The 54,026-nt window shown below is 52.6% G+C and carries 65 protein-coding genes and 4 tRNA genes; 44 read left to right on the forward strand and 25 right to left on the reverse strand.

Annotated elements, in window-relative coordinates; all coding sequences use genetic code 11:
- The first annotated feature begins 172 nt into the window (after positions 1 to 172).
- Entirely contained in the window at positions 173 to 799 is a 627-nt protein-coding gene (locus tag VK694_01500) for a hypothetical protein (protein ID HTE57392.1), read from the forward strand.
- Between the two features lie 54 nt (positions 800 to 853).
- Here VK694_01500 and VK694_01505 read toward each other — a convergent pair whose 3' ends face one another.
- Together VK694_01505 and VK694_01510 are read right to left on the reverse strand one after the other, a co-directional pair.
- Complete coding sequence (locus tag VK694_01505; protein ID HTE57393.1) at positions 854 to 2,833, reverse strand: hypothetical protein; 1,980 nt, start codon at positions 2,831 to 2,833, stop codon at positions 854 to 856.
- Positions 2,834 to 2,883: 50 nt separating this feature from the next.
- Positions 2,884 to 6,090 (reverse strand): hypothetical protein, encoded by a 3,207-nt coding sequence (locus VK694_01510; GenBank protein ID HTE57394.1) that lies wholly within the window; start codon positions 6,088 to 6,090, stop codon positions 2,884 to 2,886.
- A gap of 106 nt (positions 6,091 to 6,196) precedes the next feature.
- On the opposite strand from VK694_01510, the gene VK694_01515 reads away from it, so the two are divergent.
- The 6 genes from VK694_01515 to VK694_01540 all read left to right on the forward strand — a co-directional run bounded on the left by VK694_01515 (position 6,197) and on the right by VK694_01540 (position 8,718).
- Positions 6,197 to 6,670, forward strand: coding sequence for a hypothetical protein (locus VK694_01515; protein ID HTE57395.1), 474 nt, complete (start codon positions 6,197 to 6,199; stop codon positions 6,668 to 6,670).
- A 90-nt stretch (positions 6,671 to 6,760) separates the two neighbouring features.
- A complete protein-coding gene (locus tag VK694_01520; protein HTE57396.1) occupies positions 6,761 to 7,042 on the forward strand; it encodes a pilin in 282 nt (93 codons plus the stop codon).
- Complete coding sequence (locus tag VK694_01525; GenBank protein ID HTE57397.1) at positions 7,039 to 7,335, forward strand: hypothetical protein; 297 nt, start codon at positions 7,039 to 7,041, stop codon at positions 7,333 to 7,335. Before VK694_01520 ends, VK694_01525 begins: the two co-directional genes overlap by 4 nt.
- A complete protein-coding gene (locus VK694_01530; protein ID HTE57398.1) occupies positions 7,332 to 7,754 on the forward strand; it encodes a hypothetical protein in 423 nt (140 codons plus the stop codon). Before VK694_01525 ends, VK694_01530 begins: the two co-directional genes overlap by 4 nt.
- A gap of 8 nt (positions 7,755 to 7,762) precedes the next feature.
- Positions 7,763 to 8,176 (forward strand): pilin, encoded by a 414-nt coding sequence (locus VK694_01535; protein ID HTE57399.1) that lies wholly within the window; start codon positions 7,763 to 7,765, stop codon positions 8,174 to 8,176.
- Positions 8,177 to 8,247: 71 nt separating this feature from the next.
- On the forward strand, positions 8,248 to 8,718 hold the full coding sequence (locus tag VK694_01540) for a hypothetical protein (protein ID HTE57400.1): 471 nt from the start codon (positions 8,248 to 8,250) through the stop codon (positions 8,716 to 8,718).
- Between the two features lie 116 nt (positions 8,719 to 8,834).
- Here VK694_01540 and VK694_01545 read toward each other — a convergent pair whose 3' ends face one another.
- Positions 8,835 to 9,314, reverse strand: a complete 480-nt coding sequence (locus VK694_01545; GenBank protein ID HTE57401.1) for an Hsp20/alpha crystallin family protein — start codon at positions 9,312 to 9,314, stop codon at positions 8,835 to 8,837.
- A gap of 179 nt (positions 9,315 to 9,493) precedes the next feature.
- Between VK694_01545 and VK694_01550 the strand changes: the two genes are divergently transcribed.
- The gene (locus VK694_01550) at positions 9,494 to 10,156 is read left to right on the forward strand and encodes a phosphoribosyltransferase family protein (GenBank protein HTE57402.1); all 663 of its coding nucleotides are present in this window, start codon (positions 9,494 to 9,496) and stop codon (positions 10,154 to 10,156) included.
- A gap of 82 nt (positions 10,157 to 10,238) precedes the next feature.
- Here the strand turns inward: VK694_01550 and VK694_01555 are convergent.
- Both VK694_01555 and VK694_01560 read right to left on the reverse strand, forming a co-directional pair.
- A tRNA-Ser gene (locus tag VK694_01555) sits at positions 10,239 to 10,328 on the reverse strand.
- A 382-nt stretch (positions 10,329 to 10,710) separates the two neighbouring features.
- A tRNA-Ser gene (locus VK694_01560) sits at positions 10,711 to 10,803 on the reverse strand.
- 182 nt (positions 10,804 to 10,985) lie between these two features.
- Here VK694_01560 and VK694_01565 point away from each other — a divergent pair.
- From VK694_01565 to VK694_01580, 4 genes are all read left to right on the forward strand, one after another.
- Positions 10,986 to 11,654: a hypothetical protein gene (locus tag VK694_01565; GenBank protein ID HTE57403.1), complete on the forward strand. Its 669-nt coding sequence runs from the start codon at positions 10,986 to 10,988 to the stop codon at positions 11,652 to 11,654.
- Positions 11,655 to 11,806: 152 nt separating this feature from the next.
- A tRNA-Arg gene (locus tag VK694_01570) sits at positions 11,807 to 11,883 on the forward strand.
- A 237-nt stretch (positions 11,884 to 12,120) separates the two neighbouring features.
- Positions 12,121 to 12,208, forward strand: a tRNA-Ser gene (locus VK694_01575).
- 108 nt (positions 12,209 to 12,316) lie between these two features.
- Positions 12,317 to 13,420 carry an AIR synthase-related protein gene (locus VK694_01580; GenBank protein HTE57404.1) on the forward strand — a complete coding sequence of 368 codons (1,104 nt, stop codon included), beginning with the start codon at positions 12,317 to 12,319 and terminating at the stop codon, positions 13,418 to 13,420.
- 11 nt (positions 13,421 to 13,431) lie between these two features.
- Here the strand turns inward: VK694_01580 and VK694_01585 are convergent, their stop codons facing one another.
- From VK694_01585 to VK694_01595, 3 genes are all read right to left on the reverse strand, one after another.
- The gene (locus VK694_01585; protein ID HTE57405.1) at positions 13,432 to 14,532 is read right to left on the reverse strand and encodes a hypothetical protein; all 1,101 of its coding nucleotides are present in this window, start codon (positions 14,530 to 14,532) and stop codon (positions 13,432 to 13,434) included.
- 287 nt (positions 14,533 to 14,819) lie between these two features.
- Complete coding sequence (locus VK694_01590) at positions 14,820 to 15,050, reverse strand: hypothetical protein (GenBank protein ID HTE57406.1); 231 nt, start codon at positions 15,048 to 15,050, stop codon at positions 14,820 to 14,822.
- 200 nt (positions 15,051 to 15,250) lie between these two features.
- Positions 15,251 to 15,739, reverse strand: coding sequence for a hypothetical protein (locus VK694_01595; protein HTE57407.1), 489 nt, complete (start codon positions 15,737 to 15,739; stop codon positions 15,251 to 15,253).
- A gap of 128 nt (positions 15,740 to 15,867) precedes the next feature.
- Between VK694_01595 and VK694_01600 the strand changes: the two genes are divergently transcribed.
- The 3 genes from VK694_01600 (at position 15,868) to VK694_01610 (ending at position 17,472) form a co-directional block, all read left to right on the forward strand.
- Entirely contained in the window at positions 15,868 to 16,263 is a 396-nt protein-coding gene (locus VK694_01600; protein ID HTE57408.1) for an HIT domain-containing protein, read from the forward strand.
- A 99-nt stretch (positions 16,264 to 16,362) separates the two neighbouring features.
- Positions 16,363 to 16,527 carry a hypothetical protein gene (locus VK694_01605; GenBank protein ID HTE57409.1) on the forward strand — a complete coding sequence of 55 codons (165 nt, stop codon included), beginning with the start codon at positions 16,363 to 16,365 and terminating at the stop codon, positions 16,525 to 16,527.
- 75 nt (positions 16,528 to 16,602) lie between these two features.
- Positions 16,603 to 17,472, forward strand: a complete 870-nt coding sequence (locus VK694_01610) for an HAD-IA family hydrolase (GenBank protein HTE57410.1) — start codon at positions 16,603 to 16,605, stop codon at positions 17,470 to 17,472.
- Positions 17,473 to 17,679: 207 nt separating this feature from the next.
- On the opposite strand, the gene VK694_01615 is transcribed toward VK694_01610, so the two are convergent.
- The 3 genes from VK694_01615 to VK694_01625 all read right to left on the reverse strand — a co-directional run bounded on the left by VK694_01615 (position 17,680) and on the right by VK694_01625 (position 20,988).
- A complete protein-coding gene (locus VK694_01615) occupies positions 17,680 to 17,964 on the reverse strand; it encodes a hypothetical protein (protein HTE57411.1) in 285 nt (94 codons plus the stop codon).
- Complete coding sequence (locus VK694_01620) at positions 17,961 to 18,302, reverse strand: hypothetical protein (GenBank protein HTE57412.1); 342 nt, start codon at positions 18,300 to 18,302, stop codon at positions 17,961 to 17,963. The genes VK694_01615 and VK694_01620 overlap by 4 nt, the downstream gene beginning before the upstream one ends.
- Before the next feature lie 118 nt (positions 18,303 to 18,420).
- Positions 18,421 to 20,988 carry a valine--tRNA ligase gene (locus VK694_01625; GenBank protein ID HTE57413.1) on the reverse strand — a complete coding sequence of 856 codons (2,568 nt, stop codon included), beginning with the start codon at positions 20,986 to 20,988 and terminating at the stop codon, positions 18,421 to 18,423.
- A 264-nt stretch (positions 20,989 to 21,252) separates the two neighbouring features.
- Here VK694_01625 and VK694_01630 point away from each other — a divergent pair, with 264 nt between their 5' ends.
- Together VK694_01630 and VK694_01635 are read left to right on the forward strand one after the other, a co-directional pair.
- Positions 21,253 to 21,861 (forward strand): hypothetical protein, encoded by a 609-nt coding sequence (locus VK694_01630; GenBank protein HTE57414.1) that lies wholly within the window; start codon positions 21,253 to 21,255, stop codon positions 21,859 to 21,861.
- 45 nt (positions 21,862 to 21,906) lie between these two features.
- Positions 21,907 to 22,062, forward strand: coding sequence for a hypothetical protein (locus VK694_01635; protein ID HTE57415.1), 156 nt, complete (start codon positions 21,907 to 21,909; stop codon positions 22,060 to 22,062).
- Between the two features lie 131 nt (positions 22,063 to 22,193).
- On the opposite strand, the gene tsaD is transcribed toward VK694_01635, so the two are convergent.
- A complete protein-coding gene (gene tsaD, locus VK694_01640) occupies positions 22,194 to 23,255 on the reverse strand; it encodes a tRNA (adenosine(37)-N6)-threonylcarbamoyltransferase complex transferase subunit TsaD (protein ID HTE57416.1) in 1,062 nt (353 codons plus the stop codon).
- A gap of 263 nt (positions 23,256 to 23,518) precedes the next feature.
- Here tsaD and VK694_01645 point away from each other — a divergent pair, with 263 nt between their 5' ends.
- The 4 genes from VK694_01645 to VK694_01660 all read left to right on the forward strand — a co-directional run bounded on the left by VK694_01645 (position 23,519) and on the right by VK694_01660 (position 26,635).
- Positions 23,519 to 24,376, forward strand: a complete 858-nt coding sequence (locus VK694_01645) for a hypothetical protein (GenBank protein HTE57417.1) — start codon at positions 23,519 to 23,521, stop codon at positions 24,374 to 24,376.
- A gap of 224 nt (positions 24,377 to 24,600) precedes the next feature.
- Complete coding sequence (locus VK694_01650; protein HTE57418.1) at positions 24,601 to 25,965, forward strand: UDP-N-acetylmuramoyl-L-alanyl-D-glutamate--2,6-diaminopimelate ligase; 1,365 nt, start codon at positions 24,601 to 24,603, stop codon at positions 25,963 to 25,965.
- 48 nt (positions 25,966 to 26,013) lie between these two features.
- Positions 26,014 to 26,289, forward strand: a complete 276-nt coding sequence (locus VK694_01655; protein ID HTE57419.1) for a hypothetical protein — start codon at positions 26,014 to 26,016, stop codon at positions 26,287 to 26,289.
- A gap of 70 nt (positions 26,290 to 26,359) precedes the next feature.
- Positions 26,360 to 26,635 (forward strand): hypothetical protein, encoded by a 276-nt coding sequence (locus tag VK694_01660; GenBank protein HTE57420.1) that lies wholly within the window; start codon positions 26,360 to 26,362, stop codon positions 26,633 to 26,635.
- Between the two features lie 44 nt (positions 26,636 to 26,679).
- On the opposite strand, the gene VK694_01665 is transcribed toward VK694_01660, so the two are convergent.
- Entirely contained in the window at positions 26,680 to 27,606 is a 927-nt protein-coding gene (locus VK694_01665) for an arginase (GenBank protein HTE57421.1), read from the reverse strand.
- Positions 27,607 to 27,679: 73 nt separating this feature from the next.
- Between VK694_01665 and VK694_01670 the strand changes: the two genes are divergently transcribed.
- The 6 genes from VK694_01670 to VK694_01695 all read left to right on the forward strand — a co-directional run bounded on the left by VK694_01670 (position 27,680) and on the right by VK694_01695 (position 32,419).
- Entirely contained in the window at positions 27,680 to 28,078 is a 399-nt protein-coding gene (locus VK694_01670) for a hypothetical protein (GenBank protein HTE57422.1), read from the forward strand.
- An 18-nt stretch (positions 28,079 to 28,096) separates the two neighbouring features.
- Positions 28,097 to 28,432 carry a hypothetical protein gene (locus VK694_01675; protein ID HTE57423.1) on the forward strand — a complete coding sequence of 112 codons (336 nt, stop codon included), beginning with the start codon at positions 28,097 to 28,099 and terminating at the stop codon, positions 28,430 to 28,432.
- A gap of 187 nt (positions 28,433 to 28,619) precedes the next feature.
- Entirely contained in the window at positions 28,620 to 29,210 is a 591-nt protein-coding gene (locus tag VK694_01680; protein HTE57424.1) for a hypothetical protein, read from the forward strand.
- Between the two features lie 255 nt (positions 29,211 to 29,465).
- Positions 29,466 to 29,732: a co-chaperone GroES gene (locus VK694_01685; protein HTE57425.1), complete on the forward strand. Its 267-nt coding sequence runs from the start codon at positions 29,466 to 29,468 to the stop codon at positions 29,730 to 29,732.
- Positions 29,733 to 29,743: 11 nt separating this feature from the next.
- Positions 29,744 to 31,387 carry a chaperonin GroEL gene (gene groL / locus VK694_01690; GenBank protein HTE57426.1) on the forward strand — a complete coding sequence of 548 codons (1,644 nt, stop codon included), beginning with the start codon at positions 29,744 to 29,746 and terminating at the stop codon, positions 31,385 to 31,387.
- Positions 31,388 to 31,609: 222 nt separating this feature from the next.
- Entirely contained in the window at positions 31,610 to 32,419 is an 810-nt protein-coding gene (locus tag VK694_01695) for an inositol monophosphatase (GenBank protein ID HTE57427.1), read from the forward strand.
- Between the two features lie 15 nt (positions 32,420 to 32,434).
- Here VK694_01695 and VK694_01700 read toward each other — a convergent pair whose 3' ends face one another.
- On the reverse strand, positions 32,435 to 33,403 hold the full coding sequence (locus tag VK694_01700; protein HTE57428.1) for a hypothetical protein: 969 nt from the start codon (positions 33,401 to 33,403) through the stop codon (positions 32,435 to 32,437).
- A gap of 200 nt (positions 33,404 to 33,603) precedes the next feature.
- On the reverse strand, positions 33,604 to 33,858 hold the full coding sequence (locus VK694_01705) for a hypothetical protein (protein ID HTE57429.1): 255 nt from the start codon (positions 33,856 to 33,858) through the stop codon (positions 33,604 to 33,606).
- Between the two features lie 151 nt (positions 33,859 to 34,009).
- Here VK694_01705 and VK694_01710 point away from each other — a divergent pair, with 151 nt between their 5' ends.
- From VK694_01710 to VK694_01720, 3 genes are all read left to right on the forward strand, one after another.
- Positions 34,010 to 34,441, forward strand: a complete 432-nt coding sequence (locus VK694_01710) for a hypothetical protein (GenBank protein ID HTE57430.1) — start codon at positions 34,010 to 34,012, stop codon at positions 34,439 to 34,441.
- A 109-nt stretch (positions 34,442 to 34,550) separates the two neighbouring features.
- Positions 34,551 to 35,129 carry a hypothetical protein gene (locus VK694_01715; GenBank protein HTE57431.1) on the forward strand — a complete coding sequence of 193 codons (579 nt, stop codon included), beginning with the start codon at positions 34,551 to 34,553 and terminating at the stop codon, positions 35,127 to 35,129.
- 199 nt (positions 35,130 to 35,328) lie between these two features.
- A complete protein-coding gene (locus VK694_01720) occupies positions 35,329 to 35,715 on the forward strand; it encodes a hypothetical protein (GenBank protein HTE57432.1) in 387 nt (128 codons plus the stop codon).
- Positions 35,716 to 35,773: 58 nt separating this feature from the next.
- Here the strand turns inward: VK694_01720 and VK694_01725 are convergent, their stop codons facing one another.
- Complete coding sequence (locus VK694_01725; protein HTE57433.1) at positions 35,774 to 36,277, reverse strand: hypothetical protein; 504 nt, start codon at positions 36,275 to 36,277, stop codon at positions 35,774 to 35,776.
- 230 nt (positions 36,278 to 36,507) lie between these two features.
- Between VK694_01725 and VK694_01730 the strand changes: the two genes are divergently transcribed.
- Genes VK694_01730 through VK694_01745 form a run of 4 tightly spaced genes read left to right on the forward strand, consistent with a single transcriptional unit; the run spans position 36,508 to position 39,361 of the window.
- On the forward strand, positions 36,508 to 37,569 hold the full coding sequence (locus VK694_01730) for a bifunctional phosphoglucose/phosphomannose isomerase (protein ID HTE57434.1): 1,062 nt from the start codon (positions 36,508 to 36,510) through the stop codon (positions 37,567 to 37,569).
- Positions 37,566 to 38,012 (forward strand): cupin, encoded by a 447-nt coding sequence (locus VK694_01735; protein HTE57435.1) that lies wholly within the window; start codon positions 37,566 to 37,568, stop codon positions 38,010 to 38,012. The genes VK694_01730 and VK694_01735 overlap by 4 nt, the downstream gene beginning before the upstream one ends.
- 49 nt (positions 38,013 to 38,061) lie before the next feature.
- A complete protein-coding gene (locus tag VK694_01740; protein HTE57436.1) occupies positions 38,062 to 38,628 on the forward strand; it encodes a TIGR03086 family metal-binding protein in 567 nt (188 codons plus the stop codon).
- Between the two features lies 1 nt (position 38,629).
- Positions 38,630 to 39,361 (forward strand): PIG-L family deacetylase, encoded by a 732-nt coding sequence (locus VK694_01745; GenBank protein HTE57437.1) that lies wholly within the window; start codon positions 38,630 to 38,632, stop codon positions 39,359 to 39,361.
- On the opposite strand, the gene VK694_01750 is transcribed toward VK694_01745, so the two are convergent.
- From VK694_01750 to VK694_01760, 3 genes are read right to left on the reverse strand one after another with little or no spacing between them, the layout of a single operon-like run.
- Positions 39,354 to 39,905, reverse strand: a complete 552-nt coding sequence (locus tag VK694_01750; protein HTE57438.1) for a CDP-archaeol synthase — start codon at positions 39,903 to 39,905, stop codon at positions 39,354 to 39,356. The two genes, VK694_01745 and VK694_01750, sit on opposite strands and share 8 nt — an antisense overlap.
- Positions 39,898 to 40,560, reverse strand: a complete 663-nt coding sequence (locus VK694_01755; protein ID HTE57439.1) for a PHP domain-containing protein — start codon at positions 40,558 to 40,560, stop codon at positions 39,898 to 39,900. The genes VK694_01750 and VK694_01755 overlap by 8 nt, the downstream gene beginning before the upstream one ends.
- Positions 40,557 to 41,204, reverse strand: a complete 648-nt coding sequence (locus VK694_01760; GenBank protein ID HTE57440.1) for a CDP-alcohol phosphatidyltransferase family protein — start codon at positions 41,202 to 41,204, stop codon at positions 40,557 to 40,559. Before VK694_01760 ends, VK694_01755 begins: the two co-directional genes overlap by 4 nt.
- Positions 41,205 to 41,291: 87 nt before the next feature.
- On the opposite strand from VK694_01760, the gene VK694_01765 reads away from it, so the two are divergent.
- Both VK694_01765 and argS read left to right on the forward strand, forming a co-directional pair.
- A complete protein-coding gene (locus VK694_01765; GenBank protein ID HTE57441.1) occupies positions 41,292 to 41,975 on the forward strand; it encodes a DUF1361 domain-containing protein in 684 nt (227 codons plus the stop codon).
- Positions 41,976 to 42,009: 34 nt separating this feature from the next.
- Positions 42,010 to 43,677, forward strand: a complete 1,668-nt coding sequence (gene argS, locus VK694_01770; protein HTE57442.1) for an arginine--tRNA ligase — start codon at positions 42,010 to 42,012, stop codon at positions 43,675 to 43,677.
- A 2-nt stretch (positions 43,678 to 43,679) separates the two neighbouring features.
- Here the strand turns inward: argS and VK694_01775 are convergent, their stop codons facing one another.
- A complete protein-coding gene (locus VK694_01775) occupies positions 43,680 to 44,489 on the reverse strand; it encodes a hypothetical protein (GenBank protein HTE57443.1) in 810 nt (269 codons plus the stop codon).
- 141 nt (positions 44,490 to 44,630) lie between these two features.
- Between VK694_01775 and VK694_01780 the strand changes: the two genes are divergently transcribed.
- The 3 genes from VK694_01780 to msrB are packed head-to-tail and all read left to right on the forward strand — an operon-like array spanning position 44,631 to position 46,703.
- On the forward strand, positions 44,631 to 45,848 hold the full coding sequence (locus VK694_01780; GenBank protein HTE57444.1) for a Glu/Leu/Phe/Val dehydrogenase: 1,218 nt from the start codon (positions 44,631 to 44,633) through the stop codon (positions 45,846 to 45,848).
- Positions 45,849 to 45,851: 3 nt separating this feature from the next.
- Positions 45,852 to 46,292 (forward strand): MscL family protein, encoded by a 441-nt coding sequence (locus VK694_01785; protein HTE57445.1) that lies wholly within the window; start codon positions 45,852 to 45,854, stop codon positions 46,290 to 46,292.
- Positions 46,293 to 46,307: 15 nt separating this feature from the next.
- Entirely contained in the window at positions 46,308 to 46,703 is a 396-nt protein-coding gene (msrB, locus tag VK694_01790; GenBank protein HTE57446.1) for a peptide-methionine (R)-S-oxide reductase MsrB, read from the forward strand.
- Positions 46,704 to 46,729: 26 nt separating this feature from the next.
- On the opposite strand, the gene VK694_01795 is transcribed toward msrB, so the two are convergent.
- The 3 genes from VK694_01795 to VK694_01805 form a co-directional block, all read right to left on the reverse strand.
- Positions 46,730 to 47,365 carry a hypothetical protein gene (locus tag VK694_01795; protein HTE57447.1) on the reverse strand — a complete coding sequence of 212 codons (636 nt, stop codon included), beginning with the start codon at positions 47,363 to 47,365 and terminating at the stop codon, positions 46,730 to 46,732.
- Between the two features lie 167 nt (positions 47,366 to 47,532).
- Positions 47,533 to 47,853: a hypothetical protein gene (locus tag VK694_01800; GenBank protein HTE57448.1), complete on the reverse strand. Its 321-nt coding sequence runs from the start codon at positions 47,851 to 47,853 to the stop codon at positions 47,533 to 47,535.
- A 109-nt stretch (positions 47,854 to 47,962) separates the two neighbouring features.
- Positions 47,963 to 48,364, reverse strand: a complete 402-nt coding sequence (locus VK694_01805) for a hypothetical protein (GenBank protein ID HTE57449.1) — start codon at positions 48,362 to 48,364, stop codon at positions 47,963 to 47,965.
- A gap of 210 nt (positions 48,365 to 48,574) precedes the next feature.
- On the opposite strand from VK694_01805, the gene VK694_01810 reads away from it, so the two are divergent.
- A complete protein-coding gene (locus tag VK694_01810; protein ID HTE57450.1) occupies positions 48,575 to 49,996 on the forward strand; it encodes a hypothetical protein in 1,422 nt (473 codons plus the stop codon).
- A 1-nt stretch (position 49,997) separates the two neighbouring features.
- On the opposite strand, the gene VK694_01815 is transcribed toward VK694_01810, so the two are convergent.
- Positions 49,998 to 50,735 carry a M15 family metallopeptidase gene (locus VK694_01815; protein ID HTE57451.1) on the reverse strand — a complete coding sequence of 246 codons (738 nt, stop codon included), beginning with the start codon at positions 50,733 to 50,735 and terminating at the stop codon, positions 49,998 to 50,000.
- A gap of 42 nt (positions 50,736 to 50,777) precedes the next feature.
- On the opposite strand from VK694_01815, the gene VK694_01820 reads away from it, so the two are divergent.
- The 4 genes from VK694_01820 to VK694_01835 all read left to right on the forward strand — a co-directional run bounded on the left by VK694_01820 (position 50,778) and on the right by VK694_01835 (position 53,093).
- Entirely contained in the window at positions 50,778 to 51,566 is a 789-nt protein-coding gene (locus VK694_01820; GenBank protein ID HTE57452.1) for an alpha/beta hydrolase, read from the forward strand.
- An 83-nt stretch (positions 51,567 to 51,649) separates the two neighbouring features.
- Positions 51,650 to 52,210, forward strand: a complete 561-nt coding sequence (gene orn, locus VK694_01825) for an oligoribonuclease (GenBank protein HTE57453.1) — start codon at positions 51,650 to 51,652, stop codon at positions 52,208 to 52,210.
- 149 nt (positions 52,211 to 52,359) lie between these two features.
- Positions 52,360 to 52,773 carry a hypothetical protein gene (locus tag VK694_01830; GenBank protein HTE57454.1) on the forward strand — a complete coding sequence of 138 codons (414 nt, stop codon included), beginning with the start codon at positions 52,360 to 52,362 and terminating at the stop codon, positions 52,771 to 52,773.
- Entirely contained in the window at positions 52,770 to 53,093 is a 324-nt protein-coding gene (locus tag VK694_01835) for an MmcQ/YjbR family DNA-binding protein (GenBank protein ID HTE57455.1), read from the forward strand. The genes VK694_01830 and VK694_01835 overlap by 4 nt, the downstream gene beginning before the upstream one ends.
- Positions 53,094 to 53,352: 259 nt before the next feature.
- Here the strand turns inward: VK694_01835 and VK694_01840 are convergent, their stop codons facing one another.
- Positions 53,353 to 53,943: a hypothetical protein gene (locus VK694_01840; protein ID HTE57456.1), complete on the reverse strand. Its 591-nt coding sequence runs from the start codon at positions 53,941 to 53,943 to the stop codon at positions 53,353 to 53,355.
- Positions 53,944 to 54,026 lie beyond the last annotated feature (83 nt).

The raw sequence follows: 54,026 nt of genomic DNA on the forward strand, positions 1-54,026 counted from the left end.
CTATCGTCTACCCAAACAAAAACATCTACGATATGCTGTTTTTGTAGAGCACGCATGCTTTTCTCCTTGTTTGTTTTAGTCGATTAACAGGAGAAAGTGTAGCGTGCTTTATTTGTTGGGGCTAATTCGTGATTGGGGTCATGATAGATTTGCGTGAAATCAAGGAGGTGTTATGGCGTTTGAGCATATTAGGGATCAGATTGGACAGATTAAACAAGTAGATGAGCTTCGTGGAGTTATAGACGCAGAAAGCAATCAATTATTTGAAGCGGCAGTCAGAGCGGCAGATCTTCGTGGGGCTGCTGAAGAGGCGGAGAATTCGAAGACACGCGAAACAGCAGGTGAAGTGGCACAAGCTATGGTAAGCCGAGGGCTTGAACCAAATTTTGAATTTCATACAACGAGACGTCGCAGAATAGGCATCGGAACAGTGGCAGTGCTTGCAGCACGCGGCTGGTCTGTGGCAAGATCGCCCAACTACAGGGAGGTACCCTACTATGATACGGTTCAAACTTTTGTAAGCTATCATCATGCTGTCCTGCTGGAAGACGGCGACTTAGTCCTTGGTACCACCAGTGAAGGGATGAGGGCGAGGGGTTCCGTATTCGAGATAGATGCAAGCCCGCTCCCATTATACCTGGGAAACGATAGATATGGCCGTAAGGGCGATTTTTGCCCCAGCAGTCATTACGGCATTGTTTATCCCCCAAGTAGTCAGTATGGCGATGTTTGTCCCAGCAGAGACGCAATAAATGAGAGTTTAGCGCGAATGGTAGTACGTTACGATCTAGCCGAGTAAGGCATGGAAAGCTTGGGGGGTCTTATGCTTGACGAGGTAAGCTACTACTGGGAACTAGGCGGCTCGGCCAGTGCTTCGACGAGTATATCGTCTAGGGTCAGGTCTCCTGTATCCTGCTGCTCGGCCCGTTGTCTGTGGGGGTGTTGCTACCCGTGGATTGGGCGACCTGTTGTTTCTCCTTCTCTCTGCGACATTTCGTCTCGTGACATCGGCTGTGACGAGGTCAGGGTGTGGAATCAGTTCTTCTAGATCTTCCATATTTCCTTCTGGCTCACCACGTGCTCTACGCTCTCGGTTACGCTGTGTGGGTCCCTCGTTACGGCGCATACGTGCTTCGTTTTCTCGGCGATCTTCTAAGCTGGCACGGGCTGCTTGTTGTCGTTCTCGCTGTAGGGCGTTAACCCGACCCTGGTTCCATTGAATGGTATCGCCTATCGCCATACCGACGCTCGCTTGTCTATAGCGACGCTCATTGCCATTACGCGTTATGGGGATAACATCAGCCAACTGGTCTGGTGCGTTGGGGGGCGTAGGTGACTCTGGTGGTGCGGGTCTGGTTATTGCTGCCGGCTGTTCCGGGTCTAGTAGAACACCACGGTGGATAGCCGGGCCTTTGACGGGCATGGTCTTTTTCTCTGTGACGAGTTTTCCGTTGACCCTTTTCTGTGTCTCGATAACAACCGGAGCTTTATCTTTTCTGGCGGCCTCTTGCTTGAGGTCGGTCATGGACATATTAAGCAGGCGTGTGACTGCTAGCTGGGTGTTTGGGGGAATGACTGCTCGGGTGTGCCGGCCGAGGTCGTTATCTAGTTCTTCTGTTGATCGGCTAAAGTATTCTTGGAGGTATTTGTCGGCAACTTCCTGATGTACCTTATCATGCAGTGCTTGCTCTTCGGCTGTCATGCGGCGAGTTGTATGCTTGTTGAGGCTTAGGCCTGGGTGATTTTCCCTTATCTCTTCCTCGATGGCTTTCTTCAGGTCTAATACGTTCGCAGGGTCTTCCCAGCCTGCGATTTGGGCTTTACGAGCCTCGACTTTTGCCTCTATTTCCCTTTGTTTGGCTGCTTCCTGGGCTTTGAGGGTGGCGGCTGCTTCGGCTACGGCTGCCTGGCGAGCTTTTTCCTGTCCTATGAACTGAGCTGCCCGTTCACGGGCAAACTTCTCACTTTTATCATCCAGGGTATAGGCGACATTCTTGTTGTAGGCTATGTCACGTTCGAATAGCTTCATCTGCTTATCGTATTCAGCGGTGTCGCCGTTTTTGAGTGCTTCGACAGCAGCATTCACCGAACTGCTAAGCAATTGAGGGTTAGGTGCGCCTGGTGCGGCGTCTAGGTCTGCTTGGTATTTAGCTATTACGGCCTGACGACGCTCTTGTTCTGTGGGAGCAAGTCCAAATTTTGATGCCAGACTGAGGATGCGGCCTTCGGTAGGTTCAACAAGTAGGGTGTGGCCCACTAAGGCACCCATATGATGGGCTGCGCTGGCTCGATCTCGGACCAATTTAGCTTCTTTGGCCGCAGCCAATCGCTTGTCGGCAAGATTACCAACCTGGTCCTTAAAGTCTTTTTCATAACGGCGCTGGGCGCGATCTTTCGCCCGCGTTTGCACATTTTCTTTTGTCTGTTTAGCCTTCTCCTTTGCCTGTCTGGCTTGTTCCTGTGCAAAATTGGCGCCTACGTCTGCATAGCGCTTTGCGTGGCCTGCAAACCTTCCTGCCGTCTCACGCGTGGTTTGGGTAGCCAGACGGCTTCCCAGGTATGCGTTCGTGGCAATGGCACCTACGGCACCCATGAAAGCTTCCCCTCTAGACCTCTCGGGGCTTTGGGGTGTTGGTGCGGCGTCTAGTGGCGTTGCATCAGGTGCGTCGACAGTATCCATAGGGTCCGCTAGATTCTCAAGGCGGGTTGGGGTATCTACGTGGTCGAACTCTTCAACACCGGTAGTACCGATGTATAAGCCCCTGGTATCCTCGGGACGATCGGGCATTGTTTTTGGGTCGGGTGGGCCCTCGGGGCCGCCGCGTTCACTCATGTCCTAACATTAGCATATTTGTGACAAAAAAGCAAGTAGTTCAGTACAAGTTAGTCGTCGTTATTGTGGGCGGGTGGTGCTGGCTCGTCACGCATCATGTTTGGATTGTTGGCCCGCTGGGGTGTAGCGCTTCGTCGGTCGATGTCCGCCAGTTGAGCTCTCGCTTGCGGTGACATTTGGCCTCGGTCCATTGGCGTGGCAACCGCTTGACCAGCCTGCCCAAGCGCAACCGCCTGCCCGGGTTGTATGCCTTGGTTGTGTACGATCGTGGGCTCCCGGGTGGCCGCATCGTAAGCCACTGTCTCGCCTGTAAGAAGTTCTAGAGCCCGGCCGCGGGTCTGAGAGGTGTTTGCAACCAGCTCGTCAACCACTGTCTGGTTTGCTGGCGCAGCGTAGGATCTGTTGCTCTCGTACTGGTTAATCTGACCCATAACCTGCCTGATCCTGGTCTGCACCTGTACGCGAGCTTGCTGTGCGACCTGAAGCTGCTGGCCCTGCAGCTGACCGCCATTTATCTGATCCTCAAGCTCGGCCAGGTCATGGACTCCGTCCTCCAAGGCGCCTTGCAAGTTTTGCGCATTGTTCCTGACCTGCGGTGTTTTACCACGGAGGCTCGATACAATATCGACAGACTGCGATGCTGCCAGCTCAAGGTCTTGCCGCTGACCGGCTGTAAGTGGCGCGGCTCCACGTATTCCACCGGCTGCAACCACAGAGTCTCTTGTGCCAGCGAATCCAGGTGCCAGCTCGCTGCGCCCGGCACGCTTGTTCTCGAAGTTCACAAAACCAGCCAGTGAGCTGGCGGTGCCGTAGCTGCCGTGGGCTACACGTGCCAGAACTTCAGCCTGATCATCGAGGTCGTTATATCCTGTACCGGTGGTTGATAATTGCCTGGCAGCGGCGATCTGTGCGGAGCGGTCTCCAAACTTGTAGCCGGTGGCCTTGTAAGAGTTGATAGCGTCTTCAACCCGCTGGGTAGTCGCTGCTTCGTCAGCTTCTTGTAGAGCCTCACCTTCGGCATTTCTCATAATCCTGCCATTGGCATCCCGTCTGTCCCGCGTGACTGCTAGTGCACCCCTCAGGCCTTGTCGTGCCTGCCGCTCGGTATCATAGGTAGCAGCACGCTGGGCGTCATCGTTCTGGCTGATGGGCTGCCATGCAGAACTACGCATGACCTCGTTCAGGGCGCGCTCTTCTTTCATTTGGTCCATTCGCTGGTTGGCGACACCGCGCCGTAGGCCGTACATACCAGCCATACCGGTGCCTAGGTTGGCGCCCAGCCGGTTACTTAGCGCACCTGCCCTGCCGCCGTTTGCCAGACTGCCGGTTTTCCATTTGGCCATGTTGTCAGCCACTTTGGCTTGGCGCTTTTCTTTTGCCTTGTCAAAGATGCCGCGGCTTTTGTCATTGGTTATGCCGGCAACAGTAGCGAAGAGACCACCCGCAAACTTGAACATGGCCGGAATCATAAAATAGGGCCCGACATAGGCAATAATCTTGATAACGGTCCCGACTATGCTCCCTTCTGAATCAGACGTAACTTGAGCCAGCGCGCGACCAGAAGCAATCAATATAGAAATAAGCGGGAATAATAATAGTAGCTTAGAGAATGTGCCCCACCACAGCTTCCATAGCTTGTCGTTGCCTGGGAAAATCCACGCCAATATAGCAAGCGGTGCTAGCAGCAGCAGTGCCATGACCAACAACTGCCTGAATGACAGCAGCAAGAAACCAATTGCCAGGCCCAGCGCAGTTGTGAAAGCCAGGCTCAGCATCACTGGAATATTTGCCAGCAGCAATGGCAATGTCAGGAGCCCGCCGAAGACAGCTCCTGTCGTAAAGGCCGCACTTTCGCCATCGGTAGGAGACATAATAGACGCCAGGGTAATGTTATCGATACCCCCGAACGGTGCGGCTATGATGCCGCCAAGGCCCACACCAATATTGTTGACCATGATGACCAGGAAGGTCATGAGCTGCCACGATAAGGCTATGAATAATGTTGCCGCTATCAGTCGCGGCAGTGCTCGTTTGACGGTATAGGCACTAAAGAACTCAAAGCCCAATGCCGTACCGATAACCATAACTAACATAATAGGTACCAGCACGATATAGGCGATATTGCGTAGGCTGCCCCACGCTTGGCGGAGCTCCGGATTCTCCACATAACTATTAGGTATGATCAGCATGTTTTGGATAGCTTCATCGAGGCCGCCAATAAATTTATCAAGGGCAAATAGTATAGGGCACAACAGCCAGCTGAGTTCGGCACCTTCTGTCTCGCAGGATTGATCCTCTGCGTCTGCTACATCCGGAGTGGTTGCACCTATAGGGGTGCCTGCACTATTTACAACCTCGCCGTCTACCAGCTGGGCACCTTCAAAGATAAGCTCCCAGTTGTTGAATACAAAGTGACAGGACACAATGGCATCCTGCAAGTACCCTTCGGTCTCTCGCGGAACATCAGAACCAATAGGATAAAAGTCGCTCTCCCACGGATTCCATTGCTGGAAGCTCCCTGGTGGACCGGCTTGCGACAAAAATCCCAGCTCGATATCACCAAGATCAACTGAGTTGCCAATCCCATCTTGGTCTAAGAAGTTTATGGAGTCATCATCCAGATCATCTCGGAAATAATAAGCCCCCACCCCATCTACAACAAAGTCTCTTTCTCTATCTATGGTGCGTGGGGGATCTCCACCGGACAGGTCTTCTCTCTCGTAGCAGATATCAACAAGTGGAAAGTATCGCTCTTGTCGCAAGGCATCAGAGGGTGACCCCATGCTATGTTCCATCGCCTTGATGCGGTCGTAGAGTCGTTGGCGATTCTCGTTGATGTTGTCGTGCGGCAGGTCCCCGCCGTCTTCGTCAAAGTTCTCGCCTGTCAGTTCTTCTATGAGCCATCGCTCGTAGTTGCCGGCGCCTGGCTCGAATGCTTCAAGCCCCTGGCGGATAACGGTAGCGCATGTCATAACGCCATCGGTGTGCTCGCGATCGCGACCCACTACGATGACATTGCGTTCGTCCTCGTTATTATCAAATAGGTCGCCGAAGTCACTAATATCATCATCTTCGTCTATGATGTCTTGCGTTAAACACTGCGCAAAAGTGTGTAGTTGCCTGTGCCGCAAGTCTTGGTCCGCGGCAGTGATTGTTTGGGCGTGTGCTTGTCCTACAAACAAAAAAAGTGTAGAGATAGCCTGGACCACAATGAGGGCAACGAAAAATCCTATGGTGAGACTACGGCGCTTACGCATATTCTTGCTCATAGTATCACATCCATCCCCTGCGGGACTACAAAATGACAACGCCTACATCCCAAGGTCTTGCGGTTTGGATCCACCAAGGGTATAGTTGTAAAAAATGACCATGCAAAAATACAAACGCTCGGTTTTATCCCCTCTCCTTCTTGTCTTGGTTCTGACCAGTCTTTTTATGAGCGCCCTGACTGTGTTGACGCCGCAAGTGGCTACGGCTCAGGCTACGGCCGAAGAGTGCCGAACGTCTGGACTCACAGATGGTAACCGTGATGACGAGGGAAACTTTACTGGCTATGACGACTACCGTGAGCAATGTGGCTGTCGCGAGGGATTGGCCCCCAATCAGTGCGGCATTGTGTCTTACCTGCAGCTCTTTATTAATGTCTTGTCAGGGATTGTTGGTGTAGTGGTAGTTATTATGGTTGCGGTTGGCGGCGTGCAATATGCTTCTTCAAAAGACAATCCCCAGCAGACGGCAGCAGCCAAGAATCGTATTCGCGATGCCATAATGGCTTTGGTAATATATCTGTTTGTCTTTGCATTCTTGCAGTGGTTGGTACCGGGAGGGCTATTCTAGATGTTGCATCTTATCCCTTCTGTATTGCAGCGCTTCGCAGCACCATGCGAGGCCCAGGGTATTAGTATTGTCCCTACCTGGTATAAATATTTGGATAGTGAGACACTGCAGGATAAATGTACGCCGATCTTCATTGTGCCTGACGATGTTGGCAAGGTGCTACTCGCGATATTCGAGATTGTCCTGTATGTGGGCGGTATTGTAGCTGTGGTGTTTGTGGTCTACGGTGGCTTTCTGTACCTGACCTCTTCTGGAGAACCAGAGAAAGCCAAGAATGCCCGAACAACTATCATTAACGCGTTGATTGGTCTGGCTATTACTATGCTAGCCACTGCAATTGTTAATCTGATAGGAAGGAACTTGGCGACATGATGCACCATGCCTTCTTGCTGCTTGCGCAATTGGACGCCACTGATGTGAATGGCCTGCCCCAAGGGGATCTTACCAATACGACCTTTCAGACTGGCCTCAGGATTGTGTTTGGAATAGCCGGTGGCGCAGCTTTGGTGATACTAGGCTACGGCGCCTTTCAGTACGTTATTTCCCAGGGTAACCCCCAGAGCATCAATAAGGCCAAGAACACTATTATCGATGCCCTCATAGGTCTGATTATTATCATCTTTGCCTTTAGCATTATAAGTTTTGTGGTGAGCCGTATAAGATGAAGCACAAACTGAAAAAACTTATTGCTGGACTGAGTCTTCTGATCCTTATCTTGGTGCCTGCTATGACTGCTCATGCTCAGTTTAATTCCATTGAAGGCACTTGTTCGGCTGAAGGGGTGCCAACTGGAGATGAAGCACCCACGCTATGTAAGGACAACGAGGCAGACCAAGCCGTAGAGGGCAACTCTATCTATGGTGCTGACGGTATCTTGACCAAGGTTGCCCGTATAATGTCTATCTTGGTAGGTATCGCATCGGTCATTGTGATTATTATTGGCGGTTTCAAGTATGTGTTGGCAGCCGGTGATACAACCAGTATCGCCAGCGCCAAGAACACCATTATGTATGCGGTTGTCGGGCTGGTGGTGTCCCTGGTTTCTCAGGGCATAATCACATTTGTATTACTTAGAGTAAGATAGGAGCTAGTATGTTGCGTTTTCTGAGACTTAAAAAATTAAACCTAGTGGTGATGGGCGTTGCCCTGCTCTTTGCCGCTATGCTGCCCACTACGCTGCATGCACAGTCTGCAGATGATGTCTGTTCGGGTATCCAGATTGCTTCAGGCTCCACTGGTTGTACTGAGGAGGAGGGTGGTCGGGTAAATGGCGTTATTGCTACGGTGGTCAATATACTAAGTGCTGTGGTGGGGGTCGTGGCTGTGATCATGATTCTAATTGGTGGTTTCCGCTATGTTATCTCTGGCGGTGATTCTAGCAGTACTGCTTCTGCCAAAAATACTATCATTTATGCTATTGTTGGCTTGATCATCGTAGCTCTGGCTCAAATAATCGTGAGGTTTGTGCTGGCCCGTGCCACTGGGACGGCCGATCCGACGCCGTAGGGCGAATGTTGTCCTTGATACATCTAAAACAGTTATGGTATAAGTAAAGGCATATAAGAAAGGTCCAAAGAATGATCAAAAAATTAAAGAATGTATTCTTAAAAGTCAGCGTTTTAGGCCTGCTGCTTGCTCCTGTTATGGCACCTGCCGCAGTTCTCGCTCAAGCTGCTGACCCAAGCGGTGGCATCGAGGGTGACCAGCCAAGCATCACTGGTAACTTGTGTGGCGGCGCCGACGCCCTGAAGGTAGACGCATCGGCTAGCTGTGACGATACGGCAGTAGGTGAGGCCGGAGAAAGCGTAAACAGTATTATTGCAACTGTCATTAACATCTTCTCGGTTGTGGTTGGTGTGGTCGCGGTCGTCATGATCATCATTGGCGGTTTCCGCTACATTACGTCAGGTGGTGACTCCAGTAACGTTACTGGAGCCAAAAACACCATTCTCTTTGCTGTTGTCGGCTTGATTATTGTCGCGCTAGCACAGATCATTGTCCGATTTGTCTTGGCCCGTGCCACGGGTGCAGCAGCCACCGGCGCTTAAAAAAGCACATACTGTTCGCGCAAAAACACTCCCCTTCCGGGAGTGTTTTTGGTTACAAAAAAATAATCACCCGCTTGGCGGGTGGTTATAATCTATACTGTTTTTCTTTCGGTACTTTATAGGACTTGGATCTTTTTGACCGTGTCTTGTTTTACTTTTGTGAACGAGACCGTGAGGACACCATCCTTTAGGACGGCTTCTATCTCGTCTTCTTTAACGGGCACAGGAAGTGCGAGGCTGCGTGAAAATTCGCCCCAGTAGCACTCTTGCACAAAGTAGTTCTCTACATCGTCCTCGGTACCAGCTGATAAGGTGCCACGAATACTCAGCGTGTTGTCAGCGATACTAACGTCTAGATCGTGCTTGTTAACGCCTGCCGTGCGGGCCTTTACTACAAGCTTTTCTTTGGTTTCGTATACATCAACCGCCAGTTGTCCCGGTACGGCGTCTTCTTCGTCCCAGTCGTCTGTGGGTGCGGCTGCCTGCTGTGTGGCCGGCTGGTCATCGGCTGGCATCGGCATGTCGTCTTCGCCAAGGAATGCGGCAGTTAGCTCGTCTTCCATCAGCAGATCTTCATCACGGCTTCTTCGCGCCATATAGTGTTACCCTCCACGTATTGTTATCTTGGACAATTTGCAATTTTTGTTACTCATCAGTATAGCTCAGAGGCTAATAGGGGTGCAACCGACTCTACGATTATTTACAACAGTAATTACAACAACGAACACTCCTCCAGCATACACCTTTTTGTCATACTGCGAAGGTTATGTTTATTATGGAGCGCTTGATTGCTTCGGTGGCACCGCATATTTGTGTGGCGTGTGGTAGTGAGGGCGCAGTATTGTGCGACTGGTGTTTGGTAGATTATGTGGTGCCTGTACCTGCCCGCTGTTACAACTGTATGGTCTATAGTGCAGACGGCAAAGTATGTGTTGCCTGTCGCCGGAAGTCGCGTATTGGCCATGTCTGGGTGCGCACCGACTACGACGCGGCTGCCAAGGCGCTTATTTATGTATACAAGTTTGGACGCAAGCAAGCTGCCGCAGGGCCAGTGGCACGGTTGATGGGACAGGCGCTGCCCTTTATACGGCCAGGTACTATTGTGACGCATGTGCCTACGGCTTCCCGCCGAGTCCGCCAGCGTGGGTATGATCATGCTCAGCTGGTAGCTCAAGAATTGGCGGCCCAGCTAGCCCTGCCCTACCGTCCGCTGCTGCGGCGGGTGACGCAGACGCGTCAGGTTGGCGCCAAGCGTTCCGTACGGCTTGAGCAAATGAAACATGCCTTTGTCTGCGTAGGTACGCGGGTGCCCAAGACAAAAGTATTGTTGGTAGACGATCTGGTGACTACCGGAGCTACCCTGGAGGCGGCAGCAGCGCAGTTACGTTCTGCAGGTGCCCAGCGAGTGGATGCAGTGGTTTTTGCTCAGAAGCGCTAGAGCTACAAAACCGTACTCTGAGCAGGGTCTCGTTTCCAGAGAAGTAAATAGCTCATTCTCTAAAGAATGAGCTATTTACTTCTGGCGGAGAGGGTGGGATTCGAACCCACGGTACCGTTGCCGGTACGACAGTTTTCAAGACTGTTTCCTTAAGCCACTCGGACACCTCTCCGAATCTTTGTGCGGTATGCCATACCGTCGTATATATTGCTGTTCGTGCGGACGACACAGAGTTGCCCAGGCAATCGCGACATTCACTAAAATGGGCTACGATATAGCTCTACCAATAACCGAGTCTGCGGCCTATGATATTCTGGTCGATGACAACAATGGCATTCATCGCGTTCAGGTTCGCTATAGTGGCGGGATTGAAGTGGAGTTAAGGCGTATTCACTCGAACTCCACAGGATATGTGATCAAAAAAACCAAAGTAAATGCCTATGATTGGTTATACATCTTAAAAAATGATGGCCAAGAATATCTGATAAAAGAATGTCTTAGACTCCCGAAGGTCTATTCGGCCTCGCGACGAGTGCAAGTTGTTAATGTAATTATGGCGGAGAGAGAGGGATTCGAACCCTCGCGGGAGCTCTCGCCCCCCTAACGATTTAGCAAACCGTCCCCTTCAGCCACTTGGGTACCTCTCCTTACATGGCCCAGTAATTGAAAGCCACAAATATCGACGCCTGTTCAGCAGTTGGCTGATAAGCTAGAACAGATGTAGATTATACCAAAGTACCTCTCTGGGCGCCATTGTTTCATACGAAGTGTTTGGGAAAGTCCAGACTTTGCACTAGAAAGGCTGTGTTGCATTCTGTACAATACGCTTATGCAACCGGGAGAGACAATAACACCCGGCGGACAAACGCCCGCCCCACCGGAGCCACCCTCGGAGCAGCCTGCTCCACCTCCACCCCCTCCTCCAGCGCAGCCTATTGAGCCACCACCGGAGCCACCCGCTCCTTCTGTGCCTGCCGAGGCTTCTTGGCAGTTCCAGGCAGAGGGTCCTGTTGGTAGCGCTTCACAGGCGGCCCCCGTTACGGGTACGGTGAAGTGGACTGCATCTGAGTACATCGCCCACGGCAAGGGTCTTAGCTGGTATGCTCTGCTTGCACTAGGCATTGGTGTTGTGATTCTGTTGACCTTTTTGATCACGCGCGAGCTCGTATCGTGTGCAGTGGTGGGAATGGTCGGAGTTATATTTGGTATATTTGCGGCCCGTCCACCACGAGTTCTGGAGTATGCGGTTGATAGTACTGGTGTGCACGTTGGGCCAAAGCTGTACGCCTACGGTCGGTTCAGGACTTTTTCGGTTATACAGGAGGGCGCGGTGCGCTCTATCTTGCTCATGCCCATGCAGCGTTTTGGTATGCCGCTGGCTATCTATTACGAACCTCAAGACGAAGACAAGATTGTACTGACCATCGGTGCCTATTTGCCTCATGAAGATCGTCAGTTGGGCATGATAGAAAACTTCATGCGTCAGATCCGCTTCTAGGCGGGGTTCTAGGCTCTACCCCTAGATTTTCTCTGTTAAATATGCTAAAATCCCTTCTGTTCTGTAGCCTGGCATTGGCCAAATTAAGCAATGGCAGAAGAGGAGCCATGCACCCGTATGCATTGCATGGCGAGTGCTCACTCTTCTCATTCGCACCCGTAGCTCAGCTGGATAGAGCGTCTGTTTGCGGTACAGGAGGTCGTAGGTTCAAATCCTGCCGGGTGTACCAAAAAGAGAGCCCCTTCGAAAGAAGGGGTTTTCTTTTTGGTTTGTGCGATACGCTTTGGTCCTACGACCGCGACAGCTTTAGCTGGCGCAAGGTCGTAGGGTCGTCGCCAAGCCCGCGCGCAGGAGCTTGCTCCGAGCACGGGAGCAGGCGTGCGCCTTATCCTGCCGGGTGTACCAAAAAAAGAGTCGGTCCTTGGACCGGCTTTTTCTTTGGGGATGTACTACACTTACTAAGTACGGAGAGGTGACCGAGTGGTTGAAGGTGCTGCTCTCGAAAAGCAGTGTGCGGCAACGTACCGAGGGTTCGAATCCCTCTCTCTCCGCCAAAGCAAAAGATCCCTTTTGGGATCTTTTGCTTTGTAGGTTGTATTGGCTTTAGCCAATAACCCCTCTCCCGCTTGCCAAATTAATTCATCTGCCTAAGAATAATGCTTATGGCTGAAACATACGATCAATTAGTAGATTATGAAAAAATAGATCCCTTCAAGGTTGATGCAACAGGGGCGGCTGCCTCCACCGCTCACAACCTAGAAAGATATGGCTACGCAGAGCTACCGGCGAGCCGTGGTGAATCATCATTTGTATGGGACGAGGGCGACAAGCTCCGCGCAGGAGTCATGGAGGGGCTGGGCACAAAGAATCTTATAGCCGATAGTTTTGATGAGTTGCATCCAGAAAACGAGTCCTTCTATGGTGCCATAGCCCAAGACAGCCTGGCCATGATAGCCAATGACCTTGTCGCGAGTGGCGCTACACCCCAGTTATACTGGGCACATATAGCTGCCGGTGAGTCGTCCTGGTTTGCTAATGAACGACGTGCTACGGCATTTAACGCCGGCTGCGCGGCTGTATGTAATGAAATAGGAGTAACCTGGGCTGGCGGTGAATCGCCTGTCCTGCCGGGTATCATTGTGCCTGGAGCGTCAGAAATATCGGGCTATATGTTGGGCGAAATCAACCCGAAGGAACGTTGCGTGCCCGGTACCGGGCTGGAAGAGGGCGACGCCATTGTGTTAATAGAAAGCAGCGGTATTCATGCCAACGGCATCAGCGCAGCTCGTCGACTGGCCGATGCACTCCCCGAAGGCTACGAAACCGCCCTGCCAGACGGCACAACCTTTGGCGAAACGCTGCTGAAGCCCACGCATTTATACGTAGACTTTGTGCACGAGCTGCTTGATCGCCAGGTTGATGTCAAGCGTCTCGAGAACATAACCGGACACGGCTGGCGCAAAATTATGCGGGCCCGCGAAGATTTTACCTACCGTATTCATGAATTGCCACCCGCCCTTCCCCTCTTTGATTTCATGAGAGACCATATGGGAGTTGATGTCGCCGAGATGTTCGGCAACTATAACATGGGGGCTGGCTTTGCGGTTTACGCACCACAATCAGAGGTGGTCGAAATAGCTGCTACGGCCCGCGAGCACGGCTTTATGGCATGGCCCGCTGGCACGGTTGAGGCCGGGCCAAAACAGGTTATTATCGAACCGCTCAAAGTGGTCTTTGGGGCTGCAACTTTAGGAGTGCGAGCCTAGCCTCGGTCTGGCTATTTTTTGTCTGGTGCGTCTTTGATGTCGAGCGCCGGCCTTTCAGTAGGATCCTTGGGCTTATGGGGTACGGGACCTTCTGGTTCGGCTGCACGAGCGGGCTTGGTGAAATGCAAGGCAGCTAGTCCTCCGACACCCAGAACACCGTACACAGTAGCAAAGACGAACAGTACATTGTTAAAGGTATTGGCGAGAGTTCGGATGATATACAGGGTAGATGTTTGGGTAGCGGCGGTAGTGCCCAGAGAATCAGCAGAGGTGCGGCCAATAATGAACTTGGTGATAAGGGCCGATATAAGTAACAGGATAGATACGATCAAGAAGGTGCGTGCCAAAACTTTTAGGCCATGACGGCGGTCTCGGTCCCAGAACACCACACCAGCACCGGCAAGAAGACCAAGCACGCCCAGCACCCAGGGGGCGATGCGACTAAACTGGAAGGCTTTTGGTATGATAGACAGTTTCTCGAATGGGCTAGTTGTTTCCCCCTCTTGCTTGAGGTTGTCGGCAGATACCGTACTGTCTTTTAGGAAGTCATCGCTGTTAAGAGCTTCGCCGACGAGCTTTTGCTTTTCTGCTTGAGGATCAATCCCAGGAGGTCGACATGGCAGATTGAAAGGGTCGATGTTGTTGGGGTCTACCTGCCGCAACTGGGCTGTGGTACACACTGGCAAGCCTTGCAGCCGCTGGAGGGCGGCGTCGCCGACATTGTTGGCCAGGTTTTGTTTGACTGGTGCTAGGTCGATATGAAAGGTTGGCTTATCGGCCCTGCCGTCTAGCCAGGTATAGGTGCCGTCTACGATTTGCTCTGCGGTGCTCTGTGCAAACTCGGGCGTGATAGATTTCTTGATAGCTTGCTGCACGGCGGCATCGCCAATAGGGATGTCTTCTTGCGCTGCTGCTTGGCCCTTTTCTTGGGTATTTTTCTGGGCTTCTTCAATGATGCTATCAGTGAAATTAGCATAAATGCCACTGTCTTTTAGGGTCTTTTTCAGGAGGTCGGGCTTGCCCAGGGTGACCCCAAGGGCAACAAAAATGGCGATAAAGAGAACACAGAACTTGAGGGTTGCCGAAGCCAGGCCTCGGCCAAGGTTTTTCATAAGCTTATTGTACCTCAGGGCCTGTTGGCATGTCCAAAATGTATGTAGGATTACTGATACCTACACTTCCATCTAGATTGACGGTAATTGTTTGGAAGAACGATGGCTTGTTGCTGTGTTCGTCCAGCCGGATCACGTACAGCACGGCGGGCTCGGGGGTGTGTTGTCATAGGCAGCGCCAAGCTGCATGGCATCGGTGGCCGCCGAGGTGGTGGATATGCCGTAATTACAAGCGACAGCTGGCAGAAGGGTTACGGCTGCTAAGCCTCGCCAGGCCTTCCGGGCTGCTAAAGAAGCGAATATAAGGCACTAATTTCGATTCGGTGAGGCCCTAACTCGGTCTCGGTACTGTCCACGCCTGTACTCGCCGCCCCTGCTGCCAGGCTGAGGACGGTGTAGGCCGTAATACGCCCCGCTGCGCGGAAAAAACGCGAAGGGCTATGGTGCTCGGAAGAAGCCATATTTTCTTCCTGAGCCCAATCAAAAATAGGGGGTCTGTGCCCCTCTGCGGCGATCATAAGTATATTATATAATTTTATGAGTAATAAGTCTACGAGTGTGCAATGTATAAGAGGGGTCGTGTGACGGTAGGGTAAAGGAATGGGTAGGACCCAAATTTTTCTACTTAACCGTCACACGACGTCCCTCCCCTACGGGTGCTCATGATTCGCTCGGAAGCGAGACAGGGGCTCCACGTAAGGGAGGGTCGTTCATCGTGTCAGACGGTGGTGGGCATGTCCGGGGTCGACAGCTTGGGGGCCATCAGGCGCTTCGCACCATGTGCGATGTACCCGTAGGTACCGGCACCGAGCACCAGCATGAGGACGAGGGCGCAGTACATGTCGACCGGGCGGTCGGCGAACTCGCTGTCGATCATGCGGAAGAGCAGGTCAAAGGCGTACCAACCCAGGAACAGGCCGGCGGCCACGTTGGCGAGGCCCCACAGCCGGGAAGGCTGCTTGGACTTTGCCGACTTGCGTCGGGCCTTGACCGCATGGACCGCCGTGGACTTGTACATCCCGATGGAGAACAGGTTGACGCCGACGATGCCCAGGGTGAGGGTGGACAGGAGACCGGAGGGATCGTGGCCTTCCATCTTGTAGGCGATGATGAGCGCGGCGATGAACGCCGAGGCACCGACCACCGTCAGGGTGATGCGCATCCAGCGGGGGATGGGGACGTTGAACTCCGGGGGATAGGGGGTCATGTTGACCTCTCTCTGACTTGGGGACGAAAATGGACAATGAACTGACATACATTACCACAATATATTATAAATGTCAATTATTCCCCTCATCTGTTTACTTGCCTAGGCTTCACCGGTACCATAAAGCTATGGAAGACAGTATATTTACCAAGATTATCAAAGGCGAAATTCCCTGCCATAAGGTGTACGAGGACGAGCTTACCCTTGCCTTTCTGGATATTCACCCAGCCGTACCAGGGCATACTCTGGTGATTCCCAGGGAGCAGGTGGAATTTGTATGGGACTTGTCAGATAAGACATATCAAGCAGTCATGGAAACCACCAAGAAGATTGCGTTTCGTCTGCGCGAAGTGCTAGAAACGGCCTATGTGGGCGAAAAGATTGTTGGGGTGGACGTACCCCATGCTCATGTACAGCTGCTGCCCTTCAATACTTCGACGGAATATAGTGCCCCACAAGATATGGATACCGAACCAGACCACCCTGCCCTAGCCGAAATGGCAGCCAAGCTCAAACTAACGTAACTTCGGTAGTAGAAACTCCCTGAGTTTGTACCTGAGCGCTCGGTTCTACTGGACAGCAGGCCAAAGTGGTGCGAAACTGAGGGCATGTTTTCGAATGGGATGATAGCTTTCCTCGCTGGCCTGGGGGGTGGTGCATGGGTCTACTCCAAAATGCAGCGCCAAACAGGTGGCAACACACAAAATTCTCTGGTTGTAGCAGCAGGCGCCTGTATCATTATTTTTATGATTATTATTGTGCTGCTCAGCGTCTTCTTTCCCGCCTAAATACAATGCAGGATACTAGCCGGATAATGCTAGTCTAGGCTTGGCTTTGGGCGCCCAAACAGGTACTATAGTGCTATGTACGAGGGAGATCAGCCGGCGCTGGAGCAGGCTTTGGGAAAGAGTCTACAGCAGGCGCGTAAAAAAGCCGGGCTAACACAGCAGGAGCTGTGTATGAAGGCCGGCCTCAGCTACTCTACCCTTGCAAAGATTGAGCGCGGGGCTATCAAGGCGCCCTCTATATTCACCATTCAGAGCATCGCAGGGGCGCTAGGAGTGGGTTTGGCCGAGCTCATGGGGGAAATCACGCCCCAAGCCTCAGAAGTGCCTAAAAAGCGCACTAAAAGCGGTGTACGCTTTGTTTATTTCGATATCAATGGTTGTCTGGTGCGTTTCTTTCACCGGGCCTTTACCCGTATGGCCGAAGAGAGTGGCACAGCAGCCGACATCATAGAGACCACCTTTTGGCACTACAACGACCAAGTCTGCCGGGGTGAAATGCCCCTGGAAGAGTTTAACCGAGCCTTTGGCGACAGAATTGGCTTGCCCCATCTAGACTGGACGGGGTACTACCTGCAGGCCATCGACCCTATTCCAGAGATGCAAGAACTGGTGAAGTGGGCAGCCTCTCAGTACAACATTGGGCTGCTGAGCAATATCATGCCTGGCCTGATAGACGAGATGTTCGAGCGCAAGCTGTTGCCAGAGGTAGAATACAAAGCCATTATTGATTCATCTAAGGTGGGGACTATCAAGCCCGAAGAGCAGATATTTGCCATTGCCCAGGATTGGGCCGGCTGCGAACCCCAGGAAATACTACTGATAGACGACTCCCGAGCCAATCTGATGGCTGCCGAGAAAATGGGGTGGCATGTGCTGTGGTTTGATGACTACCGCCCAGAAGAAAGTTCCAAGCATGTGCGGGACGCACTAGAGCCAGCTCCTTAGGGTTATCCAAGGGAGTCTAAAGACAGTTGCCTGTCTGTAGGCTGGTATGGATAACATGAAGGGGGGTGAGAGAAAAGGCGGGGGGTGACATCGGAAGGGTGGTATAGGGTTGAACCGACTGGTTCAGCGCTAGGGACCACCCTTCCTCTGTCATGGGCCGCATCTGCACCACGCAGTTCTTGGCCGCTTTTTAGCGCCGGCATTACATCACGTGTGACGCAAGTAGACCGTGCCGTAGCGGGCCAGGAAGCGTGCGAGGGTGTAGGTGTCGGGTCGGCCGATCGGCAATTGCCGAGCGCGGATGGCGGGGCCATCATCGCTCTCGATCAGCTTGATGAATCGGAACTCCACGATCTCACCGCTGTCGGGACTGACAACGACGAGGGTGGTGGGGGTGTCGGAGGTGCTCCCTTTGATAGTACCGTCCAGGAGGGCGGCTTGCAGGTCGGGGATGACGTCGAGGTCGTTCAGGGTCAGGGTCACCGTGCTCATGCTGCCACCGTGGTGGAGGCCGTCGACTCGTCCGAGTTGTCCGCCGAGAAGGGCCAGAGCCGCTTCAGGGTGGTGAGGACGTTCGGCCGGATCGCTGCTCGCGCTGCACTCCAGTAGGAGGGGAAGAAGCGCAGCTGTGCCAGCTGCTCGAGGTTGGTGGTGACCGAATCGGACTCCAGTGGGCCGTAGTAGAAGACCAGGCTGATCCCGGCGACGCGGCCGTAGCTGATGAGGGACACGGTTACGATGGCCGTGCCATCGAGGTAGAACACCTTGCCGTTGTTCTTGCGCAGAGCCTGTCGCACGGCATCCTCGGTATCAAGGGTGATCGTGGTCATGGTGCTGTCCGCCTTTTCTCTCGTGGTCGTTGCGTTGGATTGCTCCGTTGCAACCAAAGATCCCAGAAGGAACTTATGAAAGACATTTTAACATTATTTTAATATAATGTCAATAGCTCTATCTCGAGAAGCGGTCGTATTCTTGCTGTACTTTTTGCAGTGCGGTCTGGGCGGTTTCTAGCTGCTGGCGGGTCTGATCCACTACAGAGGACGGAGCATTCTGGACGTATGATTTATTACTGAGTCGTCCCTGTAGGTTCTTGATAAGCTGCTGCTGCTCGGTCATTTTCAGCTGAAGCTCGGCCGCATAGCGATTAGCTGTCTCTTGGTCGACATTTAGCCAGACCTTGCGAGTGGTATCTGTCAGGTGCAGCCCCTGCCCGTCCTTGACCTGGCTGACCTCTTTGAGCCGCGCTAAGGAGGTGATCAGTCCAGCGTGTTCGATGATAAAGTCGTCACCGGTATGGAAGAGGGTCAGATCATTGCCCAGGCGCAAGGCGGCCTTGATGGCGCGGATCTCGGTGACGATAGTCCTAGTCTCTTCAAAGGCAGCAGCATGGGATTTATCAGCCTTAACCGCAGTGGGCCAGCTGCTGGTGATCAGCATGCTGTCTCCTTCCCACTTTAGGGTCTGCCAGATAGTCTCGGTCACAAATGGCGCAAAGGGGTGGGCTAGCTTCAGGACAGCCTCGAGGCCATAGGCCAAGACGCCCTTGTTTAGGTGGGTTTTACTGGCCTCTATGTACCAGTCGGCAAAATCGTCCCACAACAGATGGTAGATGTGCTCGCTGGCTTCTGAGAAACGGTAGTCGTCCAGGTGTGTCGAAACGGTTTTTATAGAGTCACTCAGCCGGTGCAGTATCCAGGCATCAGCCGGGGTTTCGGCGGTGGGACTTCCCTTTTGTTGGTAGTCGTCCCCTATTTTGTCTTCTATAAAGCGGGCAACATTCCACAGCTTGTTACAGAAGTTACGGGCTTCTTCGACCTTGCGGGGGTCATACCCACGGTTAACTGCTGCACTGCGGCCAGCGATGATGCCCATGCGCAGCGCGTCTGAGCCAAACTGATCAATTGCGGGTAAGGGGTCAACCACATTGCCGATGGACTTGCTCATCTTGGATCCGTCCTCGGCCATAACATAGCCGTGGATATACACGGCCTCAAAGGGCACATCCCCGGCCACATACAGGCCCAGCATAATCATACGAGACACCCAGGGGTACAAGATCTCGCCACCGGTTTCCATAAGGCTGAGAGGGTAAAAATCTTTAAAGTCTGTGCCATCAGGGTAGTCCAGGGTGGCATAGGGCCAGCTACTACTGCTGAACCAGGTGTCAAAAACATCTGGATCGCGACGATAGCGCTTGCCGTCTACCTCTATTAGTTCTTCTTCGACACGCTCGTCATACACCCACTCGTCTGGGTTATCGATGCTCTGAAAGGCGGGTATAGGGATACCCCAAGCAATCTGCCGAGAGATGTTCCAATCCCGCAAACCCTTGAGGTAAGTAATCAGCTGATCTTTCTTGGTGTCGGGGTAGAAGGTAATCTTGTCGGCGCGCAGAGCCTTGATAGCTTCTTTGGCCAGCGGCTGCATGTCGACAAACCATTGCTCGCGTAACAGGGGTTGAATGATGGTGCCGCACTTGTAGCAGTGGCCCACGCTGTGGGTGTAGTCTTCGGTCTTTGCCAGTACGCCCAAATCGTCTAGGTCTTTGACGACCACTTTCCTGGCCTCTTCTACGGTCAAGCCGCGGTAGGGTTGCGGGACGTCATGGCCGAGGGTGCCCTCATGGGTGATAACAGTAATAAACGGCAAGTCGTGTCGCTGGGCTACTTCGTAGTCGTTGGGGTCGTGGGCTGGTGTCATCTTGACCGCCCCTGTTCCAAACGCTTTGTCTACCATGTCGTCAGCAATGATGGGAATATCGCGAAGTGTCAGGGGTAGGCGGATGGTCTTGCCTACAAATTGTTTGTAACGTGCATCTTTCGGATTTACAGCGACGGCGACGTCACCCAGCATGGTCTCTGGTCGAGTGGTGGCTACGGTGATCTTGCCCGAGCCGTCGGTCAGAGGGTAGTCAATGTACCAGAGGTGGCTCTTCTCTTCTTTGTAGGCTACCTCTATGTCGGCAAAGCCGGTGCCATGAAAAGTACAGAAGTTAACCAAGCGTTCACCTCTGTAAATGAGCCCTTCGTCCCACATTTTTTTGAAAGTGCCGTAGGCTCGATTGATGATTTTATCGTCCAAGGTATAGGTGTAGCGTGACCAATCGCAACTGGCACCCATGCGGCGTAGCTGGGTCTCGAAATTGCTGCGATTGAGCGCCACAAAGTCCCAGATCTGTTGATACAGATCCTCTCGGCTAAAATCGAACCGGCTCTTGCCTTCTTTGGCTAGATGTTTCTCGTATACCACCTGGGTTTCGAATCCGGCATGGTCGGCACCGGGTAGTAACAGGGCTGCCTCCCCTTTCATGCGGTGATACCGTACGGGGATATCCTCGAGGGCGGCTGTTAGCTCGTAACCAATGTGTAGGTTGGCGTTGGCGTTTGGCGGTGGCATGACAATGCTGTAACTGCCCTTCCCGCCTCTGTTTTTGGGCTCAAAAGCACCACTCTTTTCCCAAAGAGTGTAGATATCTTCTTCGTACTGGCCTGGTTCGTAGACAGATGGCAGCTTCATTTTTGAAATACCTAAGTTAACCCGATTAACACATAATTCTGGGGGTCATAATAACACTTCTCGCACAGAATATCTAACCTGTTACGGGTGTATGAACCTTTTCACGTGGAATCAAGACAAAACAACACAAGACTTTCATATGAAAGCCCTCCGTTGTCCCAAATTGTTCGTATTTTGTTCGAAAGTACGAGCCAAAGGCCGTTAACACTAAACCGTTTTTGTTTTCGCCAATAAGCATAACAAGTACGGGGTAAAGTGTAAATATTGACAAACCAAACAGTGCGTGATGTATTGTCATGCATGATTTTAAAGCCACACGAGGTAGGGGCGGCTATGCACATGTCTCAGGTAGAGGGCTTTGCTCGTGTGCAACAAGCCTTTGACCCCACGAGTTTGGCCGGGGAGGGATATTTTCCGGCAACCCAGGCTTGGGGTTACCCGATCACGCTAGAGGATCAAGCACCGCCCCAGACGACGATATTCATGCAAGAGCTCGGCTCTATTGCAGTAGCGGCAGAGTATCCAGGCTGGGAGCCTAATCGCTTTATGTTTAAGTTTACGGCCGAAGGATGGCCAGAGCATGCCGACCGCACGTCATTTCGCGATTTTATCGTTTTGGCATATCTGAAGGGGAGGACAGACATGTTTGTGCGCCCCACCGACACAAGCCGGTATCGCGGCTTGATTCTGAATCCTGGTGATGTGCTTGTTTTGCGAGAGGCGAAAGACCCCACCGATCATGAGAGTCCGATGCGGCATGGCGTAAGGGCGTCTGGCTTTAGAGGCTTTCTGGGGGTGGCTTATGAGGAAGTGGCGCGGGTAGGGGTGCATTCTCTTGCGGGCGCGGACGGAGGAGTGCTACGAGTCGCATAGTAGTGGGGGCTAGCCGAAGGACTCAGGATTTCTTACACTAGCGGTATGCCAAGTTTGCAGCCATACGATAACGGGGAAAAGGTGAGGGCTTTCGACATTATTCGATACCCGTCGGGTGAGTGGTTTGACGCCTTTGATCAGCCGGATGAAGTGGCCGAAATGCGACAGCAGTTGCTGACCAGGGGGATCAATCCGCAATAGGTAATTGTAACTCCGCTAGAGAACGATTCTACGGTGGTTGAGGCTCAGACTTTTGGCGACCCCGAGAGGGATTGACCCTAGATGCTGCCGCATTTGTGTTGTTTGTAGCCGAATATGGCGAGTAGCAAGCGCTACATACTTAGATTGGGGGCTATGTCGAGTTTATAGGGGTCAGCCGGCGGTTGTCCCTGTTGTATCTGGTAGCAGCCGAGGGTAGCGATAAGGGCGCCGTTGTCGGTGCATAGCTTGGGGTCGGTGTATTCGGCAGGGAAGGGGAGTCTTTCGGCTAATTGTCGTCTCAGCTCGGGACTGGCAGCAACCCCGCCTCCGATGACAACACTCTTGGGCTGGAACTCTTCAACGGCCAGGATTGTCTTGTCTACTACTGTCTCTACGGCGATACGTTGGAAACTAGCGGCAATATCGGCCTTCTGAGCCTCGGACAGGCGCTCTGACAGGCCTGTAGAGGGAAACTGGTGGGATTCACCTATTTCTGCCTGAGCGGTGCGCAAAACGGCTGTTTTGGGCCCAGAAAAGCTAAAGTCGTATTTTGACTGGAGTTTGGCCTTGGGAAACTGATACTTAAAGGGGTTCCCTTCCAGGGCCTTCTTGCTGACACTGGGGCCGCCAGGGTAGGGGAGCCCCAGCATTTTGGCGACCTTATCAAAGGCTTCGCCAATGGCGTCATCATGGGTCTGGCCCAACAGGGTATAGTCAAAATAACTGCGCCACAGCGCTAGCTGGCTGTGGGCACCAGAGACGATGAGGCCCAGCATGGGGAATTCGGGTGGCTTCTCTGGCAGTTTGTAGTTTTCCAGGGGTGTTTTGGTCAGGAAATTGACAAAAATATGACCCACTACGTGGTTGCAGGCATACAGGGGCTTATTCTTGGCAATAGCCAGGGTGCGGGCAGTCAGAACACCTACCAACAGAGAACCACCCAGGCCGGCGCCGTAGGTAACGGCAATGGCGTCAATATCGTCCCATGTGCACTTGGCCTGATCGAGCGCCTGTTGGATAACTGGCATGATTGTTTCTATGTGGCTGCGAGCAGCTATCTCTGGCACCACGCCGCCATATACGATGTGCAGGTTCATGCTAGAGAACACTGCGTTGGACAAAAGAGTGGTGCCGTCTTGCACCACTGAAGCGGCTGTCTCGTCAAAGCTAGTTTCTATGCCCAAAACTTTCATTTAGCTCCTACTGTATCACACTCAACAGGGAAGGATAGTGCAAAGTATGATTGACAATCTAAGTCTTTTATGATAATATAGTAGCAGTTCAGTTTTGGGAGACCAGAAGATCCTGAACGACCTTTTATAAGCGAAGAGATAGATACTATCTAAGAGAAGATGTGTGCGGCCACAGTGTTGACCGTAGTCATCTTCTCTTAAGATAGACAGAGAACGCGTCCTTCATTCTACCGATACACCCGACCCGAAGGGGGAGCAATCCCATGTTCACCATCACCAACGTCCGTTGCCCCGGCACCCTGAAGCACATCGCCGAGCAGGTCCTGGCCAGCGACGAATGGCGCCCCTTCTTCACCGACGACGAGCGACGGTCCATCCTGGATCAGCTCACCGGCGGCGACTTCGAGGGCCGCGTCATGTCCATCGTGCTGCAGCACTGCGACGCCGACCAGGTCGTGGTCCCCCAGGCCATCATGACCCGGCTGGTCCAGCTGAACCGGCTGCTGCAGGGCTACGGCGACACCATGGAGCTGCTGACGCACGTGGCGCGACTCACGCTGGACTACGACTACGAGCTCGCCCGCGAACTGCTGGCCATCGGCCGGCCGGGTCCGCAGATCAAGGCCATCAACGACATCAACGCGCGCGTCGCCGAGGTCACCGCCTACACCGACGGCATCGCCCGGACGGCCAAGCGGCTCATCGACGACGAGGACACCTGGTTCCCGCTGTTCGACGACGAGGACACCGCCTTCACGGCCCTGCTGGACCTGCGTACCCCCGTCCTGTCCCTTCGGGTGCAGGCCATCGAGGCTATCAACGTGGTCCTCGCGGCCAACGCCGACGCCCTCGCGTTCCAGCGGGAGGCGATCGCCTACGTCCACGCCATCCGGCGTGAGGCCCAGGAGCTCATCGACACCGAAGCCGTCTGGCTCCCGCTGTTCGACGACCCGACCGCCGCCGAGATCCTCGCGGACCTGTACTGGCTCGACCCCGACCTGACCCGCCAGGTGAAAGCCATCGGTCGCGTCCGCGCCGTCCTGGCCCAGGTGGTCCTGATGCCCGACGGCACGTCCGTCCCCGCCCCGGCCTGGCTGGCCAAGGTGCGCGAGGTGGCGTAGTGGAAAGGGTCCGGTAGGGCGATTTGGCTTATAGCCGACTCGTCCCTGCCGGACCCCTCCACCGCACATCTATCTCTTCGCCCCTTTCCAAGCTTTGCAAGAAATGATTCCCATAGGAGCCGTTTGCTGCAACGTTTGGATGAAATAAAAACTATGTATCTTTATGCTTTGGGCTGGCCGAACGGCTGGCTATACTGAAGGGTAAACGTAAGGAAGTCACGCCCATGAACCCACGAACAGTTGTCAAAAAAGTTATTCCACGCAGTGTATTCCGATCGATCGAGCCGCTGGGCCACAAGGGCGAGGCTATGCTGTTTACCACCAAAAATCGGTTCCCGGCCAAAGGATTAAAGGTTATTGGTGTGACAGGCACCAATGGCAAGACCAGCACCTGTTTTATGATTCACAAAATGTTGACCGAAGCCGGCTACAAAACCGGCCTGATGACAACCGTTGCGTACGGGGTAGGGGACGATATCAAGCCACAAGTGGCCCACATGACCACGCCATCGGTGCAACTGCTGCATAAGCGCATCAAGCAGATGAAAGCCCAAGGGGCTGAATGGATCGTGCTAGAGGTGACGAGTCATGCGTTGGCACAACACCGGGTCTGGGGTATACCCTTTACGGTAGCTGTTATGACCAACCTGACTCACGAACACCTGGATTATCACGGTACCTTCGAGCGCTACCGTGACGCCAAGCGCATGTTGTTTAAGCAGACCAACCGCAACAGAAAAGGCCTACGGATCGGTATCGTCAACGCCGACGACCCCAACGCCAAGTTCTTTGCCAGTGACGTACTGCACCCCGTTGGCTTTGGTCTGAAAAACGGGCATGTGCGGGCCACCAAGGTCAAACTGTCACCTGCCGGCAGTACCTATACGGCCGTGACCGACGACGAGAGCTACGACATTACCTGCCATCTGCCAGGGAGCTTTAACGTGTCCAACTCTTTGGCTACGGTAGCCGTGGGCCGGGCTGTAGGCCTAGACAAAAAGCAGATAGAGCAGGGTATCGCTGCACTCAAGACGGTCGAAGGCCGCATGGAGCATATAGACGAAGGCCAGAATTTTGACGTGATTGTGGACTACGCTCATACCCCCGACAGCTTCGAGAAGTTATTCAAAGACCTGAAACCAGTGGTAAAGGGCAAGGTAATTGCGCTCTTTGGCTCGGCTGGCCGGCGTGACGAGGCCAAACGGACCACCCAAGGAAAAATTGCTGGCAAATACGCCGACGAAGTGATTGTGACCGAAGAGGACGACCGCGACATGGATGGCCAGGAGATCATGGAAGAAATCGCCGCTGGTGCAGAAAAAGCCGGCAAAAAGCGTGATAAAAATCTGTTCCTGATCCACGACCGGGACAAAGCCATACAGTTTGCGCTGCAGCGTGCCAAAAAGGGCGACACCGTGATGTTGCTGGGCAAGGGCCACGAAAAAGACATTTTGCGCAACGGTCCCAAAGCGGCCGACATGCGTCACCTGCAACAAGACGACCGTAACAGGGATCGGGTCATAGAGATCAAGTGGGACGAAGTAGCCGAAGCCCGCAAAGTCCTGAAAAAGCTTAAGCGCGGAAAATAGTACCCCGGATTGAAGTAGTGCGACAAATGGTATTAAATACTGGCCACTATGGGAGAGGCGAATACTATTGACGTTGCTGACCTGGTCGCCTGGCACAACGAGCGTGTCGCAGCAGTCTACGCTAAGAATGACCAGATCGCGGCTGCTCGTCGGGCAGCAGGCGATTCGTTGGACGAAGATTTGCAGGTTATAGAATACGCCACTGCTCGTCTGAAGGGTCGGTCACATGAATTGGCTGATTTCGCCGGCTGGCTGATTTCGCACACGGCAGACGCAGTAGGCGAACTAGATACATTGCCAGACAATTTTGACCAACCTACATAATTGACAAATCGTAAACAGTTTGCTATAATAGGTTTGTTTTCTACAAAATAAAAAACAGGAATCTAGAAAGATGGTAGAACAAGCCCCCGCTCCAGACCAAGCACCGGTCTTTAGCCAACTGGATGAAGTAGGACACGACGCTACAACTCCAGAAGATCAGCAGGCTCTAGCGGAATTACGAGCAGAAGTAGAAGCTGAGCGTGCCGACACCCTGGGTAACGTGGTAGCTAAACAGCTCGTAGAGCTCCCCGGCGGCGCGGTAGACACCGCTGACAATGTAGCCAAGGCGCGTGAGCAAGGCCAGGACGTCACCGAAGGCCCATATCAGGGCGGCCGTCGAGGCTAGTTAAAATAAGTTACCAATAAAAATCCGGTCGCTGACCGGATTTTTTATACTTTGTTGCGTTCCATGTAGTTGGTGTACCAACTATAATTCTTGCCAAATAGTTTGGCAATCAGCTCTATGCCCAGTTCGGCCGTCTTGGCTTTTTTGTCCTGCAAAGGGTTGTATTCGACCACGTCTACGCCAATTACGTTAGTGTGTTTGCCGATGTATTCGGTGATGGTGGCGATTTCGCGGTAGGTGAGGCCACTGGGGTTGGGCATGCCGGCACCAGGGGCGTACATGCGGTCTATGACGTCTAGGTCTACGCTGACCCAGATGTTGTCCACGCGTGCTGCGAGTTCGTCAATCTGTTGTAATAGGGGCGATAGGCCTGTGGTCAATATATCAAATAAGGTATAGGCTTTTAGGTTTTCGCGGGAAATAAGGTCAATTTCTGCCTGGTCTAAGTCACAGCCGCCAATGTGTAGCAAATGCTCTTTTTTGACCTTTGGTGCTGGTCCACCCACATTTTTGAGCGCATCACCGCCAAATCCCAACAGAGATGCCAGGTGCATCCCGTGAATGTTGCCGGAAAGGGTAGTTTCTTCGGTATTCATGTCGCCATGAGCGTCAAAATAGATGAGTCCCAGGTTGCCACCAAGGGCTACTGAGGCACCAGAGACCACGCCGAGGTTGATAGAGTGGTCACCTCCAAGGGCGATCACTTTGTGACTCTTTTGGATGGCTTGCTTGGTAAGGGCGGCTGTTTCTTCTGATACCCGGACAATCTCGTCTTGGTAGCGGGCGTGGGGATTTCCGGCTTGCAAATCTTTGCGGTCAGCGATAACTACATTGCCGCTATCGGTGATAGCCAGTCCTGCTTTGGTCAGCTTGCCGACAATGCCATTATGCCGAAAAGCTTCTGGCCCACTATCTACCCCTAAGTTCTCGGCCCCTAGGTCTAAAGGGATGCCTATAAGTGTCGTATCCATGGGGTGATTATAGCAAAGCCAGAGGAGGCTTATGCTTGCAAAAAATCAACCAATATGCTACAATAGTATTGTTATGTCACAAACAGAAACATTAGGACACGAAGAATCCGGAGCTGGCTCATACGCTTTTGACCATGCTGCTGGCCTGGTAGACCCTGGTCAAGAAACCGATGATATACACGAAGGCAGTGCGAGCTTCCATAATACAAACCTGCACGATCAGCCCGAGGGATTTGACGAAGGAACGGGTCAGACCCGAACGGATACTATAGAAGAGTGGCGGGCTGCTGGCACAGAGATCAAGGTAACTGCCGATAATACAGTATTGGTCAACGAAGCTAAGCTGGCCGAGGCGGCGCTTCTCCGCGCACAGCGACGTCTAGCTCGTCGGGCGAGCCAAGGTCAGCCGGTTGATCCAACCCAGCTGACAGACGCCGACGAGTGGATGGCAGCCAACGGCGAAAAGTGGTAACCATGGTATAATATCTGCGTGAGAAGTGGCGGAGAATTCCAGTATCAGGTAGATATCGACGGGCTCGCAGGAGAGCCTGTTTTTGACTCTGAGCAACGGACCGACGAAGACACCAGCACGCTGGGCCTCCACTACAACAACCTGTTTGACGAAGACGAAGACAGAGGTGGTGAACTGGCAGATCCAGCTACTGGCGAGCGGTATGACAACTCTACCTACGCAGAAACTGAGGGGTTGTCTGTAATTGCCGAAGACGACCTGCCAACGGATGAACAGCCAGATATTATCGATGCCTGGCTGGCCCGGCACGATCATTCTGGATCGCAGCGACCACCAGAGGCAGAAGCAAGCTAAGGCATTGCTTTATTTTATAAAATAGTATATAATAATGTAGATTGACTTACATACTTAGGGTATTGCTACCCCTGTAGTCATCGTTCGTTGAGATTATGGATTTGTGTGAGCAGGGAGCGCCCCAGGTCTGAGGCGTTGGCTGTTCATGCAAATCTTCAGAGACAGTACAGAGGAGGGCTACCTTCTAGTGACCAAGTACTCGGATAGGGCAATCGCCCAGCAGAGATACCGGACCAACCACTCGCGGCGCAACCTGCTGCGGGACTTCACGGACGGTGAAGGCGTCAGCGGTGGTTACCACGATCAGTGGGCATTCAGTGCCATCTGTCGGGCTGACGCGGATCGCGCTGCACTGCGGTACTACCTGACTACCTGGCATCACGATGTCACCACGGGCTTCGTCCCCGGTGATGAGCTGCTGCTGGTTTCGGGCTGTTTCGACCCTTACAAGAGTGGTCACGATCCGGATCCGGACCAGGCTGAGCTCGAGGCGCTTGCCGCCGAGGACCCCTGGAGTGATTGGTCCGACTGGTACGATGAGGACTTCGACGATGGTTTCACCATCATCGACCCCTCCGACCAGCCAGTCAACGCCCTGGCCGACAGGTTCTGGGATGCCCACGAGCTGGGACTCGACATCGACGACCCGTTCTCCGACAAGGAGGACAGCGATGACGATGACGATCTCCTGATCGACCCCGACCGCCTGATCTGGCACCCGGACGACTTCCTGGAGGCGATCGGCTGGACTTCGGATCATGTTCGTAGCTCCTTCTAGGAACTAGCTAGGACCGGGCGGGGAATGTTTGTTGGCCCTTGGCTGACAGCAAACCCCGCCCGCTCCGCAACCCTCCAGTCTCTATAATCTCAACGCCTTATTCATGCATTTGCCACTAAGCCCGCACACTATTTATGAAGCTTTCGGGGCTTGACACCAATTTTGTGTTTCGGATACGATACTACTTGTCGGTTAGCACTCTCAACATGCAAGTGCTAACAACTCGATTGAAAAACCATAAAATGGAGGTAATTAATGGCTGTTCATATCAATCCTTTGGCGGATTACATCGTAGCCCAGGCAGAAGCAGCAGAAACCAAGACCGCCAGCGGTCTGTATATACCTGGCGGCGCCCAGGAAAAGCCTAAAGTGGCCAAGGTTGTGGCTGTGGGCAAGCAAGTGGCCCAGGTAAAAGTAGGTGATCGTATTATTTATAAAAGCTACAGCACCACAGATGTAAAGGTAGAATCCGAAGAATACATATTGGTCAAAGAAGAAGACGTACTAGCAACTGTTAAATAGGGGAGACATACATGGCAAAGAAGGTATTTTATGACGAAGACGCCCGCAAGCGGGTGTTGGGCGGGGCGCAGATTTTATATAACGCCGTAAAGACCACTATGGGTCCAAAGGGACGCAATGTAGTGATCAGCAAGGGCTACGGCAGCCCTACGGTCACACACGACGGTGTCACAGTGGCCAAGGGTGTGGACATTGCTGATGTCGACGACGAAACGCTGGGCTACAAGGTGGGTGCTGAACTGATCAAGCAAGCTGCTAACAAGATGAACGACGTAGCCGGTGACGGTACTACTACCGTGACCGTGTTGACCTATCACATCCTGAACGAAGCCAACAAGCTGATTGCTGCTGGCCACAACCCCATGTTGCTACGCAAGGGGCTAGAAGCTGCTGCTCAGGAAGTTATTGCCAAATTGGGTGGCATGGCTGAAGACATCAAGGCCAACAAAAAGCGTGTGGCCGAGGTGGCTACTATCTCTGCTGGCGATGCTCAGATTGGCGACTTGATTGCTGGTGTTATCGACAAAGTTGGTAAAGAAGGTGTGGTTACTGTCGAAGAGGGCCAGGGCCTAGACCTAGAGAGCGAAGTAGTCGAAGGCTTTACTTTTGATAAAGGTTTTGTCAGTGCTTATATGGTGACTGATGCTACCCGCATGGAAGCCGTATCTGATAAACCCGCCGTGGTTATCACTGACAAAAAGATTACCTCTATCCAAGAGTTTCTCCCCTTGCTGGAAAAGCTGGCTGCGGCGGGCAAAAAAGAATTGGTCCTGATTGCCGAAGACGTCGAGGGCGAGGCCCTGGGTACTTTTGTACTGAACAAGCTGAAGGGCGTGTTCAATACCGTGGCTATCAAGGCACCTTCTTTTGGTGATCGCCGCAAAGACATATTGAATGATATTGCTATCCTGACCGGTGCCGAAGTAATTACTGAAGACCGGGGCATGACATTCGAAAACGTCGAGCTAGACGTAGTGGGTTCGGCCCGCAAAGTGATTGTGACCAAGGACGAAACGACTATCATCGAAGGTGGTGGTTCGGTTGCTGAAGTAACTGCTCGGATCAAACAGATCGCCCAGCAAGCGGCTGCCGCAACCAGTGAGTACGACAAAGAGCACCTAGACAAGCGCCGGGCCGCTTTGTCTGGCAAGGTAGCTGTCATCAAAGTTGGTGGCGCTACCGAGACCGAGATAGAAGAAAAGAAATTCCGCGTAGACGACGCTGTTGCCGCCGTGAAAGCTGCTATGGATGAAGGCATTGTGCCCGGTGGTGGTGTAACGCTGGTTAACCTGACCACGGCTGTCACGATTACTGGCGACGATGAATCTGTCAAAGCGGGCAAGGAACTGCTGAAGCGGGCTCTCGAGCAACCCTTTAGGATTCTGCTGAGTAACTCTGGCCTGAACGCCGATGAGTGGCTGCCGCAGGTCAAGGCTGCCAAGGCCGGCCAGGGTGTGAACGTTAATAGCCCCACCAAGTTGGTTGACCTAAAGGCTGCTGGCATCGTAGACCCAGCCCGGGTAACCAAAGAGGCTGTGTTGAACGCTGTATCTATTGCTGGCACCAGCATGACTATGGGTGCGTTGGTAGTGGATGTGCCCGAAAAAGAGACTCCTGATGCTGGTGGTGGGATGCCTGGGATGATGGGAATGTAAGGTAATGAGAGACCCCGGGCGGGTCTCTCGTCGCGCGGGAAAATGTGCTCCATTTTCTCCGGCTGCTCTTCCTGGAAGCTGTCAAAATATCCTCGAAGTAAATTCGAGGATATTTTGTTTTTATTTAACTAGCTGCAGGATGGGGGTTGTGTATTTTTATTTAATTGGCTGGGGGATAGTGGTTGTGGTTGCCTAATTTTTTCGGGGTGGCATACTTGGCGTATGGCAGAATTTCTGACTTATAGACATGAAATGGCGGTGGCGACAGAGATTGCTCGTGAAGCAGGGGTGATCATGCTCCAGTATTTTGATGGAGATCAAGAAGAAACCGCCAAGGCTGACGGCAGCGCGTTGACCATTGCCGACACAACTATTAACAAAGTCGCTCTTGAAAGGCTTGGCGAGGCTTTTCCCAACGACGGTGTTATTGGCGAAGAGGCCAGCTCTGTGGATACCAGCCAGTCTCGGCGGTGGTACTGCGATCCTATAGATGGCACCAAGGGCTATACGTGGGGGTTGCCATTGCCTATGTTTTCGCTGGGGCTAGCCGAAGAGGGACAACCTGTCATGGGTGTTGCCTACGATCCTTTCTTTGGAGAGCAGGGCAGACTGTATACGGGCATACCTGGCGAGGGAAGTTTTTGCAACGACAAGCTTCTGCGGGTTTCGCCGGCCGGCCTGCATATGGGGAGGGTGGCGGTCACTAGTTCTGTGCAGCGCTTAGCAGAGAGGACGCCCAAGCATGTGACTACCTTATTAGAGCACGGCGCCCGGGTTGCTAGTTTTCCTGCCGGTGTGGTCCAGAAGGCGTGCCTGGTAGCCAACGGCAGAATGGTTGGCTGCATACAGGAATTTGCGAGTCCTCATGACATAGCAGCAGTCCGGATTATTGTGGAAGAAGCAGGTGGTCGCATGACTGACTGGAACGGCGACGAGCCCAGCCTGAAGGGGCCGATGAAAGGGGTGATCATATCTAACGGCGTCATACACGATGAGTTGGTGGATATGACTGATGTACTAGAGGCGGCTTAGGACTTGAACAGGCTCTTAGGCGGCGACTTCGGAACTGGTGAGAGACTTGATGTTCTTGGCGTCGGCCAGGTCTCTGCTGTTAGTAAAGAAGATGATGGCCCACCGTGCGATATTGCCGCCGTGTAGTTCGCGGCCTTCACAGGCGGTGTCTACATTTATGACGTCATGCCACAAGGGTTGCAGTTCGGAGTCTGGCGAAGCTTGTCGCCATTTGAGAGAAGGAAATGCAATCCCCATACGGGGGTCACGCTCGACCATAATCATCTCGCCGGTCTGGGGGTCTCTGGTACGGAGACCCAAGTGACTTTCGGCTAGCTGCAGTGTTCCCAGGCCTCGATCATAGTGGCCATCGGCCAACACGTCTCCCTGGCCTTTGTGGTAGAACACACCTCTCACAGGGCTATGATCCAGATCTGCTGGTGCGGTGAAATCAGATAGGTGTGGGTGAGTGAGCTCCAATGCTCGATAAAATCCCGTGATGGCTTGCTTGGCGGCGTAGTGGAGGGTTTGGGCGCGCATAAGGAGTACCAATAGCTCGGGTGGCATTGGGCCCCAGCCGAATTCTGCGTGACGTGCCTCAAGCGCGTCGCGCATACCCGGAGAATAATGAAAAAACTCCTTGGGGTCGTCTGCTATGTCGAGTCCTCGTACTTTGCTGAGGGCGTCGACCTGTATGGTGCGATTGGTGTAGCCATTGGGCTTACCGGGGTGTGGTACATTGCTGCGGTACTTATGCCACTGGGCTGCCTTGTCGGCGCGCGGGTCTAGGCGGTCAAGATTCTTGGGGTCTAGAACCATAGCGTTCATGGCCTCTGGCTCGGGGTCGGGTAGCTGGTCAGTAAAAATACCATAGGCCTCTGCATACGCATCTATGGCTTCCGGTGGCACATGGTGCGGGACAAGGGCATAGCCTTGGCTGAGTGTTTCGGCGTGCAGGTCTGCGCCACTTTCTCCACCCCATAGTGTGTACTGCGCACTTGTCATACTGGTGCCCTCCTTAGCTAGAGCCAGTATAACAAGTCGGTCACATGACGAAAAAGAGACCTCTTGCTTTTGAATAACCACGAAGTGGCGCAAGGGTCTCTGTGGGGGTGTCTAGACGAGGCAATGAAGCCTACTACTCTGGTTCAAACCAGATTGGCGGAGCCTAGACGGCGTACTGTGTGCGGGTTGAGATGGTTGACCTAGAGCGTAAGGCCTATGATCAGCATGACGGCAGCGAACCCAAAGCAGAAGGCGGCGAATACCAGCAGGACTTCATCGACCTCCTCTTCGGCGGAGTCGTCTTTGCAGTCCTCGGAGGACGACTCGGAGTCGGACGATTCTTGCTGTTCGTTGGACGACGACTGCGGGGTGGGCTGGCCGTCAGCGGCCACAGGCGTGCTGGTTAGACAGAGCACGAAGACCGTGCCCAAGATGGCGAGAAGAATTCTCCTCACGTCGGTTACCTCCAGGTGCATCCACGGGTTTCGCCGCGGCGATTGCTTACACGAGTAGCGTAAATTTTATACTATTTTTTATTCACTAGGTCAATATCTGTAACGGTGGTGGCAGCTGGACTCGTCTGGCTTGGGTCTTTACACTAAGGGCATGTCAGAGTGGGAACCCAGGCGGACAATTGCGTTTAGTGTTGAGTTCGAAGACAACACCACATTTGAACTGCCGACGGACTGGCAAGATGTTTTTGTGGACGAATATGGATTCAATCAACGGCGATACCCTGAAGTGGCAGACGAGCTCCGCGTGGTTACGGGAAAATACTATGAACACAGGGCCTGGCCCAGTAAGTTTGACGGGCAACATGGCCGTGACTATGACGCCGACAATTTTTACACCCACAGGTGGGACGACGAGGCTTCGTATGATTCTCGGAACCCTCCAGGCATGGCCGAGATTGCTCGGGCGGTTATGTACCTGGACCTCAGGGCATTACTAATGCAAAAGAACCTACAAGAGCTCGGTTCTCATGGGCTGGTGATGACTGTCGGACAGCTCACGGCGGAACTAGAAGAAGACGGCTAGAAAAGGCCGGCTGTAATCAAAATCCTTTGTAAGATGTAATTATATTAGATAGAATATTGCCAAATGGGCCAGTTTGTACTATCGTACAAGATAAGTATTGGAGTTACCTATGGCGGTTTTTAGGCGTCGAAATAATCAGACTAATGTTCCTGCCGAGATTCAGGAGTACTACCAGACCGAACGTCGCGAACGTGCCGGTGTGGCATGGCTGCTGGCTTTGGGTACGCTTCTGGTCACTGTTCTACTGGCAGTAGGTCTGTTCTTTGGTAGCCGCTGGGTGTACCGCAAGGTTGCCAAAAACGACAAGCCCAACACCTCTGAATCTGCAGATCAAGAGAAACAAGAACAGCAGCCAGTGGCCAATAACTCCCAGGCAGAAGCCGATCGTAAAAAGGCCGAAGAAGAAAAGAAGAAACAAGAAGAGGCCATGAAACAGGCTGACGCCAAAGCTGCCGAGGAAAAGAAAAAGAAAGACGAAGAAGCTAAGAAACAAGCCGAAGCTCAGCGCCAGCAAACCCCAGCTGCTGCTCCAGCCCCATCGCCGCAACAGGTGGCCGGCACTCAGACTCGCAGTAACATACCCAACACCGGTGCCGAAGATACACTGGCCATATTCATGATACTGGTCATTGCTGGATACTTGATCCATCGCATTTTGATCAACGCCTCATCTGACAAGCGTCGCTAAGAACAATAGCGACATTAGCCCCCAACAGAGAACCTCTTGCGGGGTCTGTTATACTTATATACAAGTAGAAGAGAGTACCTTATCTTGCCGGGAGCGAAACTAACAGGGCAGCGGTCGATTGCTCGAAAGTGAACAAAAAGCGAAAACTTCCCATATAAAACCCACAATTATTTTAAAGGGGTATAAGGAGGTGGAAACTATGGTCTCATTAACGAAACAAGACCTGCAGAATGCCCTGGATGTCGCTCGCAACCGTTTGCTCGAGCGAGTAGCCACCCGCCAGGACGTGAATTCTCTGAGGGAAACTATAAAAGTGCTGACCGTGACTCTGCAGCAGAGTCAGCAATTGCTCCGGCAAGAAGAATACCAACGAGTACAACTAGTGCGCCGAGCAGTCGCCATGGAATCTCGGATGGTTGGACTCGAAAATGAGTTGCGCCAAGTGAGGACATCGATGGTACAGCTGGCACACGCTCAGCCGGTAGAACGTATGACCGAACGAGTTATACTACAGCAAGTACAGGCCGACCCAGAGCATCGGCAAACACCCGAACAGCGTTACTACAATCCTTCACCGGTGACATAAGAAGGATAGCGCTCGCAAAGAAAAAAACCTGGCCATTTCGGCCAGGTTTTTTTCTTTTCTAAGATTCTTTTTGGTCTTGCTGGGTGAAATAGTTTATTTCGTTGACGACGTCTAGCAGGGCTTGGGCGCGGACTTTGTCGTCGGTGATAGCTTGGGCGGCTTCGTAGGCGTCTTTGATCTTGGTGTGATCGTCGGTGGCTTGGATCATCATCATGGTCGTGCGGAACTTTTCTTCTGGAGTTTGGTCTAGGTGACCTACCAGGGGAGATAGTTGGTGTAGGGCTTCTTGTTTGAGGCCCAACAAATCATCTGGGGCAGCAGCGGGAGCGGCGGCTGGCGATGCGGGTGCCACGGCTGGGGCCGAGCTGCTGTCTACGGTTGCAGATGCAGTGGGGTCACTTGGGGCAACCGTAGGGAGGCCTATATTAGGCTCTTGAGCTGGAGCGGCTGTAGCAGCATCTTGCTGCAGCTCCGTTATGGTAGCCGGGGCAACTGCCTGGCTGGGGTCTGGACTATACGTCTGATCTTGTTGTTGATTGTTGTCGTTATTGTGTCCGAACATTCCCACCTCTAAAAATTACACTGCTATGTCTATAATGATGGTAGTATATACCATAACCAGAAAGAGAGGGAAGGGGAGAACCCATTTTATGTCCTCCCTCCAGCCTCAAACTATTCTGGTGGCACCCTTTGCCAGTTTTGCTTGTCGGTGTACTGCCGGTACGCCTTCGCACAAAACTGGCAAACTGCACTCACCACGATAGCTTTCGCTTAACAGAAGGAGGATATAAAATGGGTTCTGTGAGTTCCGCACTTGACGATCTAAAATACATTCATGAGCGTGATGCGCATGATGCTCTGGGGGTGGCGGAAAAGCAATGGCAGCAATTGCAGCAGGATTATGACCTTGGTGATTGGCAACCTTCACAGACGGTAGCTAATATTGTCCACTCGGGTATGGGCGGATCAGCACTGTGGGCGCTTCTGAGCACCAGCTGGCCTGGCTACTCTGTACCGTTTGAAGTAGTCAGGGGCTACGATGTGCCCGCTTACGTAAACGAACACACACTGTTTATTGCCTCTAGCTATTCCGGCAATACCGAGGAAACACTGTCCGCACTCGCCCAGGCCGAAGAGAAAAAGGCGCAGATTGTTATTATCACATCTGGCGGCAAGCTAGCCGAGATTGCCACGCAAAAGAATTACCTGCTTATTGCACTGCCCAAAATTGATAAACCGCGATACGGGGCACTCTACGGCCTCAAGGGGATTGTAGCCTTGGCCGAGAAATTGCAACTGGCTGTCCAGCCCAATGCAACCGCCACCCTGAGCCAAGCGGCAGATTTCTTGCAAAACGAAATTACCCAGTGGGTGCCCATTGTTCCGGCTGCCAAGAACCAGGCCAAACAGCTGGCCCAAGAGCTTATGGGTAAGTCACCGGTTATGTATGGTGGTCCCTTGCTGGCCCAGGCAGCTCACAAGTGGAAGATCAGTTTTAACGAAAATGCCCAAAACGTCGCCTGGGAATATGCCTTTCCTGAGTTTAATCACAATGAATTTACGGGTTGGACATCTCACCCCGTTGATAAACCCTACGGAGTTATCTATTTGCGTTCCTCGTATGACAATGATCGTATCAAGAAGCGATTCGACCTGAGTGACAAACTGCTCAGCGGTCGCTGGCCGTCGCCTTTGCAGGTAGAGGCTAAGGGCGAAACACCCCTGCAGCAACTGCTGTGGACCGTTGCGCTTGGAGACTTTGTGAGTTTGTATCTGGCGCTGCTCAACGGTGTGAACCCCATTGAGGTTGGTGACAAAGATATCATTGAGCGCTTCAAGAGGGAGCTGGCATGAGCGATAGCTACGACCCTAAGCAGTTTGACACATCGACCTTTTCGCAAGAACCTTATGTCCGGCGCATAGAAAAGCCTTGGGGCTATGAGTTGCACTGGGTGCCCGAAGGAAAGCCTTACATGGGCAAGATAATGCATATCAATAACGGTTGTCGACAGAGTATGCAGGCGCATGATGCCAAGCAAGAGACCTATCTCATTATGAAGGGTCGGGCTGCGGTCCTGTGGGAGAATGACAAAGGCGAACTTACTACAACCGAGCTAAAGCCTGGCTTTGGGTATACGACTTGTATTGGCCAAAGGCACCGCCTTATAGGCATTACAGACTGCGATATCTTGGAAGCCTCAACACCAGAGATGGGGACAACATGGCGGTTGGAGGACGACTACGAGCGCCCCGATGAAACCCCAGAGCAACGAGACAAAGAACGCGCCGGCCAATAAAAACAGGAAACTGTTATTATAGAAGTAGTAATAGGGGAGTTACTATCTAATGGACACAAAATTATTATTTACTCGTGTACTCGAGCAAGTTACCGAGTGTGTACTAACGGCGGAAGTAAAACAGTTTGGCAACGCCACGCCTTGTAGCGAATGGAACCTGGGGCAGCTGCTGAACCACATGGTATATGAACTGCTGTGGATACCGGACTTGCTAGAGGGCAAGACGGTAGCAGAAATAGGCACCAAATACGACGGGGACGTACTGGGCGACCGGCCGCAAGCGGCTTGGCAAGACGCCGCCGACGCCGCCCAGGAGGCGGTCAACAAGGCGGACCTAGCAGGCAAGGTACATTTGTCTGGTGGCGATAAAAAATCCCAAGATTACATTGCCGAAATGGCCATGGAAGTACTGGTTCATGGGTGGGATGTATCGCAGGCGTTGAATTACTCACTGGTGTTTGATCCTGGTATCGCTCAGGCGGTCTATGACAATACATTGCCCCAAAAGGATCAGCTGCAGGCGGATGGCTCGGTTGGCCCAGAGATAGACGTACCGGAAGATGCGCCAGTTGAGGTAAAATTGCTAGGAATTATGGGGAGATCGGTAGGGTCATAAGGTGGGCTTAGGTGTCACGGATATAGCCAGCTTGGGAACTATTTTGGGGGTATGGGCTCACCCTGATGACGAGACTTTTTGCATGGGCGGGCTCATGGCTCTGGCCGCCGCCAATGGCCAGACGGTGGTGTGTATCACTGCTACCAAGGGCGAGGCGGGTAGTCAGGATGCAACTCGTTGGCCTCTCGACACTTTGGGTGGCACACGGGCCATCGAATTAACTACGGCCCTACAGATACTAGGCGCCAAGCATCATCATTGGCTGCGACATGCCGATGGTGACTGCAGCCACGCAACTGACGAGGCCGCTCTGGCGGAGCTCATGCCGTTGGTAGAAAAGTACCAGCCAGACACCATTATCACCTTTCCGCCCGACGGCCTGACTGGCCACGAAGACCACAAGGCAGTGTGCCACTGGGCGGGGCTGATTGCCGCTGCGGCCAAAAAGCCACCCCAAGTGTACTACGCCGTGAATACCACAGACGAAGCAAGCTACTTAAAAGAACTAGACGATAAGTTCAACTTTTTCTTCAATCTCGATCAGCCGGTTTTGCATGACAAGGCCACCTGCGACATGGTGCTGGACTTGCCGCCAGAAATCTTTGATAAAAAATACCGCGCTTTTCAGGTTATGCCGTCACAATACGAGAACTTATTACAAAGTTATCCTAAAGACTATCTGGCCCACGCCTTTGGTAGGGAGTCTTACATCTTGGCCAGTAAATTTAAATAGGCTTGTCGCGGATACCGGCCAGATAGCCGATGTAGACCGACAGCAGGTGTGCGCTCAGCCAGACGATCAGTACAAGCAAGTACTTGCCAAGTGATAGCTGCACGACAGGCAGGCTAAACAGGCAGCCGCCGATGATATAGTCGGTTTGGTCAAAAGGGAACCAACTGTCACCAGGTGCAATACGGCGTTGTCGCTTGAAAAAGCTCTCTAACACGTCGGCCAGCAAGGCGCCGGCCCCAAGCAGTGGTCCGAGTAGCCACACACTTGTCGGGCGATAGTCAAACCAGCTGTGTTCGAGCGCCCACAGGCTGTGGGTGAACAGATATTTTTGCAAGCCGATGATGAGAGTAGCCAGCACGATACCAGCTATCAGGCCACGCCACGTCTTGTTGGCGCCAAACAGCCGGGTGCCTTTGTAGCTTCGGCCGCCGTCCATCGGACTCTTTAAATGCTTGAGGGCCGGAAGTTTGGCCGCAAACACCGGTGCGGCATTGGCCACCCCAGCCGGCAAAAAGAACCACAGGGCAGATACGATGCTATCCATGCTGTTTTCCTGGGAGTATCTTTTTGCGGGTGCGGTGATACTTGGGGTACAACAGGGCCCGAATGCCCGGCCGGTCCGTGACATGTCTGGCGCTGGCTAATTCGTGTAGTAACGTGCTGGCGGTTGGTAGTTTGCTAACAGTGGTATAGGTAGCCCCCAGGCCATGGTAGCCGTGGGCGTCACTGCTTGCCGCGCCAGCTCGTTGGTTCAGGCGGGTCCAGACCACTGCCTGTTGGCTCCGGTTCTGGAAGAACGCCCGGCCATTACAGATCTCTACGATGTCTATGTGTTCAACCAGGTCGTCAAGCATGTGGGGGCCCAAGCCCTTGCGCATAGTCTCGAAGGGGTGGGGAATATAGACCAGTCCGCTCTGATCATGGATGGCATGCATAGTATCAGCTGGGCTGAGGCCGGCTGGCACCAGCTCTTGCAGAAACAGGCCGATAATCTCGCCCTCGCTGCTCATGATTTCTTCGCCCACGATGATAGCCTCGCCCAGGGTGTTGTGCATGTGCTTGGCAAACCCTACCTGGTTATGGTCGGTGATGGCGACGCAATCCAGCATGCCGGATTTGAGGGCCTTTATGTACTGAGCCTCAGATATGCCGCCATCTGGCGACGCCACGGAGTGGGTGTGTAGATCTATCTTAATCATTTCAGTACGGCAATAATGTTTCGCAAGCGTTCTAGGGCGGTGAGCCAGGCCAGTACGGCAATAGCTGCCACAACATACAACAACCAACCGGTGAGTAATCCAAGAATGATCAGCACCATGCGGATCTCGAAACGCAACAAACCACTGCGAAAGGTCTGATTTATGGTGTGTTTGTGTCCCTTGGCAGCCAGAATAGCCTCGCCCCATGCGTTGACGTAACTGACCAAGATGGATCCACCGCACGCTGCGGCTGCCACGGCCGCGATGGTTGCAGGCTGCCACGGCAGGCTGCTGCTTTGGCTTACTAGTAGGTAGGCAATGCCGATGTACAGGATGATCTCTTTCATGCGATCAGTGGTAGAATCCAGCAGCATGCCCACGCTGCTTTCGCGTTTTTGCAAGCGAGCCAGCTCGCCGTCGAGCGTGTCGAATAATCCAAAGACAACCAGTAGCCCGGCAGCCCACACCGGCGAATCTTGGGCAATCAACCATGCAATAGGTATATGCATACATAGCCCAACAATGGTAACGGTGTTGGGACTGAGCTGCCCGCCGCTGACGTTGTTAAGCCCCTGGGCGATTGGTCGTACGACTCCTTTGACGAGTTTTTTGCACTGATCCAAAAAGGAATTGATTGGTTGCATTGACCCCTATTTTATAGAGAATTTGCCGCCAGGGCCAGTCCACTCGTTTTAGGGTCTCTCCTCTGGACTGATATACTAGGAGACATAATGGCCTCGAAACAACGAGTGGGAGCGAGTTATACCAAGGTGGCACAGGCGCTGCTGATATCTAATGCTGCTTGTTTATTTTTGTTTTTATTGCGCTCGATCGAGTCAGATAGCAGCCGCTACTGGTTTCTGATCTGGAACTTGTTCTTGGGCTGGCTGCCGCTGTGGTTTGCCTGGTGGCTGAGCCGCCGTCTCAAGAAGGGTAGTTGGTCGCGGCCGGCCAGTGTCATTCTGGCGTTCCTGTGGGTGGGTTTTTTGCCCAACAGCTTTTATTTGGTGAGCGACTTGATACATTTGCATGCCACGGGTGAGGTGAGCTTGCTGTATGACGTAGTGATGTTCAGTTTGTTTATTTTTAACGCCTACGTGGCTGGGTTCTTGAGCCTGTACTTGGTCCACCGCGAACTCCTGAAACGGCTGACACGGTACCAGGCCCACACGGTGGTGAGTGGTGTGCTGCTGGTGTGCTGCTTTGCCATCTACTTGGGCCGCAGCTTGCGTTGGAATACTTGGGATGTGTTGATCAATCCGGCTGGTCTGTTGTTTGACGTGTCAGATCGCATTATCAATCCCGGCGCCCACCCCCAGGCCGTCGTGACCACGGCAACTTTCTTTATCTTGTTGGGCAGTATGTACACGGTTATTTGGCAGTTAGTGCAAGCCCTCCGAGCAGACAACCGCTAGATTTCTCTATTAAACAGGGGTAAAATAGAAGCAAATGAAGCTGGACTTACAAGACGCCGTAGAAGTGGCGAGCAAAGAAGTGTTCGGTGTCGACGTGCAGGTGGTTCTGACACGGCCGGACGAACAATTTGGTGACTATGCCACCAATGTGGCTTTGCAATTGGCCAACAAGCTCAAGAAGAACCCGCGAGAAGTTGCCGAGGCTCTGGCTGACTATTTGCGCAAAAAACTGGAAACAACAGTCAGCGACATAGCGGTGGCCGGCCCGGGCTTTCTGAACTTTCGCCTGCAAGACAGCGGTTTGTGGCAGCTGGCCGAGACGCCACCAGCAAAGCGCCTGGCTGGCCAGAAGATTGTGGCCGAGTATTCTGACCCTAACCCTTTTAAGGTGCTACATGCCGGACACCTGTATACCAGTGTGGTAGGTGATGCTGTTGCTAATTTGTTAGAGCAGGCCGGGGCGGCAGTGCACCGTGTCAATTTTGGTGGTGATGTTGGACTGCACGTGGGCAGATCTATGTGGGCTATCGTGGGACGGCTGGACGGCGAACACCCCGAGAAACTGAATGATGTACCAGAGGACAAGCGGGCTGAATGGATGGCCGAGGCTTATGTGCAGGGAACCCAGGAGTACGAAGAGAGCCAGTTTGCCAAACAGGAGATCATCAAGCTGAATAAGCGAGTGTATCAGCTGCATACTGACAACGACCACCAGTCGCCTTTTGCACAAATCTATTGGACGACCCGGCAGTGGAGCTATGACTATTTTGATAAGTTTTATGATCGTATTGGGAGTCACTTCGAACGCTACTATCCAGAGAGCACTGTTTCTACTATTGGCCTAGAGACTGTAAGGGGTCACATTGGCCAAGTATTTGAAGAGTCCAAGGGCGCCATTGTGTTCAAGGGCGAAAAATTTGGTCTGCACACGCGAGTATTTATCAATTCCGAAGGCATCCCCACCTACGAGGCCAAGGATGTTGGGCTGATTATGCAAAAATGGGAAGACTATCACTTTGATCGCTCTGTGGTGATCACAGGTAATGAGCAGTTGCAATACATGGAGGTTGTCCTAAAAGCAGTAGAGCAGTTTGCGCCAGCCTTGGCCCAGGGCACCACCCATATGACGCATGGCATGGTAAAGATGAAGGGCGGGGTAAAGATGAGCTCACGCAAGGGCAACATCTTGCGCGCAGTCGAAGTGCTCGATGCGGCTGCCGTGGCCAATAAAACCCTTACCGGTAACGAGGACGAGCAGGTGGTGCTAGCCGCCGTTAAGTACGCTTTTCTCAAGCAGCGCCTGGGCGGTGACATTATCTATGACCCAGAAGAGTCGGTGGCTATCGAGGGCAATTCTGGCCCCTATATCCAGTATGCCCATGCCCGGGCTCGGAGCATCTTGGCTAAGGTCAAAGATCAGTCGACCGCTCACGATGGGCCGCTGGAAGCCGATGAGCGCAGTCTGCTGCGAAAAATCAGTGAATACCCAGAGGTCACCCAGAAGGCTACGGACGAGCTCATGCCGCATCATATCTGTACCTACTTGTATGAATTGGCCCAGACCTTTAACCGATTTTATGAAAAAAACCGGGTGCTGGATGATCCGCGCCAGGCTATTCGTCTGCAGCTGGTCAGTGACTACGCAAAGACACTTAAAAATGGCCTGAGCCTACTCAGTATCGACGCTCCCAGCAAAATGTAGGACTACCAAACATCCGGATCATCATCACTTGGCTTGGCGAATGGCATTGGTGCTTCGCCAGGGTCTCCGGCAAGTACGGGGTTATTCTGAGGCCTTTCATATGTAGGGTGTTCATCTTGGTACAGTGACTCCACGGAAATGTCTGTATCACCAGCCTCATTGGTTTGCTGTGTGAATACCGCAGGGGCTTCGTCCCAGGAAAGGAAGGTAACCTCGGGGTGGCGCTCGCGGAGGATATCGAGCGTTGAGGCATACTCTTCACCGGTCACTACGTATGAAATGCCATCAGCTGCGAGCTTTTTGTCCTTTTCGGCAACCACAATGAATCCTCCCGAGGTAAGTGGCCTGTCGGCACCTACTGCGCTCCCATTTTCTGGGTCATCGATAAATCCCATTGAATAAAGCATGGGTTTGTCTGGATCGATCCCTCCTGTCAGCAGCCTATCAAGCGCTACTACGGGGTCGTATTTGTTGGCTATGCCGTGAGCGTCATAGTGTGTACCTACTTCTGAGGGTGTGTGGGTCAGTGCCCAGCCCAGGCCCTCGCCACCGGCGTGTACGGGTAGGTGTCCTAGCCCAAGCTCTTCCCCCACCTGTCGCAGTGTATCTACTCTTGCAAACCCAATGGCTGCTAATTCAGGATCGGCATAGCTTGTTTCTTGTTGCCAGTCTGGGTACTGTCTATTTAAGTCCTCTACGGTAAATTGTTCCACCGTGTCATAGGTGGGGATGGGAACGGGCTTATCAAGTAAATCCTCAGCCCCCTCGGCGGGACCGAGGTCAGTTGGGTTAGGGTGTGGGCCTTCAATCATTTTTTTATTTCGCGCTGCGCTGCATTTAGTAATTTTATATTAGCACAAATATATTAAAAAGTCAATTATCGCTCTCTGTATGTCCCGCTTGTGAGCGAGGGGGTGTACAATCAATGTACGCGGTTTTAGAAGGAGTATCACATGCTAGAGACTGCCCAAACGATGATTCGTCGGGTTGGTAAAAAATTGGGTTTTGACGAAGAAGAAATAAATCAATTGCTCAAGGCCAACGCCGAACATGAGTTCGAGATAGAACTGAGTACCGGAACCAAGCACAAAGCTTATCGGGTGCAGCACAATAACGCCCTGGGTCCTTACAAAGGTGGCGTACGCTTTCATCCAGAGGTCAATCTGGACGAGGTGCGAGCCTTGGCTACGCTGATGTCTCTCAAGACTGCTGCAGTAGGTTTGCCACTTGGTGGCGGCAAGGGTGGCGTGGCAGTGAACCCCAAAGAGTTATCCAAAGCAGAGCTAGAAGAACTGGCCCGCAAATATTCGGCATATTTATCACCACACATTGGACCAGACAAGGACGTGCCGGCACCAGACGTGAACACCAACGCTACTATCATCGACTGGATGGTGGACGAGTTCGAGAAAGTGACGGGCGATACCTCCCATGCCAGCTTTACCGGCAAGTCGTTGGGTAACGGCGGTAGTCTGGGGCGCGAGGCGGCAACTGGCCGCGGCGGCGTGATTGCGCTGCGCGAAGTGTTGAAGCAGCTCGGAAAGGGCAGTCAGGCTATCACGGTGGCTGTCCAGGGGTTTGGCAACGTCGGATCGTTCTTTGGCACCATAGCCGAGGACGATCATCCACAGTGGCAGCTGGTAGCGGCAACTGACTCTACAGGCGGCCCTTACAAAGAGGCTGGTTTGCACGCCACAGAAGTCGATACCTACAAGAAAAACATGGGTTCGCTCAAGGACTTTGCGGCTGATGGTGTGCGTATCATTACCAACGACGACTTGGTGGGTCTAGAAGTAGACGTACTGGTGCTTGCGGCACTGGGTGATGTAGTGACCGAGTCTACTATGCACAGCGTCAAAGCAAAAATCATCCTAGAGTTGGCCAACGCCCCGGTCAATGAGCAGGCTTATCACTACCTAACAGACCAAGGGGTGCTGGTTATCCCAGATGTGCTGGCCAATTCTGGTGGCGTAATTGTTAGCTACCTAGAGTGGGTGCAGAACCGTACTGGCGAACACTGGAGCGAAGAAAAAGTGAACACAGAACTTGAGCGCTACATGGTTACGGCTATCAAAGACGCCTATCAGTACGCTATAAAAGAGGAAGTGTCCCTGAAAGAGGCTGCTTTTGCCCTAGCACTGCAACGTATACGGAGTGAAAAGAGGAGCTAATACATGGAGAAAAAAGGCAAACAACCATACCAAGACACCCCGGTAACCATCGCCGCCAAATCAGCTGGCGCTAAGGGCGCGGCTACCGCCCGGCGCCACCTACTGGAGCGCTTGGGCCTGGATAGGCACATCAATGGTTTTTCTAATTTCTTGCGGGAACAAGGGGTCATCGGCCTGGCTGTTGGACTGGTGTTGGGGGTGCAGGTAAAGGCTGTGGTGGACCAGTTAGTTGCCAGCTTTGTGAACCCTGTCATTGGCCTACTGCTACCTGGCAGTGGTGGTCTGGCGGAGAAGACCTATACGATGTCAGTCGGGGGCAAGCACGCTGTATTTGCCTATGGTTCATTTATTGCTGTGATGATTAGCTTCACTACCGTTGCCGCAGTGGTGTACTTTGGGGTCAAGGGTTTGCAACTAGACAAGTTAGACAAAAATAAGTCCTAAAGAGCGGAGGAAGGTATGCAACTGAGCGAAGAAGAGTGGAAGAAAAAGCTTTCTCCCGAACAATACGAGGTGCTGCGCAACAAGGGCACTGAGGCACCGTTCAGCGGCAAGCTTTTGCAGAATAAAGAAACAGGCTCCTACGCTTGCGCGGCCTGTGGCAGGGTGCTGTTCATGAGTGATAGCAAGTACGAATCAGACGTTCCGGGGCTCGCGGGCTGGCCCAGTTTTTCAGAGGTAGCCAAGAGTGACGCTGTTGAACTAAAAGACGACAACAGTTTGGGTATACATCGGGTAGAAGTAACCTGCAAAAACTGCGGCAGCCACCTGGGCCATGTGTTCGACGACAACACTTCGCCCACGAACCAGCACTACTGTATAAATTCCTGTGCCCTGGATTTTAGGCCGCAATAGCCTCATCGGTAGGCTGTGCTTGTTCGTCAATGTAGGTGCCTCTGATTTTTTCGGCTACCCGCGCTACGCCTTGTAGGCTGTTGGTGACGTATTCTTTTGCGGTTTCGGCGGTAAATTCTCCCAAGGTGTCGGGTTTGGCGGCGGCCCGGTGGCGCCAGTTGTAGTTGAGTAAGTTCAATACCACCTTCAAACTGCAGGATTCCTGTGATAGCGTTCAGTTGTTCGAGTGTGAGCTGTGGAATCATCGCATCCACATCTTCGCTGTACCGAACAGACAATTCTAGTATTTCTTCTATGCGTTCATCGCACGGAATATCAGGCTCGGCAACAGCGTAGGTTATCAGGTCCATATAGTTAGCGCTATCACTGAATGCATCGATTTTTCCAGTGCCATTCTGACCAAGTACATCCCGACCCGGTCCAAAAGGGGCATAAGGGTCGGCCCACGGGTTCTTGTCGGTGGCTGACTCTCCGGGAAGGAGTAGCACTGGCTCTTTTACTTCCTCTCTAGCATGACGTTGCCGCCAGGCTTGCTCATGCCAGCTTGCTTCGGTCATCAAATCTTGAGCTTCTCTGGGCATGAGGGCCATGTTGCCTAAGTGAAATTCGCCGTAGTCATGGCCCCAATATTTTTTTTCGCCCTCAGAACGCTGAAATTGCATAATAGGCCACTCGTTACTTCCGATACTGCCAAGCCATACTTTGGTATTTTCTGGATTAACGACATTGCCGGCTGTGGGTGCCTCTACTAGCGTTGCGGCGTGTATATTTTCTCCTGCCAGGACGGTTTCGGCGAGTGTCTGATGGATGTCTGCTAGTGTTTCTAGGCTTACGGAGTCAACACGTACTTACCTTCGTTTTCCGGGTCGGGGACGAGGCGCTGACCGTATACACCCGCTACCCAGGCTTTATGAGGTTCGGCAACGACGTAGCCCTCCCCCTGCCTTTCGATACCCAGAATCTCTGGTTTGGTTGCCGCGCCCCTGGGCTGTTCCCAAAGGGCAGGGTCGGCAAACTGGGTCTCGATAAGCTCCTCGACACCATTTCCCGTATGTTCATAGATACTCTCTGGCTGCGCGGCCTGTGTGTCAGAAAATTCACCTCCTGGGGCGTGCATCTCTTGGGAGTGGGGTGAGCCTTCTTCTACCATGCTGCCGATCATTTTGTTTTTGCGGAATATTGCTATAAATAATAGCACAAAATATGGTAAAAGTCAATAATCTGAGATCGCTCGACCCAGAGGAGCTACTGGGTCTGGTCTATGGGGTAAAGGTGTAGTTCTGGCAGACGTGGTTATTGTTGGTGCAGATTTTCAGCTCGCTTTTTACCAACGAAACGCCGGGTGCGAACGCAGTGTACTTGTTTTGGATTGAGTCGATTTTGCAAGTATTGGTTACATGCAGGTCCTTCCCGCAGTTCGTAGAAGAGCTTGTAGAGGAGGTGACACGGGTAAAAGTTTTTGAACCACATGAGTCGTACACATCTTGATACACCGAATAGGCATTGGCGTACCAGCCGTGAGTATACTTAACGGCGCAGTCGCCTATCCAAAAGGACTTCTCTTGGTTTGGCGGTAGCGTCAGAGCGCTTGCGCGTGCTGGGCTGAAGGCCAGAATAGACAAAAATATACCAGCACTTAGGAATAATGCTTTTAGCTTCATGATTTCCTCCTTCCAGAAAATGTTGTATGGAGCTACCTTACGCTCATCATAGGGCGGGGGATAGTGTATTTTTTGACAACACCAGCGCATATAAGCATACATATTTTTTAACTTTAAGCACTATTTGGCGGGACAAGATTACCTCTGTTCAGCGTATTGACTTTTAGTCAAAAAAATGCTAGTATTGTAAAAGATAAACCAAAAAACAAAATGAACGCAGAATCAGCAGCATCACCCCAAGAAACAAACATCGAATCGCATGATGCATTTGACCAGGCCCTGCATGGGTTGGCGGCTGAGCTGCCAGAACTGGCCGACGCAGAAGAGCAGATCTCTGACTATGGGGCAGAGCTTATTACTGATCTGGGCATCCGCCCAGAACTTTTTGAAGAAAAGGCGCACACCGTTTTCTTTGCCGCCCTGGCACAACGCTCGGCTGGGCTGGAAGACAGAAGGCCTGGCATGTCTGTGGCCGACTATATGGCCGAGAAAGAATTTATCACCGATGCTGTCTTGTTGTTGGCCCGGGACAAGTCGGACTACTACGATCAGACTAAAGATCTTATAAATAGTGAAGAGGATGAGCACCCCAATGAAAAAAGCGTGTACGATCGTTACACGAACGTACAGGTGAGCCAGGAGCTACAAGAGGCAATTGATACCGGAGGTTTACTGGACGCGGTGAAGTCCCGGCTGAGTATTACTGCGGACACAGAAGACGAATTTGAGGTGCGTGTTCTAAATGTGGCCAGCGACTACGCACTGTCTGGCATGCGACCAGCTGCACCTCCAGAGTTAGAGGGCAAGCCTTACAATGCGCCAGAGTGGCAGGCCTGGGATGCGGACAAGCAGGCCTCGGCACAATACCACGCCGACATGAAACAAAAGGGTGATGCCTTTGCGAAAGAATTGGGCTTTGGTGAACTTGGCCTGGCCTGGGCCACTACCATAGACGACAAAAAGACTCTGGTTGTCCCGTTGCCGGTAGCCGAGAAGATCATGTACCGCAATGAAGGGCGAGCGAGCTACTACGCTGAAGATGCATGGGAGCGAGACTTTGCTATCCTGGAGCATGAATATACGCATACGCAGGGTGGACTAAACCTGGACAGCGGAGTGGTCTATGGCATTGGTGCCGAAGAGCTGCGGGCTGAACATTTCTCTGGCGACAAGAACGGATATATGGATATTAAGGGCTTCTTTATTGACCTGCGGATTGTGACTGGCCTGGACGTGAAGCCTTATTTCGACCGGCAGCCAAAAGGCGGGGACGCTGGGGAGTTTTACACTATGGTGGCACAAGAGTTGGGCTTGCAGAATACGCTAGAGCTCGCGCTGACTACCCCAAAAGGCTACGTCAGCGATAGCCGGAAACTGCAACAACATGCCGCACAACATCTAGGTGGTCTCGACGGCTTGACGGAGCGGCTCTATAACCAGGCGCTGGAAGATCCAGGAAGAACCGAGAAAATGGACGAACGCCTCGAGAGGGCAGCCCAAATAGGCGCAAAAGGATCGTCATTTGAAGGGTGGGCAGCTTACCGCAAAGACAGTCTTGATCTAAAGTTTATAACCGAAAAAATCGAAGAGCGCGTGGCGCGTACTCGGACCCAGGAAAAGATCGCCGCCTAGGCTACAGACCGAAGAATTCTTCCATAGTTTGGCCGGTTTTTTTCAGTTCGGCAGCTAGTTCGGGGCCAACATAGCGGAGGTGCCAAGGTTCATAACTGTAGCCAGTTTTGTTTTCTTTGCTCTGAAGGTAGCGAATGGTAAAGCCGTATTCGTGGGCGTGCTGGGCAACCCACTGACCCTCGGGCGTATCAGCAAAGCAGATGTCTATCTCGCACTTGCGGTTAGTGGCGCCGATGTCTAAGGACAAGCCGGTCTGGTGCTCGCTGGTGCCAGGTTTTGCGCTGACTTTGTCGGCCTCGGCCTGCCCAAGCTGTTTGACATTTTGAGCATAGACGGTTTGTTGCAAATCATAACTGCGATAGCCACTGGCCAGCAGCAAGTTGACGCCGTTTTGTTTGGCGGCAGCCACCAGCTGTTGGAGTGGGACGGCAATTTTTTGACTGACCCGGCGTTCGTCAGTGCCTGCGCCGCTTCGAATAGGGATGTCGGGTATGACTAGGTCGTCTGGTGCGTACGAGTTACCGACCGGACGGGACTTGTTGACGACCCACCAGATGCTGCCGGCCTGGTCGAGTGAGTGCTGCGATTTGTTAAAGCCAGATTGCTGCGCGTTGGTAGGGCTTTCTTTTGTGTCCTCTGCTGTTTTTACCCTTTTGCCGATGGCCACAAGGCCGGCAATTATCAGGGCAACGATTATCAAAACGATGATCAATTTTTTCTTGGAGGGTTTTTCAGACATGTTTGTAGTATACCGTGTGGCTCAACGTATAATATCGATTGTATGAATGCCTACAAGCTCCACGTATTCGAGCGCGGCCAGGGCCGGCCGGTTATTTTATTACACGGGGTATTGTCTACGCATCGGTACTGGGACAGTGTGGTGGAGATGCTCGAGCCCAGGCGGCAGCTGCTGGCCCCAGACTTGCTGGGTTTTGGGGCTTCGCCAAAGCCCCGACGTGCCGCCTACAGCCCAGAGCAAATGGTTGCCTGTCTAGAGGAGACGTTTCGGCGATATCACTTCAAGCAGCCTCCGGTGCTGGCCGGGCATTCTTATGGTGCCAACATCGCCTTGCTGTGGGCGCTGCACCGGCCCGAGCGGTTCTCTGGCTTGGTATTGTCGGCTCCCTTATTTTTCGAAAAAGATTTGTTACACCAGCAGCTGGCAACCATAGCGCTGGAAGGCAAGTGGCTCACCAGCAAGGCCTTGGCCAGGATGGTGGCCTTTGGCCTGAGCCTATCAGGCCTGGTGCCTACGCGGCTTGCCATGCGGGCGGCGCATGATCGTCCCCGGTCTGTTATAGAAGATGTCACCAGCCAGCGCTTTTATGTTTTTCGGAGAATGCAAAAGCACCCCTTGTACCGTCAGGAGGTTGTGGCCGATATACAAAAAATCCACATACCCACCCGAATCTTGCTTGGCGACAAAGACCTCATTGCCAGTCGGGCTATCGTGGACCTAGAAACGGTGTGCCAGACTAATACTATGTGCCGGGTGCAGGTGCTGCCGGGCTCTCACCAAGTGCTCCTAGAACACCCTGAAGTAGTAGCCAAAACAATTTTGTCGGTATGACCCACCTCATCTGGGACATCAGTTTTGGCGAATGAATCACTAAAACTGGTGGCAGTTTTAGTGAACAGGGTATAATGCAGGCAATGAGCCAGATAGATAAAGACCGTATACCTACCAAGCTACTCTGGGTGGATTTAGAGATGACCGGCCTGGATTCGCACCAGGATGTATTGCTAGAGATTGCTGCCGAGATCACCGATTTTGAGTTCAAGACCGTTGCTTCGTACGAGGCGCGTATTCGTCAGGACCGCGAAAAAGTCATAGAACGCATGCAAAAAAACGTCTGGTGGCGCGATTACCCGGAGAACCGAGACCAGTTTATCAATCGCTTGGGCGAGGGTAAGGAGCCTATCCAGGTCGAGCAAGAGATGGTTTCTTTGATACAAAAACACTTTGGTGACGAGCCAGCTGTGCTGGCCGGCAATTCCATACATAACGATCGTGACTTTATAAAGTTCTGGATGCCACAGTTAGATCTCAAGCTACACTATCGCATGTTAGATGTCAGCAGCTTTAAGGTACTCATGCAGGGCATGCACGGCGAGGTGTTCGAAAAGCAAGATGTACATCGGGCGTTTGATGATATTCAGGCCTCGATTGCCGAGCTCCAGCACTACCTGGAGTGGTTCAGGGAAAACGCCTAACCTTCTCACGTTTATTTGACCTACACGGTGTTTTATCTGTAACGGCTGTGTCAATTAACAGGGAATGTTTGCAGTGGTCAGGCTTATATTTTAGAATAAGAGTAATAGGTGGGACCTTATCAAACATAGAGGAGTGAGTATAGGCGCGAATGGAGTTCGGACAGCCACCAAATAAGCCCGAGAAGCGGGATCACCTCATCAGCATGAGGTTGGATAAGGGTGAGGCTAAAGTCTTCCGATATTCGTGTAGGTCCCTGCTGAGTTCTCTTGAGCAAGATTCTGATGATTACGACGCCTGTCAGGCGATTGTAGATACTAGTCCTGGCGCGCTTGAGGTCTACCTGAGTGAGGATAATCACGCTTTGTTTGTCTACGGTTTGGCTCGCTATGCCAGAGACGTTATGACCTACATAGAGAGTGCGATGCTCCACGACCTGGCGTTTGACCCACAGATGACCGTGAGGTACCAGCAGGCTAATCGCATGGCCCAGCAAATTGCCGAAGAAGGAGAGGTGGCGCTCTTTCGACAAACTATTCCAATGTCACCAGAGGATATTCTATGAATCATAAAACAGTCGAAACATATGTACTCAGCATGCCGCATGCCAAGCTAGACTATCCGTTTGGTGAAGGGGTGGCTGTCTATAAAGTGCATGACAATATGTTTGCTCTCATTGCTGAGGGGAAGGATCCGATTCGTATTAGCCTAAAGTGCGATCCGGTCCTGTCAAAAGTTTTGCGCGACAAATACACCGAGGTCATGGAAGGCTACCACCTGAACAAAAAACACTGGAATACTATTATTTTGGCAGGGCAATTGCCCTGGGAAGAAGTGCAGGGACTCATCCGGCACAGCTACGACCTCGTCGCAAAAACCAAGTAATTTTCTACTCATCTATAGCTTTTATCTCCACGCCGACTCTTTGTGGAGGGGCTTCCATACACACCCCCAGACAGGCGGTCATAAAAACATGACTGTCCAACTAGAACTGACTGTCCGGCTCCTGTGGAACTCACCCCGACAAGTCGGGGCTCAAACAGTCCTCGGAGCGCGGGCAATCACTCCTAGCCGCCCAATCAGTTTTTCGTAACCGCCTGGCGGAGGGCGGAGGGGGAAGCACATGTATGAGAGGGGTGGATTACTATTCTGGGGCGACGCCTATGAGTAGGCTGGCGTTTTTGTATTGGGTGGAGAGCGTTGCTTTTAGTTTTGTGTTGGTTGTGAGGTCGTAGGTGGATTTGACGCTTTTTTGGTAGGCGACTAGTTCGTCTTGGAGCTCTTTTAGAAAGACTTCGTCAAAGCGGTTGTTTTGTTGGGCGTTGGTGAAAAGCTGGTCGGTTTTGGCGTTCTTGCCGCCGTTCAGGAGCTTGCTAGGGGTTTTTACTTTTTGGCTGTTCAGCGTTGACTTAAGAGACGATAGATCGCTAGTTATGCTGAGGCTGGTGGTCCTGGCGAGGTTTTTGGCATTGTCGTCGCGTGATTGTTTTAGCCCGACTTCTGCAACGCGGATTAGCTCGGTTTGCTGCTGAACGACTTTAACCAGTTGCTCTTTGTTGTCGGGCGCGCCTGCAAATAGAACCATGTAGATAATAAATGGGACAAGCAAAACGGCCAGACCTATTATGGCGTATATGAACATCTTGTTTGATGACCCGCTCTTGATCGAGAACTTGGGTTTGGGGCCGTTCGGAGAGCCCATAATAAAATCGTACTGGTTTTGCTGTTGCTGCATTACTTGTTATTGTACCAGCCCCACGGCCTATAGTCCGCGCAAAACAAAACCTGTGAATTTAGGGTGATGATCCAAGTGAGCTA

This window comes from Verrucomicrobiia bacterium, assembly GCA_035489575.1.
In the GTDB taxonomy this organism is placed as follows: domain Bacteria; phylum Patescibacteriota; class Saccharimonadia; order Saccharimonadales; family JAGQNK01; genus DATHJY01.

Excerpts from the sequence above, each read along its gene's own strand:
- VK694_01605 (HTE57409.1), top strand. The coding sequence starts at position 16,363 with ATGATAGCTTTCCTCGCTGGCCTGGGGGGTGGTGCATGGGTCTACTCC.
- VK694_01670 (HTE57422.1), top strand. The coding sequence starts at position 27,680 with ATGTCACAAACAGAAACATTAGGACACGAAGAATCCGGAGCTGGCTCA.
- VK694_01655 (HTE57419.1), top strand. The coding sequence starts at position 26,014 with ATGGGAGAGGCGAATACTATTGACGTTGCTGACCTGGTCGCCTGGCAC.
- VK694_01830 (HTE57454.1), top strand. The coding sequence starts at position 52,360 with ATGGAGTTCGGACAGCCACCAAATAAGCCCGAGAAGCGGGATCACCTC.
- VK694_01755 (HTE57439.1), bottom strand. The coding sequence starts at position 40,560 with ATGATTAAGATAGATCTACACACCCACTCCGTGGCGTCGCCAGATGGC.
- VK694_01800 (HTE57448.1), bottom strand. The coding sequence starts at position 47,853 with ATGGTAGAAGAAGGCTCACCCCACTCCCAAGAGATGCACGCCCCAGGA.
- VK694_01545 (HTE57401.1), bottom strand. The coding sequence starts at position 9,314 with ATGGCGCGAAGAAGCCGTGATGAAGATCTGCTGATGGAAGACGAGCTA.
- VK694_01540 (HTE57400.1), top strand. The coding sequence starts at position 8,248 with ATGATCAAAAAATTAAAGAATGTATTCTTAAAAGTCAGCGTTTTAGGC.
- VK694_01535 (HTE57399.1), top strand. The coding sequence starts at position 7,763 with ATGTTGCGTTTTCTGAGACTTAAAAAATTAAACCTAGTGGTGATGGGC.
- VK694_01500 (HTE57392.1), top strand. The coding sequence starts at position 173 with ATGGCGTTTGAGCATATTAGGGATCAGATTGGACAGATTAAACAAGTA.
- VK694_01740 (HTE57436.1), top strand. The coding sequence starts at position 38,062 with ATGGACACAAAATTATTATTTACTCGTGTACTCGAGCAAGTTACCGAG.
- VK694_01565 (HTE57403.1), top strand. The coding sequence starts at position 10,986 with ATGCAACCGGGAGAGACAATAACACCCGGCGGACAAACGCCCGCCCCA.
- VK694_01735 (HTE57435.1), top strand. The coding sequence starts at position 37,566 with ATGAGCGATAGCTACGACCCTAAGCAGTTTGACACATCGACCTTTTCG.
- VK694_01750 (HTE57438.1), bottom strand. The coding sequence starts at position 39,905 with ATGGATAGCATCGTATCTGCCCTGTGGTTCTTTTTGCCGGCTGGGGTG.
- VK694_01615 (HTE57411.1), bottom strand. The coding sequence starts at position 17,964 with ATGAGCACGGTGACCCTGACCCTGAACGACCTCGACGTCATCCCCGAC.
- VK694_01715 (HTE57431.1), top strand. The coding sequence starts at position 34,551 with ATGGCGGTTTTTAGGCGTCGAAATAATCAGACTAATGTTCCTGCCGAG.
- VK694_01620 (HTE57412.1), bottom strand. The coding sequence starts at position 18,302 with ATGACCACGATCACCCTTGATACCGAGGATGCCGTGCGACAGGCTCTG.
- VK694_01595 (HTE57407.1), bottom strand. The coding sequence starts at position 15,739 with ATGACCCCCTATCCCCCGGAGTTCAACGTCCCCATCCCCCGCTGGATG.
- groL (HTE57426.1), top strand. The coding sequence starts at position 29,744 with ATGGCAAAGAAGGTATTTTATGACGAAGACGCCCGCAAGCGGGTGTTG.
- VK694_01510 (HTE57394.1), bottom strand. The coding sequence starts at position 6,090 with ATGCGTAAGCGCCGTAGTCTCACCATAGGATTTTTCGTTGCCCTCATT.
- VK694_01600 (HTE57408.1), top strand. The coding sequence starts at position 15,868 with ATGGAAGACAGTATATTTACCAAGATTATCAAAGGCGAAATTCCCTGC.
- VK694_01635 (HTE57415.1), top strand. The coding sequence starts at position 21,907 with ATGCCAAGTTTGCAGCCATACGATAACGGGGAAAAGGTGAGGGCTTTC.
- VK694_01695 (HTE57427.1), top strand. The coding sequence starts at position 31,610 with ATGGCAGAATTTCTGACTTATAGACATGAAATGGCGGTGGCGACAGAG.
- tsaD (HTE57416.1), bottom strand. The coding sequence starts at position 23,255 with ATGAAAGTTTTGGGCATAGAAACTAGCTTTGACGAGACAGCCGCTTCA.
- VK694_01840 (HTE57456.1), bottom strand. The coding sequence starts at position 53,943 with ATGCAGCAACAGCAAAACCAGTACGATTTTATTATGGGCTCTCCGAAC.
- VK694_01645 (HTE57417.1), top strand. The coding sequence starts at position 23,519 with ATGTTCACCATCACCAACGTCCGTTGCCCCGGCACCCTGAAGCACATC.
- VK694_01665 (HTE57421.1), bottom strand. The coding sequence starts at position 27,606 with ATGGATACGACACTTATAGGCATCCCTTTAGACCTAGGGGCCGAGAAC.
- VK694_01660 (HTE57420.1), top strand. The coding sequence starts at position 26,360 with ATGGTAGAACAAGCCCCCGCTCCAGACCAAGCACCGGTCTTTAGCCAA.
- VK694_01725 (HTE57433.1), bottom strand. The coding sequence starts at position 36,277 with ATGTTCGGACACAATAACGACAACAATCAACAACAAGATCAGACGTAT.
- orn (HTE57453.1), top strand. The coding sequence starts at position 51,650 with ATGAGCCAGATAGATAAAGACCGTATACCTACCAAGCTACTCTGGGTG.
- VK694_01580 (HTE57404.1), top strand. The coding sequence starts at position 12,317 with ATGGCTGAAACATACGATCAATTAGTAGATTATGAAAAAATAGATCCC.
- VK694_01760 (HTE57440.1), bottom strand. The coding sequence starts at position 41,204 with ATGCAACCAATCAATTCCTTTTTGGATCAGTGCAAAAAACTCGTCAAA.
- VK694_01710 (HTE57430.1), top strand. The coding sequence starts at position 34,010 with ATGTCAGAGTGGGAACCCAGGCGGACAATTGCGTTTAGTGTTGAGTTC.
- VK694_01685 (HTE57425.1), top strand. The coding sequence starts at position 29,466 with ATGGCTGTTCATATCAATCCTTTGGCGGATTACATCGTAGCCCAGGCA.
- VK694_01730 (HTE57434.1), top strand. The coding sequence starts at position 36,508 with ATGGGTTCTGTGAGTTCCGCACTTGACGATCTAAAATACATTCATGAG.
- argS (HTE57442.1), top strand. The coding sequence starts at position 42,010 with ATGAAGCTGGACTTACAAGACGCCGTAGAAGTGGCGAGCAAAGAAGTG.
- VK694_01530 (HTE57398.1), top strand. The coding sequence starts at position 7,332 with ATGAAGCACAAACTGAAAAAACTTATTGCTGGACTGAGTCTTCTGATC.
- VK694_01700 (HTE57428.1), bottom strand. The coding sequence starts at position 33,403 with ATGACAAGTGCGCAGTACACACTATGGGGTGGAGAAAGTGGCGCAGAC.
- VK694_01550 (HTE57402.1), top strand. The coding sequence starts at position 9,494 with ATGGAGCGCTTGATTGCTTCGGTGGCACCGCATATTTGTGTGGCGTGT.
- VK694_01805 (HTE57449.1), bottom strand. The coding sequence starts at position 48,364 with ATGAAGCTAAAAGCATTATTCCTAAGTGCTGGTATATTTTTGTCTATT.
- VK694_01585 (HTE57405.1), bottom strand. The coding sequence starts at position 14,532 with ATGAAAAACCTTGGCCGAGGCCTGGCTTCGGCAACCCTCAAGTTCTGT.
- VK694_01625 (HTE57413.1), bottom strand. The coding sequence starts at position 20,988 with ATGAAGCTGCCATCTGTCTACGAACCAGGCCAGTACGAAGAAGATATC.
- VK694_01795 (HTE57447.1), bottom strand. The coding sequence starts at position 47,365 with ATGCAATTTCAGCGTTCTGAGGGCGAAAAAAAATATTGGGGCCATGAC.
- VK694_01780 (HTE57444.1), top strand. The coding sequence starts at position 44,631 with ATGCTAGAGACTGCCCAAACGATGATTCGTCGGGTTGGTAAAAAATTG.
- VK694_01835 (HTE57455.1), top strand. The coding sequence starts at position 52,770 with ATGAATCATAAAACAGTCGAAACATATGTACTCAGCATGCCGCATGCC.
- VK694_01820 (HTE57452.1), top strand. The coding sequence starts at position 50,778 with ATGAATGCCTACAAGCTCCACGTATTCGAGCGCGGCCAGGGCCGGCCG.
- VK694_01810 (HTE57450.1), top strand. The coding sequence starts at position 48,575 with ATGAACGCAGAATCAGCAGCATCACCCCAAGAAACAAACATCGAATCG.
- VK694_01590 (HTE57406.1), bottom strand. The coding sequence starts at position 15,050 with ATGATCGCCGCAGAGGGGCACAGACCCCCTATTTTTGATTGGGCTCAG.
- VK694_01775 (HTE57443.1), bottom strand. The coding sequence starts at position 44,489 with ATGATTGAAGGCCCACACCCTAACCCAACTGACCTCGGTCCCGCCGAG.
- VK694_01785 (HTE57445.1), top strand. The coding sequence starts at position 45,852 with ATGGAGAAAAAAGGCAAACAACCATACCAAGACACCCCGGTAACCATC.
- VK694_01815 (HTE57451.1), bottom strand. The coding sequence starts at position 50,735 with ATGTCTGAAAAACCCTCCAAGAAAAAATTGATCATCGTTTTGATAATC.
- VK694_01505 (HTE57393.1), bottom strand. The coding sequence starts at position 2,833 with ATGAGTGAACGCGGCGGCCCCGAGGGCCCACCCGACCCAAAAACAATG.
- VK694_01650 (HTE57418.1), top strand. The coding sequence starts at position 24,601 with ATGAACCCACGAACAGTTGTCAAAAAAGTTATTCCACGCAGTGTATTC.
- msrB (HTE57446.1), top strand. The coding sequence starts at position 46,308 with ATGCAACTGAGCGAAGAAGAGTGGAAGAAAAAGCTTTCTCCCGAACAA.
- VK694_01610 (HTE57410.1), top strand. The coding sequence starts at position 16,603 with ATGTACGAGGGAGATCAGCCGGCGCTGGAGCAGGCTTTGGGAAAGAGT.
- VK694_01720 (HTE57432.1), top strand. The coding sequence starts at position 35,329 with ATGGTCTCATTAACGAAACAAGACCTGCAGAATGCCCTGGATGTCGCT.
- VK694_01525 (HTE57397.1), top strand. The coding sequence starts at position 7,039 with ATGATGCACCATGCCTTCTTGCTGCTTGCGCAATTGGACGCCACTGAT.
- VK694_01515 (HTE57395.1), top strand. The coding sequence starts at position 6,197 with ATGACCATGCAAAAATACAAACGCTCGGTTTTATCCCCTCTCCTTCTT.
- VK694_01765 (HTE57441.1), top strand. The coding sequence starts at position 41,292 with ATGGCCTCGAAACAACGAGTGGGAGCGAGTTATACCAAGGTGGCACAG.